At 69.5% G+C, this 43,322-nt stretch carries 43 protein-coding genes and 2 pseudogenes (1 of these 45 running past the window's edge); 25 read left to right on the top strand and 20 right to left on the bottom strand.

The window, feature by feature from the left end; translation table 11 throughout:
* A protein-coding gene (locus tag ACWEOE_RS00730; RefSeq protein ID WP_452001968.1) for an SAM-dependent methyltransferase crosses the window boundary here: on the top strand, nucleotides 1–369 show its 3' portion. Its footprint begins 444 nt before the window's first position; the window shows 369 of its 813 coding nt (coding positions 445–813); the start codon falls outside the window, past its left edge; its stop codon occupies nucleotides 367–369.
* Nucleotides 370–381: 12 nt separating this feature from the next.
* Here ACWEOE_RS00730 and ACWEOE_RS00735 read toward each other — a convergent pair whose 3' ends face one another.
* The 11 genes and pseudogenes from ACWEOE_RS00735 to purD all read right to left on the bottom strand — a co-directional run bounded on the left by ACWEOE_RS00735 (nucleotide 382) and on the right by purD (nucleotide 10,374).
* A complete protein-coding gene (locus ACWEOE_RS00735) occupies nucleotides 382–1,296 on the bottom strand; it encodes an alpha/beta hydrolase (protein ID WP_452001971.1) in 915 nt (304 codons plus the stop codon).
* A 144-nt stretch (nucleotides 1,297–1,440) separates the two neighbouring features.
* Nucleotides 1,441–1,626, bottom strand: coding sequence for a hypothetical protein (locus ACWEOE_RS00740; protein WP_452001973.1), 186 nt, complete (start codon nucleotides 1,624–1,626; stop codon nucleotides 1,441–1,443).
* Between the two features lie 122 nt (nucleotides 1,627–1,748).
* Complete coding sequence (locus ACWEOE_RS00745; RefSeq protein WP_452001975.1) at nucleotides 1,749–2,915, bottom strand: aminotransferase class I/II-fold pyridoxal phosphate-dependent enzyme; 1,167 nt, start codon at nucleotides 2,913–2,915, stop codon at nucleotides 1,749–1,751.
* A gap of 31 nt (nucleotides 2,916–2,946) precedes the next feature.
* Nucleotides 2,947–3,162, bottom strand: a pseudogene (locus ACWEOE_RS00750) (transglycosylase SLT domain-containing protein); the annotation flags it as partial.
* Nucleotides 3,163–4,866: 1,704 nt separating this feature from the next.
* Nucleotides 4,867–5,175 (bottom strand): annotated as a pseudogene (locus ACWEOE_RS00755) (WXG100 family type VII secretion target); the annotation flags it as partial.
* A 41-nt stretch (nucleotides 5,176–5,216) separates the two neighbouring features.
* Complete coding sequence (locus tag ACWEOE_RS00760) at nucleotides 5,217–5,528, bottom strand: hypothetical protein (protein ID WP_452001978.1); 312 nt, start codon at nucleotides 5,526–5,528, stop codon at nucleotides 5,217–5,219.
* A 142-nt stretch (nucleotides 5,529–5,670) separates the two neighbouring features.
* Entirely contained in the window at nucleotides 5,671–6,429 is a 759-nt protein-coding gene (locus ACWEOE_RS00765) for an ESX secretion-associated protein EspG (protein WP_452001981.1), read from the bottom strand.
* Nucleotides 6,426–8,030, bottom strand: coding sequence for a hypothetical protein (locus ACWEOE_RS00770; protein WP_452001984.1), 1,605 nt, complete (start codon nucleotides 8,028–8,030; stop codon nucleotides 6,426–6,428). Before ACWEOE_RS00770 ends, ACWEOE_RS00765 begins: the two co-directional genes overlap by 4 nt.
* Nucleotides 8,031–8,038: 8 nt before the next feature.
* Nucleotides 8,039–8,668, bottom strand: a complete 630-nt coding sequence (locus ACWEOE_RS00775; RefSeq protein ID WP_452001987.1) for a DUF3558 domain-containing protein — start codon at nucleotides 8,666–8,668, stop codon at nucleotides 8,039–8,041.
* Nucleotides 8,619–9,008, bottom strand: a complete 390-nt coding sequence (locus ACWEOE_RS00780; RefSeq protein ID WP_452001990.1) for a PE domain-containing protein — start codon at nucleotides 9,006–9,008, stop codon at nucleotides 8,619–8,621. The genes ACWEOE_RS00775 and ACWEOE_RS00780 overlap by 50 nt, the downstream gene beginning before the upstream one ends.
* Nucleotides 9,009–9,108: 100 nt before the next feature.
* Nucleotides 9,109–10,374, bottom strand: a complete 1,266-nt coding sequence (purD, locus tag ACWEOE_RS00785) for a phosphoribosylamine--glycine ligase (protein ID WP_452001993.1) — start codon at nucleotides 10,372–10,374, stop codon at nucleotides 9,109–9,111.
* Nucleotides 10,375–10,586: 212 nt separating this feature from the next.
* Here purD and ACWEOE_RS00790 point away from each other — a divergent pair, with 212 nt between their 5' ends.
* From ACWEOE_RS00790 to ACWEOE_RS00805, 4 genes are all read left to right on the top strand, one after another.
* On the top strand, nucleotides 10,587–11,717 hold the full coding sequence (locus ACWEOE_RS00790) for a glycerophosphodiester phosphodiesterase (protein ID WP_452001996.1): 1,131 nt from the start codon (nucleotides 10,587–10,589) through the stop codon (nucleotides 11,715–11,717).
* Between the two features lie 95 nt (nucleotides 11,718–11,812).
* A complete protein-coding gene (locus tag ACWEOE_RS00795; protein ID WP_452001999.1) occupies nucleotides 11,813–12,793 on the top strand; it encodes a serine hydrolase domain-containing protein in 981 nt (326 codons plus the stop codon).
* 165 nt (nucleotides 12,794–12,958) lie between these two features.
* A complete protein-coding gene (locus ACWEOE_RS00800; RefSeq protein WP_452002001.1) occupies nucleotides 12,959–14,503 on the top strand; it encodes an amino acid permease in 1,545 nt (514 codons plus the stop codon).
* Between the two features lie 128 nt (nucleotides 14,504–14,631).
* The gene (locus tag ACWEOE_RS00805; RefSeq protein WP_452002004.1) at nucleotides 14,632–16,272 is read left to right on the top strand and encodes a Na+/H+ antiporter; all 1,641 of its coding nucleotides are present in this window, start codon (nucleotides 14,632–14,634) and stop codon (nucleotides 16,270–16,272) included.
* A 48-nt stretch (nucleotides 16,273–16,320) separates the two neighbouring features.
* Here ACWEOE_RS00805 and ACWEOE_RS00810 read toward each other — a convergent pair whose 3' ends face one another.
* A complete protein-coding gene (locus tag ACWEOE_RS00810) occupies nucleotides 16,321–17,607 on the bottom strand; it encodes an adenylosuccinate synthase (RefSeq protein ID WP_452002006.1) in 1,287 nt (428 codons plus the stop codon).
* Between the two features lie 73 nt (nucleotides 17,608–17,680).
* Here ACWEOE_RS00810 and ACWEOE_RS00815 point away from each other — a divergent pair, with 73 nt between their 5' ends.
* The 3 genes from ACWEOE_RS00815 to ACWEOE_RS00825 all read left to right on the top strand — a co-directional run bounded on the left by ACWEOE_RS00815 (nucleotide 17,681) and on the right by ACWEOE_RS00825 (nucleotide 20,453).
* Complete coding sequence (locus ACWEOE_RS00815; RefSeq protein WP_452002009.1) at nucleotides 17,681–18,352, top strand: hypothetical protein; 672 nt, start codon at nucleotides 17,681–17,683, stop codon at nucleotides 18,350–18,352.
* A 147-nt stretch (nucleotides 18,353–18,499) separates the two neighbouring features.
* Nucleotides 18,500–19,138, top strand: a complete 639-nt coding sequence (locus tag ACWEOE_RS00820) for an HNH endonuclease family protein (RefSeq protein WP_452002012.1) — start codon at nucleotides 18,500–18,502, stop codon at nucleotides 19,136–19,138.
* Between the two features lie 793 nt (nucleotides 19,139–19,931).
* Nucleotides 19,932–20,453, top strand: coding sequence for a hypothetical protein (locus tag ACWEOE_RS00825; protein WP_452002015.1), 522 nt, complete (start codon nucleotides 19,932–19,934; stop codon nucleotides 20,451–20,453).
* On the opposite strand, the gene ACWEOE_RS00830 is transcribed toward ACWEOE_RS00825, so the two are convergent.
* Nucleotides 20,454–21,029 carry a hypothetical protein gene (locus ACWEOE_RS00830; RefSeq protein WP_452002018.1) on the bottom strand — a complete coding sequence of 192 codons (576 nt, stop codon included), beginning with the start codon at nucleotides 21,027–21,029 and terminating at the stop codon, nucleotides 20,454–20,456. It abuts the gene before it with no gap.
* A 242-nt stretch (nucleotides 21,030–21,271) separates the two neighbouring features.
* On the opposite strand from ACWEOE_RS00830, the gene ACWEOE_RS00835 reads away from it, so the two are divergent.
* Nucleotides 21,272–22,591 (top strand): outer membrane protein assembly factor BamB family protein, encoded by a 1,320-nt coding sequence (locus ACWEOE_RS00835; RefSeq protein WP_452002020.1) that lies wholly within the window; start codon nucleotides 21,272–21,274, stop codon nucleotides 22,589–22,591.
* Here ACWEOE_RS00835 and ACWEOE_RS00840 read toward each other — a convergent pair.
* On the bottom strand, nucleotides 22,581–24,479 hold the full coding sequence (locus tag ACWEOE_RS00840; protein ID WP_452003290.1) for an FAD/NAD(P)-binding protein: 1,899 nt from the start codon (nucleotides 24,477–24,479) through the stop codon (nucleotides 22,581–22,583). The two genes, ACWEOE_RS00835 and ACWEOE_RS00840, sit on opposite strands and share 11 nt — an antisense overlap.
* Before the next feature lie 352 nt (nucleotides 24,480–24,831).
* Between ACWEOE_RS00840 and ACWEOE_RS00845 the strand changes: the two genes are divergently transcribed.
* Both ACWEOE_RS00845 and ACWEOE_RS00850 read left to right on the top strand, forming a co-directional pair.
* Nucleotides 24,832–26,091, top strand: coding sequence for an MFS transporter (locus ACWEOE_RS00845; RefSeq protein ID WP_452002023.1), 1,260 nt, complete (start codon nucleotides 24,832–24,834; stop codon nucleotides 26,089–26,091).
* 208 nt (nucleotides 26,092–26,299) lie between these two features.
* Nucleotides 26,300–27,595 (top strand): GGDEF domain-containing protein, encoded by a 1,296-nt coding sequence (locus tag ACWEOE_RS00850; protein ID WP_452002026.1) that lies wholly within the window; start codon nucleotides 26,300–26,302, stop codon nucleotides 27,593–27,595.
* Nucleotides 27,596–27,694: 99 nt separating this feature from the next.
* Here the strand turns inward: ACWEOE_RS00850 and ACWEOE_RS00855 are convergent, their stop codons facing one another.
* The 3 genes from ACWEOE_RS00855 to ACWEOE_RS00865 all read right to left on the bottom strand — a co-directional run bounded on the left by ACWEOE_RS00855 (nucleotide 27,695) and on the right by ACWEOE_RS00865 (nucleotide 29,272).
* On the bottom strand, nucleotides 27,695–27,925 hold the full coding sequence (locus ACWEOE_RS00855; RefSeq protein WP_452002028.1) for a DUF397 domain-containing protein: 231 nt from the start codon (nucleotides 27,923–27,925) through the stop codon (nucleotides 27,695–27,697).
* A complete protein-coding gene (locus ACWEOE_RS00860) occupies nucleotides 27,837–28,718 on the bottom strand; it encodes a helix-turn-helix domain-containing protein (RefSeq protein ID WP_452002031.1) in 882 nt (293 codons plus the stop codon). The genes ACWEOE_RS00855 and ACWEOE_RS00860 overlap by 89 nt, the downstream gene beginning before the upstream one ends.
* A 143-nt stretch (nucleotides 28,719–28,861) precedes the next feature.
* Entirely contained in the window at nucleotides 28,862–29,272 is a 411-nt protein-coding gene (locus tag ACWEOE_RS00865) for a DUF3151 domain-containing protein (RefSeq protein WP_452002033.1), read from the bottom strand.
* Nucleotides 29,273–29,504: 232 nt separating this feature from the next.
* Here ACWEOE_RS00865 and ACWEOE_RS00870 point away from each other — a divergent pair, with 232 nt between their 5' ends.
* Genes ACWEOE_RS00870 through ACWEOE_RS00880 form a run of 3 tightly spaced genes read left to right on the top strand, consistent with a single transcriptional unit; the run spans nucleotide 29,505 to nucleotide 31,387 of the window.
* A complete protein-coding gene (locus ACWEOE_RS00870; protein ID WP_452002035.1) occupies nucleotides 29,505–30,683 on the top strand; it encodes a hypothetical protein in 1,179 nt (392 codons plus the stop codon).
* 31 nt (nucleotides 30,684–30,714) lie between these two features.
* A complete protein-coding gene (locus ACWEOE_RS00875; RefSeq protein ID WP_452002037.1) occupies nucleotides 30,715–30,990 on the top strand; it encodes a type II toxin-antitoxin system Phd/YefM family antitoxin in 276 nt (91 codons plus the stop codon).
* Between the two features lie 31 nt (nucleotides 30,991–31,021).
* A complete protein-coding gene (locus ACWEOE_RS00880) occupies nucleotides 31,022–31,387 on the top strand; it encodes a type II toxin-antitoxin system VapC family toxin (RefSeq protein ID WP_452002040.1) in 366 nt (121 codons plus the stop codon).
* A gap of 50 nt (nucleotides 31,388–31,437) precedes the next feature.
* Here ACWEOE_RS00880 and fbaA read toward each other — a convergent pair whose 3' ends face one another.
* Both fbaA and ACWEOE_RS00890 read right to left on the bottom strand, forming a co-directional pair.
* The gene (fbaA, locus tag ACWEOE_RS00885; RefSeq protein ID WP_452002043.1) at nucleotides 31,438–32,469 is read right to left on the bottom strand and encodes a class II fructose-bisphosphate aldolase; all 1,032 of its coding nucleotides are present in this window, start codon (nucleotides 32,467–32,469) and stop codon (nucleotides 31,438–31,440) included.
* 113 nt (nucleotides 32,470–32,582) lie between these two features.
* Entirely contained in the window at nucleotides 32,583–33,404 is an 822-nt protein-coding gene (locus ACWEOE_RS00890; protein ID WP_452002046.1) for an LLM class F420-dependent oxidoreductase, read from the bottom strand.
* A gap of 62 nt (nucleotides 33,405–33,466) precedes the next feature.
* On the opposite strand from ACWEOE_RS00890, the gene ACWEOE_RS00895 reads away from it, so the two are divergent.
* The 8 genes from ACWEOE_RS00895 to ACWEOE_RS00930 all read left to right on the top strand — a co-directional run bounded on the left by ACWEOE_RS00895 (nucleotide 33,467) and on the right by ACWEOE_RS00930 (nucleotide 40,415).
* Nucleotides 33,467–34,381 (top strand): aldo/keto reductase, encoded by a 915-nt coding sequence (locus tag ACWEOE_RS00895; protein WP_452002049.1) that lies wholly within the window; start codon nucleotides 33,467–33,469, stop codon nucleotides 34,379–34,381.
* 315 nt (nucleotides 34,382–34,696) lie between these two features.
* A complete protein-coding gene (locus ACWEOE_RS00900; RefSeq protein WP_452002052.1) occupies nucleotides 34,697–35,584 on the top strand; it encodes an SDR family oxidoreductase in 888 nt (295 codons plus the stop codon).
* A gap of 8 nt (nucleotides 35,585–35,592) precedes the next feature.
* Nucleotides 35,593–36,066 carry a pyridoxamine 5'-phosphate oxidase family protein gene (locus ACWEOE_RS00905; RefSeq protein ID WP_452002055.1) on the top strand — a complete coding sequence of 158 codons (474 nt, stop codon included), beginning with the start codon at nucleotides 35,593–35,595 and terminating at the stop codon, nucleotides 36,064–36,066.
* A 61-nt stretch (nucleotides 36,067–36,127) separates the two neighbouring features.
* Nucleotides 36,128–36,325, top strand: coding sequence for a hypothetical protein (locus ACWEOE_RS00910; RefSeq protein ID WP_452002058.1), 198 nt, complete (start codon nucleotides 36,128–36,130; stop codon nucleotides 36,323–36,325).
* 98 nt (nucleotides 36,326–36,423) lie between these two features.
* Nucleotides 36,424–36,990: a glycosyltransferase gene (locus ACWEOE_RS00915; protein WP_452002061.1), complete on the top strand. Its 567-nt coding sequence runs from the start codon at nucleotides 36,424–36,426 to the stop codon at nucleotides 36,988–36,990.
* 94 nt (nucleotides 36,991–37,084) lie between these two features.
* On the top strand, nucleotides 37,085–38,557 hold the full coding sequence (locus ACWEOE_RS00920; protein ID WP_452002064.1) for a flavin-containing monooxygenase: 1,473 nt from the start codon (nucleotides 37,085–37,087) through the stop codon (nucleotides 38,555–38,557).
* Entirely contained in the window at nucleotides 38,554–39,420 is an 867-nt protein-coding gene (locus ACWEOE_RS00925) for a metal-dependent hydrolase (protein WP_452002066.1), read from the top strand. The genes ACWEOE_RS00920 and ACWEOE_RS00925 overlap by 4 nt, the downstream gene beginning before the upstream one ends.
* Nucleotides 39,421–39,470: 50 nt before the next feature.
* On the top strand, nucleotides 39,471–40,415 hold the full coding sequence (locus ACWEOE_RS00930; RefSeq protein ID WP_452003292.1) for a PDR/VanB family oxidoreductase: 945 nt from the start codon (nucleotides 39,471–39,473) through the stop codon (nucleotides 40,413–40,415).
* A gap of 4 nt (nucleotides 40,416–40,419) precedes the next feature.
* Here the strand turns inward: ACWEOE_RS00930 and ACWEOE_RS00935 are convergent, their stop codons facing one another.
* Nucleotides 40,420–40,701, bottom strand: a complete 282-nt coding sequence (locus tag ACWEOE_RS00935) for a YciI family protein (RefSeq protein WP_452002069.1) — start codon at nucleotides 40,699–40,701, stop codon at nucleotides 40,420–40,422.
* Nucleotides 40,702–40,860: 159 nt separating this feature from the next.
* On the opposite strand from ACWEOE_RS00935, the gene ACWEOE_RS00940 reads away from it, so the two are divergent.
* Genes ACWEOE_RS00940 through ACWEOE_RS00950 form a run of 3 tightly spaced genes read left to right on the top strand, consistent with a single transcriptional unit; the run spans nucleotide 40,861 to nucleotide 43,134 of the window.
* Entirely contained in the window at nucleotides 40,861–41,436 is a 576-nt protein-coding gene (locus ACWEOE_RS00940) for a SigE family RNA polymerase sigma factor (protein ID WP_285971557.1), read from the top strand.
* 59 nt (nucleotides 41,437–41,495) lie between these two features.
* Nucleotides 41,496–42,686, top strand: a complete 1,191-nt coding sequence (gene nagA / locus ACWEOE_RS00945) for an N-acetylglucosamine-6-phosphate deacetylase (protein ID WP_452002071.1) — start codon at nucleotides 41,496–41,498, stop codon at nucleotides 42,684–42,686.
* A gap of 25 nt (nucleotides 42,687–42,711) precedes the next feature.
* Nucleotides 42,712–43,134: a hypothetical protein gene (locus tag ACWEOE_RS00950; RefSeq protein WP_452002073.1), complete on the top strand. Its 423-nt coding sequence runs from the start codon at nucleotides 42,712–42,714 to the stop codon at nucleotides 43,132–43,134.
* Nucleotides 43,135–43,322 lie beyond the last annotated feature (188 nt).

Here is a 43,322-nt window from a genome sequence, read left to right on the forward strand (position 1 = left end):
CGACCGGTGGGCCTCATCCTGTGCGCGGTGGTGCACCACATCCCCGACTTCGCCGTGGCGCAGGCGGTGGTGAAGGCCTACGTCGACGCGCTGGCGCCCGGCTCGTACCTCGTGCTGCTGCACCAGTACAACCCTGCGGACGGCAGCGAGGCGGCCGAGGTGGCGACGGCGTTGGAAGCTCGGTTCAAGGGCGTCGGCCTCGACACGCTGTACCGCTCGCGTGACGAGATCGCGTCACTGTTCGACGGGCTGGAGGTGCTGCCGCCCGGGCTGACGCATCCCCACCTGTGGTGGCCGGACGGCCCGCGCCTGGCTCCGCTCGCGGCCGTGAACTTCACGACGCTGGCCGGGGTGGCGCGGGTACCGTAGCGTCCACTGTGGTCAGTGCGCGGCGTGCCGGAAGCTCGAGTCGATGAAGTCGAAGATGAGCTTTTCCAAGTGCGCCTGCGTTTTCGGGTCCCGCAGCATGTCGGTGCCGTGGGTTTCGCCGGGCATCACTTCGAGGTGCTTGTCGGTCGGCGGTGCCCCGCAAGCCTCGTACAGCTTCTTCACCTCACCGATCATGTTGCCGCTGTAGTCGCCGGTCTCGACGGCGAAGAACGCCGGCTTCGTGACCTTGCGGATGGCCGCGGCCGAGTCGCCGCCACAGTTGCTGGGCGAGGACAGGATCAGCAGGCCCACCAGCCGCGGTTCCTGCGCCGCGAGCCGGGCCGCCGAGCTGCCACCGCAGGACGCGCCCCCGAGCAGCACCGACTTCGCGCCGCGGCGGTGCAGTTCGGCGAGCGCGGCGCTCGTGTCGCGGTCGAAGTTGTCGGTCACCGGCCCGTCGTTCTTCTGCGCGGCGCCGTGACCGCGGTACTCGAACACCAGCACGTGGTAACCCTTGGCGGCGAGCTTCTCCGCGGTGTCGAGCCAGGAGCAGATGTAGTAGCCCGACTCGTGGTCGAGCAGGATCCCGCGGTCGCCGGAGCCCAGCTCGATCGCGGGCAGGTGGAAGCCGTCCGACGTGGTGAGGCTGAGCACCTGCTGGTCGAGGCGGTCGGGCACGCAGACGTTGACCGGGAAGCCCTGCGCGGTCTTGCGCGTGCGCTCGTGCACCGTGACGTCATACGGCGGTGGCGGGGTGGCCGGCAACCGTGTCGCCGAGGTCGGTGGCGGTGTGGTGTCGGTCTGGGCTTGGGCTGTGCCGGGAGCCGTGCTTGTGTCGGGTGCCGGGGTGGCGGTTGCCGAGCAGGCCGTGACGGCGAAGGCACGCAGCAGGGCCGGCAGCGCGCCGGCGGTTCGAGTGGTGATCATCGGTCCTTCCTCGGCAGAGCGGTGTTCACACTCCACGGTGACGGACCGTTGTGAGGAAGCGATGAGGATCAGGTCAGGGTGCGAACACGCCGATGCGGCGCCCAGCCGTGGTGGTCGGTCGCCGCATCGAAGCCCCCAGACGCGTCAGCGCCCGATGCGCTTGGCGTCCTTCTTGCCGGTGATCGCGCCGTAGGCCGCGGTACCCAGGAACACCACGCCGCCGATGATCGCGATCCACAGCACGGCCTTGAACACGAAGCCGATCACGGCGCCGAGGACCATGAACGCGATCCAGGCCACGATGAGCGCTCCGACGATCTTCCAGAACATGGCTCCTCCATGACGTTTCCGCGCCACGCCGGCCCGGTGCTGTCCAGCGTGCCACCCGCGGCTCGAAAACTCTCTTCGTGAAGCCAACGTTCAGGGGGATATCGGGGTTCCCCCTGACCGGATCACCTGAGCCATTCCCCCAGCCTGCGGACCCCTTCGTCGACGTCCTCGGTGGCCCCCGCGAACGAGAACCGCACGAACTTGCCGCCGTCGACCGGGTCGAAGTCCACGCCCGGCGCGATGGCGACGCCGGTGTCGGCGAGCAGGCGCTGGCACCAGCTGAGGCTGTCGGTGGTGTAGGCGGAGACGTCGGCGTACGCGTAGAAGGCGCCTTCGGCGGGCGCAAGTTTGTCGAGACCGATTTTGGTGAGGCCGGCGAACAGCCGGTCCCGGTTCTTGCGGTAGTGCTCCACGTGCGCGTCGGCCTCCGCGTACGACTCCGGCGTGAACGCCGCGACGGCCGCGTGCTGCGCGATGGCGGGCGGGCAGATCGTGAAGTTGCCCGTGAGCACGTCCACGGCCCGGTGCAACCGCTGCGGCACGAGCATCCAGCCCAGCCGCCAGCCGGTCATGGCGAAGTACTTCGAGAACGACCCGAGCACCAGCGCTTCGCGACCGTATTGCCACGCACAGTCGAGCTGCTTCTCGTAGGAGATGCCGTGGTAGATCTCGTCGCTGATCAGCTGCACCCCGTGGCTCGCGCACCAGCCCGAGATCGCCGCCAGCTCACCCGGGGGAAGAACGGTGCCCGTGGGGTTGCTGGGGCTCGCCACGATCAGCCCGTCCAGCGGACCCAGCTCGTCGAGCAGGGTCACCGTGGGCTGGAAGTTGGTCTCCGCGGTGGTCGCGAACTCCACTACCTCGCAGCCGAGCACCTTCAGCAGGTTGCGGTAGGCCGGGTAGCCGGGCCGCGCCATCGCCACGCGCGCCCCGGGGTCGAACGCGCTGAGGAAGCTGAGCAGGAAGCCGCCCGAGGAGCCCGTGGTCATCACCACGTCCTGCGCGGTGACGTCGACGTCGTACGTCCGCCGGTAGTGCCCCGCGACGGCCTCCCGCAGCTGCGGGATGCCGAGCTGCTCGGTGTACCCGAGCGTGTGTTCGTCGAGCGCTTGCTTGGCCGCTCGCCGCACCGCCTCCGGCGCCGCCGCCGACGGCTGCCCCGCCGCCAGCGACACCAGGTCGCCGTGGCTGCGCTGCCTCGCCTGCGCGGCGGACAGCACGTCCATCACGTGGAACGGGGGCACACCGGCCCGCAGCGCGGGCCCGCCGAAAGCACCGATGTCGACCATGCGGCCAGGCTAGCCTTGGGCCGGCCGCTGCTCAGTAACCGCGGTAGGCACCACCGTGCGCCATCGCCGCGATGCCCGGCACGTTGCTCATCGAGCCGTAGCGGTCGAGCGAATAACGCACCCCGGCGATGATGTTGTCGACGGGGTTGTAGATGTTGTCGTGGCCGGGGAGCTTGTGCGCCTGGAACGTCGAGTCGATGCACTGCATGAGGCCCTTGGACGGGTGCCCGGCCGCAGCATTCGAGTTCCCGGTGAGGAACACGTGGTCGCCTTCGCGGGCGGTCCAGGTGCCCAGCTCGGTGGTGACGCACCAGACGTCAGCGCGACCTGCGGGTTCGCGCCGCAGGAACGCGCCGGTGACAACCGGGTTGTTCGCGCGCACGGCGGCCTCGCGGTGCCACGTCTCGTGCTCGCCCGTGCGGTCGGTGATCGACACGCGCGGCCGCGCCCCGGAGAGGTAGACCGCGAGCGTGATCGCCTCGAGCACCTCGCCCGGCGCCTGGTAGATCGTGACCTTCGGCTTCGTGTACCCGGGCCGCAGGTGCCGCGTGCCCTCGGCGTCGGTCACGGCCTCGAGCCACGCTTCGCGCTGCGCGGCCGACATCGCCAGGACCTGGCGCACGGCGTCCGACTTCGGGTTCCCCGCGCGGCGCAGCAGATCTTGCGCGTAGTCGTGGTCGAGCCGGAACTGGTGCCGGGGCCCGCAACCCCCGCGGTCGTCGACGTACACCGCGTGCGGCACGTCGTCGAGCAGCTCACGCAGCTTCAGCACCATGTCCTTTTTGGACTGCGCGACCGACACGGTCGGCCGGTGCCGGCGCGGCTCGACGTGGCCGTCGCCCGCGATCCAGCCGAGCAGAGCCGCCTCGCGCACGGTCACGTCGAGCGTCGAGTCGGTGTCGGCGGGAGCGGCGAGCAGAATCCGATCGCCGCTGCCGACCTCGTCGGTCGTCACGAAGCGAGCTTGGTCGGCGTACTCGTTGCGCTGAGCCTCCGGAACAACACCGTGCACCTTTCGCCGGTGCACGGCAACACCGTTGCGGGGCGCGCCGCTCGTGCGCGGTTCCCAACCGCACTCGGGGCAGACCATCGGCCCATCCTTCGCGACCGTGAGCCGAGGCAGGTTCAGCCACCGGTGGTTCGGTGTGGTCGTCGCCGTCCAACGGGAATTGGACAGGGTCGTCAGCGTGGCGTTCTCGTGGTGGACCACCCGCGTGACGCGGGTCCACTCACTACGCCGGGTGCGCGGGTTGTAGCCGATGGTCTCATCGCCGACCTCGACATCGTGGTGCTTCAGCAGCCCACGGCGCGTGAGGATCGCCGTGTCGAGCGGCACGCAGTCCCAGTTGTTGATCGCATTGGGATTACCACCCGATTCGTGCTGGATGATCGCCCAGATGTTCTTCACGTCGGCCTCGGTGACGTTCACGCCGTTGGCCTGCAGGATCTTGATGGCCTCGTCGATCCACTCCTGCACATTCCCCGGCGGCGGAGATCCGGGCGGGCCGCCGCTGGGGCCGAGGCCGCCGCCGCCACCGCCACCACCCCCGCCGCCTCCGCCGCCGCCGCCGTGGTGGGAGGAGGTGTGGAGCCCGCCGGTGCTCTGGGGGACGGTGCCGTCCTTGCCGGGCAGGGGGACCTTGTCGTAGCCGCCCTCGATCTGGGTTTTCATGAGGGTCTGCGACTGGCCGATCATGGTGTTGGCCTGGGTGAGCAGGCCCTGCACTTCGCCGTCGTACTGGGTGGTCAGGTTGTTGATGTCGGTCCTCGCCGTGGCCTTGATCTGCTCGACGGTGGGACTCGGTGCGGGCTTCTTCTCGTCGGCGGCGGTTTTGGCCGCGGCGGCAGCCGCGTTCATGTCCGTCTGGGCCCGCTGGTTGCGAGCGTTGACCGCCTTTTCCGCGTCTGCGAGTTTGCCTTGCGTGACCTTCGTCTTGATGTCCGCGAGGTTCTTGGCCAGCGTCGTCAGGTCGTTCGCCACGTCTCCCAGGTGCGCCTCGACCTTGGCGCCCGCGCTGCGGACAGTGCGGACGTAGTCGAAGAAACTGTCTGCCGCGCCACCGGACCAGACGCTGCTGTCGAGCGCCTTCGTGGTGTTGTCCAGGGCCTGCGAATGGTCGGCGGCATCGGTAGCGGCCCCGCGGAACTGGTCTGCCGCCTTGTTGATCGCGTCCACGTTGAGCTTGGCGACCTGGTCGACCTTGTCAGTGAACGCCTTCCAGTTGTCCGGAGTCCCGGCGCCGACCCCATCCAAAGCCACGTTCCGTCCCCCTGCTTTTCGTTCCTCGAGCCCGATTTGTTCTATTTGTCGACGTGGACGGTGAGGTCGCTCTTGCCGACCTCGTCCATTTCGGTCATCAGTCCGGCGGCCTTGCGCATGGCGAACGCGAGCGCGTCCATGTGCTGGCCCGCGGCGTCGAACTGGCTGTGCACACCGTTCTTGAACTCACCGACGGCGCTGTGCGCGTCCTGCGAACCGGGCATCCCGCCGAAGGGGCTTTCCTTTTCATGGTCCATGCCGGTGAGCTTGTCCTTGGATTTCTGGTATTCGTCTTTCAGCTTCTCGACCTGACGCGCCGCGATAGCCATCGAATCGACGTCGTACACAGCCACGGTCCGCTCTCCCCTTCACGAAAACCAACACCCGATTGATCAGACGCACCCATGACCAAGTCGGTTCCCGGCCTACTGTAAGACCTCGGCCACGCTCCGGGTACGGATCCTCGCCGAATCCACCCCAGCGTGCCAGAAGGCGTCATAACCCCGCTTGCAGCTCCCGAACCCGCTCCACCAACACCGCGTTGTCCGCCGGTGTCACCGTCGCCCAGGTGTGGCCGCGGGTGTCGTCCGTGAGCTGGAAGAGGTAGCGGCCCGCGTCGGTGTCGAAGAAGGCCGTGGGGTGGGTCGAGCGGCGGACCGTGCCGTCGCGGAGGGTGCGTTCGGCGGTGAACTGGCCGCGGGCTTCCTGGCCCAGCAACATGCCGGCGAGTTCCTGGGCCTCCCACAGGGCCAGCCCGTGGTCTTCCAGCACCGTGACCAGGGCTTTCGGGTCGCCGCCGGCCTTGGCGTCGGCGGCAACGAGGGTGGCGTGGGGGACGGAGACGCTTTGGCCGATGCCCGCGGACAGCTCCCCGGCAACGGGCACGGCGGCTTCGGCCAGTGAGCCCTCGTCGGCGGGGATGAGCCAGACCTCGTCGCGGTCGACGACGGCGAGCACGGCCTGGCTGCCGCGGCTGACGGCGCGGCCGTGGATCTCGCGGTCGGCCCAGACCCACACGTCGAGGGCGTTCTGCGGGTGCGACAGCAGGTGCAGTTGGTCGAACAGCTCACCCGACGCGCGCCGCCCGCGGGCGAGCCGGCGGCGGGCGAGGGCGGCCCACGCTTCGCCGACCAAGGCGGCCCGCTCGGTGTGCGTGCGGCCCGGCGAGGGCACGCCGAGCGCGGCCGGGCGCCGGCCCAGCTCGAGCGACTCCCACAGCACGTCGAACTCGAGCGCCGAGAGCACGAGGTTCACGCGTCGTCGCCGATCACGTCGTCGGAGACCAGGCGCGGGTCGGTGAAGAGGTCCTTGTCGTCGACGCCGAAGCGGCGCACGTGCTCGGCGTTCTCCTCGTCCTGCGTGGCCGCGGGCGCGAGGAACTTCGCGTCGCCGGAAGGTTGCTTGGGCTCGATTTGCTCGGTCTTGCGCAGCGCGATCGCCTCTTCCTCCGGCAGCTCACCCACCGGCAGCGGACGCACGGGTCCCTTCGACGGCGGCCCCCCGAACCCCCGGGGCCGCTCACGGTCGCCGGCCAGCGCACTACCCGCCGCGCCGGCGCCGAGTGCCGTGACGCCCGCCCCGATCTCCCCGGCCGACACACCCGGCCGCGGCGCCGGGGCCGGACCACCCACGCTCTCCTCCGGAACGACCGGCGCTTGCGGGCCACTGCCGACCAACCGGCCGCGGGTCAACGCCGGATCACCACCACCGGTCCCACCGGCCGGACCACGGCCGAGCACCGCGTCGGCGCCCGTCGACGCCCCGCCCGCAGCAGCACCACCACGGCCGCCCGGACCACCGGAAACCCCTGAGCCGGGGCCGCCGGCAAGACCGCGCTGTCCGTCGAACCCGGGACCCGCGAACCCAGGACCACCACCGGCGCCACCCCGGATCGGGCCACCGGCACCGGACCGCCCAGGTCCACCGCCGGCCGGCGGCACCTCCCACCCCGGCGGCACCGAAGCACCCGGGGGCACCTGGCCACGTGGCGGCACCGAACCGCGAGGAGGCACCGGACCACCAGCCGGCGGCGCGACGGACCGACCCGGCGTCGAAGCCGGCGCCGTGTACCCACCACCAGATGCCCCACCCGCGGGCGGCACGGCGATCCCGAACGTCGGCGTCGGCGGATCCACGACAACGCGGTTCGCCACGGGCTGCAGCACCGGCGGCTCCACGCGCCGCGACTGCACCGACGCCGAGGCCGGCCGCACGCCGCCGTCCGGCGTCACGTCGACCGCCGATCCCGCCAGGTCCAGCACGCTCTTGCGCCCGTCCGGCTGCGTCATCGACAGCGACTCCGGCCGGTTCAGCGGCTCCGACGACAGCAGGTTCTCGCCGCTCTGCTGCGCGTACGCGTTCAACGCCTCCAGCGCCTGGCTGCGCGCGTTCTGGGCCGCATCGACCGCCGTCGCGTGGTCGGTCTCGAAACCGATCAGGCTCAGCACGGAGTCGCCGAGCGTGTAGCCGCCGGCGCCCTTCCGCAGCACGTTCGGATCGGGCAGCTTGAACTTGGTGCGGTTGAAGGCCTCGCCCTGGGTGAACAGCAGCTCGGCGGCGTCCGACACCTTGCGCGTGGCGTCCTGCGAGAACCCGGCCTGCTCGGTGAACACCTGCCCGGCCGCGCCACCGGCCTGGCTCTGCCACTCCACACCGAGCTGCGTCAGCTGCGTGCGCAGGGCCTCGTCGGTCGCGGCGAGTGCCGTCGCGACTGCCTTCAGCGCCTCCACGGCCGTGCCGATGCTGCCGATGCCGTCGCCGTCGGAGAACTTCTGGATCTCGTCGGCCAGCGACGAGTCCGTCCAGCCGTCGAAGCGCTGGTCGCGGATCTTGCCCGCGAGGTCGGAGATCTCCACGCGCCCTCCTAGGTCCGTGTCTTGAGGTACTGCAGCGCCAGGTCCGCCGCCTGCGTCGCCTGATCGCACAGCTGCTGCTGGGTGAACGCGCCGGCCGTGACCGCAAACGCTTGCGCCGCCAGCGTCTGTCCTTTCGCGACGCCGACGAGCGCCTCGCAGTCCGACGGGGTGCCGGCCGCGCGGTAGCTCGTGAGCGCCGGGTAGCCCTCGACCGCGAACGGCACCGTGGTCATGCTGTTCTTCCGCCGCGCACCGGTGAGCCACTCCTGCAGATCGGCGCTGACGGTGCGCAGGTGGTAGGCGTGGAACGGTTCGGCCTTGTCGGCGTCGAACACGCACGTGGGCCCGTCCGGCGCGTCGGCGGCCTTGCGGGGCACGGCGTTGACCTGCAGCTCGTCGAGCTGGGCCTGGCCCAGCAGCTCACACGGGTCGACGCCCGTGAGCGGCAGGTCGGCCGGGCGCTGCGGCAGCTGCGAAGCCTTCGCGGCCTGCGAAGCCGAACTCGCCGCGGGCGCGACCGGCAGCGCCGTGCCCGGGTCGCCGGACGAGCACCCGGCCACGCCGAGCGCGAGCAGGGCAACCAGGGCGCTAGTGGATGCCGTGCGCACCACGGTCCCCGAACGCCGCGGCCTTGTCATCCTCGCTCATCTGGTACGTCTGCGCCGCGCCCCGCAGCTGCTCGCCGAGGCGGCGCAGGTTGGCGACGTACTCGCGCGCTTCGGCGGCGTACGAGTGATCACCTTCCGCGACGATCATGTTCCACGCCGCCACGGAGTTCCGGCTCACCGTGTCGGCCGAGGGTGTGTCGATGCGCAGCTCGCCGAGGCGGGTGAGCAGCTTGTCCTCGAGTGCGTTCGCCTGCTCGTCGACGACTTTCGCCACGTCCAGCAGCTTCTCCGGCGCCACGATGAGGTCCGCGACGCCGGGCGCCGCCGGGACGGACGACGCCAACTCGGACAACGGAGTGCTTCCCGCCATGCGCTCCCCCTCGGTGATGTCTACGGACTGCGATGATACGGACAGTGACCGTTCGGCCCCGCTACGAGGCTACCAACCGCCGGGTGATCGGGAGGGGGAATCAGGCGTTCACCGGCATGGTGATCTCGCCGTTGGCCGCCTTGAGCGCGATGTCGGTGCGGTGGTGCGAGCCCGCGAGGTGCACGCGCTCCACCGTCTCGTACGCGTGTTTGCGCGCCGACTTGAGCGACTTGCCCGTGCCGACCACGGACAACACGCGTCCGCCCGCCGACACGACGGCGCCGTCGTCGCGCCGCCGCGTGCCCGCGTGGAGCACGCCTTCGACCTCGCCGCCGGTGATCACGTCGCCGGTGCGCGGCTTGCCGGGGTAGCCGTCGGCCGCGATCACGACCGTCACGGCCGCGCCGCCCGACCACTCCAGCGGCGGCTGCTCGGCGAGCTTGCCGGTGGCCGTCGCGAGCATCAAGCCCGCCAGCGGCGTGCGCAGCAGGGCGAGCACGACCTGGGTCTCCGGGTCGCCGAAGCGGCAGTTGAACTCGATGACCTGCGGGCCCTCGGACGTGAGCGCGAGGCCCGCGTAGAGCAGGCCGGAGAAGGTGGCGCCGCGGGCGTCGAGCTCGTCGACCACGGGCTGCACGACGCGGGCGACCACGTCGTCGACCAGGTTTTCCGGCGCCCACGGCAGCGGGGCGTACGCGCCCATGCCGCCGGTGTTCGGGCCGGCGTCGTCGTCGCCGACGCGCTTGAAGTCCTGCGCGGGCAGCAGCGGCACCACGGTGCGGCCGTCGACGAAGCAGAACAGCGACGCCTCGGGTCCGTCCAAAAAGGACTCCAGAAGCACCGGGTGACCACCGTCGAGCAGCATCAGGGCGTGCTTGCGGGCGACCTCGACGTCCTGCGTGACGACCACGCCCTTGCCGGCCGCGAGCCCGTCGTCCTTCACGACCCAGGTGGGCCCGAAGCGCTGCAGGGCGGCGTCGAGGCGCGCCGGCGTGTCCACGACCTCACTGCGCGCGGTGGGGACGTTCGCGGCGGCCATCACGTCCTTGGCGAAGGCCTTCGACCCCTCGATCCGCGCCGCGGCGGCCGACGGCCCGAAGCAGGCGATGCCCTGCTTGCGCACCGCGTCGGCGACGCCCGCGACCAGCGGGACCTCGGGACCGACCACCACGAGGTCGGCCTTCCACTCGCTCGCCAGCGCGGCGACCGCGTCGGGGTCGGCCGGTTCGACACCCATCTGCTCGGCGACCGCGGCCGTCCCGGCGTTGCCGGGCGCGCAGGCGAGCGCGGTGACGGCGGGATCGCCGGACACCGCGAGGACGAGTGCATGCTCCCGGGCGCCGGACCCGATTACCAGTACGCGCACGCCGAACAGGGTAACGGGCCCCGCTCGGCGTGGGCATTTCGCCGTCCAAACCGTGTTGTCCGGAAGCGGATTCCATGCACCGTTTACCGGGTTGTCCCCCTTTTGTCCCTCTGATGCCCGCCGTTCGACAGTTGCGGCCGTGAGGGTGGCGGCGGTACTCGTGGCAAACCCGTCAAAGAAGGACGGAGTGCCCGGTAGAGAGAGGTCTTCGCATGAAGCGCAAACGCGTGGGTGTGCTCGCCCTGTCCGGTCTCGCCCTGCTGGGGGTCGCGAGCCTGGCCATCGGTCCGGCCACGGCGGCCCCGCAGCAGGTGGCGGGCGCGGCGGCGCACCGGCACGATGACCCCGTGATCGTCGGCCACCGGGGCGCGCCCGGCTACCGCCCGGAGCACACGCTCGCCTCCTACGAGCTCGCGTTCCGCATGGGCGTGGACTTCGTCGACGTCGACCTCGTGCCGACCAAGGACGGCCGGCTCGTCGCGCGGCACGAGCCCGAGATCGGCGGCACCACGGACGTCGCGGACCACAAGGAGTTCGCCGGCCGCAAAACCACGAAGGTCATCGACGGTGTCTCGATGACCGGCTGGTTCACCGAGGACTTCACGCTCGCTGAGCTCAAGACGCTGCGCGCGAAGGAGCGGATCCCGGAGAACCGCCCCAACAACCAGCTCTACAACGGCCGGTTCCCGATCGCGACGTACCAGGAGGTCATCGACCTCACGCGCCGGCTCGGCAAGGAGCTGCACCGCACGCTCGGCACGTACCCCGAGGTCAAGCACTCCACGTACTTCTCCTCGATCGGCAACCCGACCGAGCCGAAGCTCGTGGCGTTCCTCAACCGCAACGGCCTCAACCGCGCCGACGCGCCGGTGATCATCCAGTCGTTCGAGGTGGCGAACCTCAAGGAGCTGCACAAGCAGGTGCGAGTGCCGCTGCTGCAGCTGACCGAGGCTTCGGGCGCGCCGGCCGACTTCGTGGCCGCGGGTGACAAGCGCACGTACGCCGACCTCGTCACGTCGGCGGGGCTGCGTGAGATCGCGAAGTACGCGGAGTACCTCGGGCCGGACAAGGCGCAGGTCATCCCGCGCGACGCCGCCGACAACCTCGGCAAGCCGACCTCGCTGGTCGCCGACGCCCACCGCGCCGGCCTGAAAGTGCAGCCCTACACCTTCCGCAACGAGAACCCGTTCCTGCCGGCGAACCTGCGCTCGTCGGCCAGCCCGACCGCGTTCGGCAACGTCTTCGCGGAAGAAGCGGCCTTCTTCAAGGCGGGTGTCGACGGCTTCTTCGCCGACCAGGCGGACACGGCTCTGGAGTCGCTGCACGATTTTCTGGGTCGTTGATTTTTATTGCGCAGTAAGGGTTTCAGCGGGCCCGTTCACCCTTTGGTGGACGGGCCCGCTGTTTTTTGTCGGTCCCGGTTCCTACCGTTGTTCCCATGGTTCTCGAGGAGGAGATCGACCGGCTGGCAGGCGAAACCGGGTTTTCCGGTGTCGTGTCCGTCAGCCGAGGTGGGGAAACGGTGCTCGCGCGTGCGTACGGCCTGGCGCACCGCGGGTACGGCGTACCGAACACTGTGGACACGCGGTTCGGAATCGCCAGTGGTACCAAGGGGTTCACCGCGCTGGTCGTGGTGAGCTTGATCGTCGACGGGTTGCTGTCGTTGAGCACGCGGGTGCGGTCATTGCTGGGTGTGGGCCTGCCGTTGATCGACGGCGCGGTGACGGTGGAGCACCTGCTCTCCCACCGCAGCGGCATCGGCGACTACTGCTCCGAAGACGACGAGTCGCCGCCTCCGCATCCGCAGGTCTTGACGTCCGCGGCCGCGTATTTGCCTGTACTGGAAGGGTTTCCGCAACGGTTCGCGCCGGGTTCCGCGTTCGCGTACAACAACGGCGGGTTCGCGGTGCTGGCTCTGGTGGCCGAACGAGCGGCGGGCTTGCCGTTCGCCGACTTGGTGCGCACCCGGGTCACCGATCCGGCGGGCATGGGGTCCGCGTTCCTGCGCTCCGATGCGTTGCCCGGCGATGCGGCCACGGGCTACCTGGAAGACGGCCACACCAACGTTTTCAGCCTCCCCGTGGTCGGCAGCGGCGACGGCGGACTCTACTGCACGGCCGGCGACTTCACGGCCTTCTGGCGCGCTTTCCACGCCGGGCGGCTGGTGCCACCGGAGTGGGTCGCGCGGATGACCGCCGCGGTCAGCGCGGAGACCGACACGCGCGAACGGCACCGCTACGGCCTCGGCTTCTGGCTGCCCGCCCGCGGCGACACCGTGATGCTGGAGGGCTACGACTACGGCGTCTCGTTCCGCAGCGTCTCGCACCCGGCGGACGGACTGGTGTTCACGGTTGCTTCCAACACTTCGGAGGGTGCGTGGCCACTGACCCGCTGGCTGGAAGGGGAACAGATGGCTTGACGGGGTTGGTCGAGACCACGGACCGCCGAGGAATCCGGCGGGCGTGTGAACGTCGGGCGCGCACGGCTGAGGTTCATGACGGAACCTTGACACCCCTCGCGGACCCGGGCTAGCTTCTCCGGAACTTCAAAGGTCTGTACACATACCTTTCAGGTGGGGTGCCCGATGGATGTCTCCGACCAGCAGACCGCCCAGCCCGATCACCACGACGAGGACAGCGCCCGGTTGCACGCGCTGGGGTATGCGCAAGAGCTCAAGCGAACGATGTCGTCGTTCTCGAACTTCGCGGTGTCGTTCACGATCATCTCGATCCTGTCGGGGTGCCTGACGCTGTACGGGTTCGGCATGAAAACCGGTGGACCGGTCGCGATGATCTGGGGGTGGCCGCTCGTCGGGCTGTTCGTGATCCTCGTGGGGCTCGGCATGGCGGAGGTGTGCTCGAGCTACCCCACGGCGGGTGGCCTGTACTACTGGGCCGCGAAGCTGGCGACGCGCAACGGGCCCGCGTGGTCGTGGTTCACGGGGTGGTTCAACCTCATCGGCCAGATCGCGGTCACGGCCGGCATCGACTTCGGGGCGGCGTTGTTCCTGAACGCGTTCCTCGACCTGCAGTGGGGTTACTCGGCGACGCCGGGGCACACGATCCTGCTGCTCGCGATCATCCTGGTGGTGCACGGCGCGCTGAACACGTTCGGCGTGCGCGTGGTGGCGTTGCTCAACAGCGTGAGCGTGTGGTGGCACCTGATCGGGGTGCTGGTGATCGTGGGCGTGCTCGTGTTCGTGCCGGCGAAGCACCAGGAAGCGTCGTTCGTGTTCGGCCACTTCGCCAACGAGACCGGCTGGGGCTCGTCGGTGTACGTGTTCGCGCTGGGGCTGTTGCTGGCGCAGTACACGCTGACCGGGTACGACGCGTCGGCGCACATGACCGAGGAGACGAAAAACGCGGCGAAGGCCGGGCCGCGCGGGATCATCAACTCGATCCTGGTGTCGCTCGTCGCGGGGTGGGTGCTGTTGATCGGCCTCACGTTCGCGATTCAGGACTACGACGGTGCCGTCGGATCGGCCACGGGCGTGCCGCCGGCGCAGATCTTCATCGACGCCACCGGCGCGGTCACGGGCAAGTTCCTGCTGCTGATCTGCATCGGCGCGCAGCTGTTCTGCGGCATGGCCTCCGTCACGGCCAACTCGCGCATGATCTACGCCTTCGCCCGCGACGGCGCCATCCCCGGCTCGAAGATCTGGCACCGCATCAACAAGCGCACGCAAACCCCGACCAACGCCGTGTGGCTCGCCGCGGGCGGCGCGCTGATCCTGGCGCTGCCGTACCTGTGGAGCGCCACGGCGTACGCGGCGGTCACGTCGATCGCGACCGTCGGGCTGTACGTCGCGTACGTGATCCCCGTGTTCCTTCGCGTGCGCCGCGGCGACAGCTTCGAAAAAGGCCCGTGGCACCTCGGCCGCTGGGGCAAGCCGATCGGCATCATCGCCACGGCGTGGGTCGTGGTGATCTTCGTGCTCTTCATGCTGCCCCAGGCCTTCCCGATCACCGGCGACTCGTTCAACTACACGCCCGTCGCCTTCCTGATCGTCCTCGGCGGCGCCGCGCTGTGGTGGGTGGTCTCGGCGCGCAAGTGGTTCACCGGCCCGAAGGTGCAGGGCTCGGCGGCGGAACTGGAAGCGGTGGAACGGGAGCTCAAGGAACTGGGATAACCCCGGGCTCACCCGCAGGCGGTACCAACCCGTGCACCGTGGGCCGCGTAGCGGATTTGCGCTCGAAGGTCACCTGCCAGAGCGAGACACGAGCTGCCCCTGATCACGGGGTGGGTCAAGATGCGGACATGGAGACCCTCACGCTGGTCGGCGTGCTCACCGGCTCGCTCGGCCTGACCGCGCTCGCCCGGCGCTACAATTTCTCTGCGCCGCTGCTGATCGTCGTGGTCGCGCTGGGGGTCGCGCTGATCCCCGGGGTGCCGCGCATCGAGCTGGAACCCGAGCTGATCCTCACGGTGGTGCTGCCGCCGTTGCTCTACTCGACGTCGCTCGACAGCTCGCTCACGCACTTCCGCGCGAACCTGCGCCCGATCATCGCGCTGGGTGTGGTGCTGGTCGTGGTCACTGCGGTGGTCGTCGCGTTCGTGGTGCACCTGCTGCTGCCCGACCTGCCGCTCGCGTCGGCGCTGGTGCTCGGGGCCGTGGTGGCGCCGCCGGACGCGGTCACCGCCGTGGCGATCGCACGCAAGCTCGGCCTGCCGCGCGGGATCATGACCGTGTTGACCGGAGAGAGCCTGGTCAACGACGCCGCCGCGCTCACGCTGTACAAGGTCGCGCTCGCCGCTGTCGCGGGCACGGCCGGGTCGATCGGCCACGGCGTGGGCGTGTTCGCGGTGGCGACGGTGCTCGGCATCGCCGTGGGTCTCGTCGCCGGGTTCGTGGTGGTGTTCATCCGCTCGCGGCTCGACGATCCGCTGCTGGAGTCGGCGTTCGGGATCATCGTGCCGTTCGCGGCCTACGTGACGGCAGAGCATCTGCACCCCTTCGGCGCCGAGTTCAGCGGCTCCGGCGTGCTCGCCGTGGTCACGGCCGGCCTCTACCTCGGGCAACGCTCGCTGCGCGCCTCCCCGGCGACGCGGATGCAGGACCGGTCCGTGTGGACGTCGATCGACGTGCTGCTCGAAGCGCTGGTGTTCGCGTTGATGGGCCTGCAGCTGCCGTTCGTGCTCGACGGCGCCGATCGCGCGGCCCGCGACAACGGCACGCTCGCCGTCGTCGCCATCGTGGTGTTGCTCGTGACGATGGCCGTGCGGATTCCCGCGGTGTTCCTGTCGAGTTACCTGCCGAGAACGCTGCGGCTGTTCGGCCGGACGACGAACAAGACGTCGTGGCAGGCGCTGGCCGTGGTGTCGTGGACGGGCATGCGCGGCGTCGTCACGCTCGCCGCCGCTTCGGCCGTGCCGCTCGGCACGCCGGGGCGTCCGGAGATCCAGCTGTTCGCCTTCACGGTCGCCGTCGGCACAGTGCTCGTCCAGGGCCTCACGCTGCCGCCGCTGATCCGGCTGCTCAAGGTGCAGAACCCGGACGAAGCCGCACGCGACCAAGCCGAGGAACTCGCCGCCCGGGAAGTCGCGCGGAAGGCGGCGCACGCGCGGCTGCAGGAGATCACCCAGGCCGCGATGTCCTCAGTGGACCTGCCACCCGAACGCCTGGCGCGGCTGCAGGAACGCCTGGAACGCCTCGTCGACACCCGCTACCGCTTCGCGCGAGCCGCGATCACACTCTCCGGCGAGGAACGCAGCGCCAGCCCGCAAGCGAAGTTCGCGAAAGCCCGCCGCGAGCTGCTGATCACTCAGCGCGCGGCCATGATCGCCGAGAACCGCGCCGGGCGCCTCGACGACGAGGTGCTGCGCAAGGTCCTCGTGGAGCTGGACCTCGAAGAGCTCTCCGCCACCAACACGCTCACGAACCGCGTCGGTATGAGTTGACACGGTGTGAGGGCCTCCCACGAGAGGCCCTCACACCGGCGAATCGACTCAGACGAACTCGTGGCGCACGATGGTCTGCTCCCGGCCCGGCCCCACGCCGATCGCCGAGATCCGCGCGCCGGAGAGCTCTTCCAGACGCTCCACATAGGACCGCGCGTTGGCCGGCAGCTCGTCGAAGGTGCGGCAGCCGGAGATGTCCTCGAACCAGCCCGGCAGCTCTTCGTACACCGGCACGGCGTGGTGCACGTCGGTCTGCGTCATCGGCATGTCGTGGGTGCGCCGGCCGTCCACGTCGTAGCCGACGCACACCGGCACCTTCTCCAGGCCCGAGAGCACGTCGAGCTTGGTGAGGAAGTAGTCGGTGATGCCGTTGACGCGCACGGCGTAGCGGGCGATCACGGCGTCGAACCAGCCGGTGCGCCGCGAACGGCCCGTGGTCACGCCGAACTCGCCGCCCTGCTTGCGCAGGTACTCGCCGGACTCGTCGTCGAGCTCCGTCGGGAACGGGCCGGAGCCGACGCGCGTGGTGTAGGCCTTCAGGATGCCCAGCACGGTGGTGATGCGGCCCGGGCCGATGCCCGAACCCGCGCTCGCGCCGCCCGACGTCGGGTTCGACGACGTGACGAACGGGTACGTGCCGTGGTCCACGTCGAGCAGCGTGCCCTGCGAACCCTCCAGCAGCACGGTTTCGCCGCGCTCGAGGGCCTGGTTGAGCTGCAGGCGCGTGTCGGCGATGCGGTGCTGGAACTTCTCGCCGGCGGCGAGCACCTCGTCGGCGATCTGGTTCGCGTCGAGCGCCTTGCGGTTGTAGACCTTCACCAGAACCTGGTTCTTGAACTCCAGCGCGGCTTCCACCTTCTGGCGGAAGATCTTCTCGTCCAGCAGGTCCTGCACCCGCACGCCGACGCGCGCGATCTTGTCCTGGTAGCACGGCCCGATGCCGCGGCCGGTGGTACCGATCTTGCGGCTGCCGAGGTAGCGCTCGGTGACCTTGTCGATCTCCACGTGGTACGGCATGATCAAGTGCGCGTCGGCCGAGATGCGCAGGCCGCCGGTGTCGACGCCGCGCTCCTCCAGGCCCGCGAGCTCCTTCAGCAGCACGCTCGGGTCGACCACCACACCGTTGCCGATGACGTTGGTCACCCCCGGCGTGAGGATCCCGGACGGGATGAGGTGGAGGGCGAAGTTCTCACCGTTGGGAAGGACGACGGTGTGGCCGGCGTTGTTGCCGCCCTGGTACCGGACGACCCACTGCACACGGTCACCGAGCAGGTCGGTCGCCTTGCCCTTGCCTTCGTCTCCCCACTGGGCACCGATCAGCACGATCGCCGGCATGTGACACTCCAGGTGTTCGATAGCAGGGAAGTGTCCCGATGGGACACGGGGTGGCGCTGGGAAATGCCGGTGCATGACTGTAACGGAGGACGCGGCGGTGCGCGGAATCGTGGTGGCCTGCGGTGAGGATCCGCACTCGTTCCCGGACCTCGCCGACGTGTCCATCGTGCGCGTCCCGGCGCTTCCCGGCAAGGCCGAAATCGACCCCTTGCTGGGGAAACACTCGCGGTTGATCGTCGCTGGGACCGACGCCGACCTCTCCGCGGTGCTTGTTCGGTTGTTGCGTACCGATCGGGTGTCGGGCGTGTCGGTCGGGTTCGTGCCCACCGAGCCGGGTTCGGCCGTCGCGGCGATGTGGGGGCTGCCCACCGACCCGGTCAAGGCCGTGCAAACCGCCCTCGACGCCGACGCCACGGTGGTCCCCCTCGTGCGCGACGACACCGGTGGCGTACTCGCCGGACGCGCTACTCTGCGTAACCTCCAGGGCCAAGCGTACTGCGACGAGCACCTCGCCTTCGACGGCGCCGCGGCGGCCGTGGAGGTGTCCTCCGACGCCGACGGCATCGTCGCGCGGGTGACTCGCGGGAAGCTCCTGAAGCGCACCGCGGTTTTCCACGGCCGTGCCTTCCAGCTCGGCTGCCTGCCGACGCTGTCGCTCGTGAGCGACGGCGTGGCGCACCCACGTGAGGTCACCAAGCGGACCTGGTACCGGCACACCGAGGATCTGCGCCTGATCCGTCCGTGACCAGTTTCATCCGTTAGTTCTAAGCCGGGTGGCCTAACAGCACCTTCTGTTCACTGAAGGTCTGTTACATGTCACCCGTAAGTGTTGCTTGCGCCACTTCCGTGGTCGATGGTGAATCCGTCCCACACTCGACACGGAGGCTGCAACATGCCCACAGCGCGTAGTGTTCGCAACTCCTTGACGGTCCTCGTCGGCATGACCCTGCTCGGCGGCACGATGGTCGGCATCGCCGACGCGACCCCGCCCGGCATCCCGTCGGCCGCCACGGCCAAGAGCGAGCTCGCCGGCCTCACCGTGAAGGCCGACGGATCGCTCACCGGCTACAGCCGCGACAAGTTCCCGCACTGGATCCAGCAGGGCAACAACTGCGACACGCGCGAGGTCGTCCTCAAGCGCGACGGCACGAACGTCGTCACCAACTCCAGCTGCACCGCCACCTCCGGCAAGTGGGTCTCGCCCTACGACGGCGCCACCTGGACCGCGGCGTCCGATGTGGACATCGACCACGTGGTGCCTTTGGCCGACGCCTGGCGCACCGGCGCTTCGTCGTGGACCACCGCGCAACGCCAGGCCTACGCCAACGACCTCTCCGACCCCCAGCTGATCGCCGTGACGGACAACGTCAACCAGGCAAAGGGCGACAAGTCGCCGGACCAGTGGAAGCCGCCGTCCACCGGCTACTGGTGCACCTACGCGCGCATGTGGGTCGCGGTGAAGTCGAAGTTCAAGCTCACGGTGAACTCGGCGGAGAAGTCGGCGCTGACGGACATGCTGGGCCGCTGCTGAGGTTCGGGGCACGGGCGCGGCAGTGATCCGGGGTCTGGGGAACGTTCTTCGACCGGCTGCGCTCGGTAGGGCGCCGGCGAGCGGCACGTGCTGTTCGTGCTGTTCGCCGGCGCCTGGGAGCTCACCGGCCCGCCAAAGCCAGGATCTGAAACGCGATCCTCGACTCCAGCAGACACCCACCCCGGTCCTGGCCGATCAGCTTTCCGATCTTTCCCAGCAGGTACCGGACCGTGTCTTTGTGCGCATTCTGGGAAACGGCCTCGCCTTGTGCCGCAACAAAGCACGCCACTTCTCCAGCAGCGGTGGCGGTTGATGACCATCGCTGCCGAGCAGAGCCGATCACCGAGGTTTCGCGGCTTCCACGCCGAGATCAGACTCGGCACGCAGTTTTCCGGAAGTTGTCCACACCCGGACCCGTCCAACCCGAGTTGTCCACAGATTTCTCGATCACCGTTTTCCAGCCCCTGACCTCGGTAAACTGGAACAGGGCAGCCCCCAAGGGAGGGCAGGGTTCCGGCAAAGTCTTGTGGCCTGGTTGCAGGGCGGGCACGGTCTCTGGTTGATCATGTGAGTGTCTAAGTCCCATGATCGTCTGAGAGAGCAGTGCCCGCTGCGCCATCGTGCCTGATCCCCACCATTGTTGATCGCTTGACCCCGCGTATCACCCCGGACACGGATATCTGCGGCCAGGGCCAGGATCGAGGCCACGGAATGGCGGATACCACGCCGGTCTCGTGGATCGGGTACCTGACGCAGGAGTTCACGCAGGTCCATAGCCCATTCCGGCAGCGGTGTGGCCGGAGCGCGCTCGTTCGCCGCGATCGGCGAATGGGCCGCGGATGCCCCGCAGCATGTGCTGGCCGCGCTGGGCGCGCGATTCGATTCCCGCCACAACCGGTTCGTCGCACCCGATGAAGCCACCGTGCGCCGGGTGACCGGCCGACTCGACGGTGACGTCCTCGATGACGTGATCAGTGCCTGGCTGATCGGGCGCGTCCGGGCAGAGCCCGATCCCGACATGCTGCCGGCGGCGATCGCGGTGGACGGGACATCCCTGCGCGGCACCTTCGCCCGCACCGGTGGCGCCGGAGTGCACCTGCTCGCCGCGATCACCCACGAGAACGCCATCGTGCTCGGGCAACGCCACGTCCCCACCGGCAGCAGCGAAATCACACCGCGCTCGGGATCACCAGCATCACCGCCCCCTGGGCTGATCCGGCGGCTTCCGTGCCAGCCCCGCCACCGCCGCGCGCGGCTGCGAGATGCTCGCGCGCACCCAACCCGTTCGCAGCGGCCAAGACCGTCGGCCGGCTGATCAGTCGTCGATGACGAACCACTTGCCGCCGCGGTATTCCATGGTGGCGTCGCCGATGTCGCTGTCGGTGAACTTGACGCTGGCGCGGATGGCGGTGGCCGGGATTTCGACCTTCGTCGAGCTCGTTTCGGTGACCCGGCCGCTGTCGACGGTCGCGCCGCGCAGTGCTGCCTTCTGCTGGGCGGAGATCATCTGGAACGTGATCGGGAACGTCTGCTCACACGGGCCCCAGCCCTCGTCCTCGGCCTTCTTCGCGGCCGGGCCCGCGATTTCGCAGGCCGTGGCGAGATCTTCCTTGCCGACGGCGTGCAGGAAGGCCTCGTAGCGCGCGATGGCTCCGGCGGCGGACTGCTCCGAGCCACCCGACGGCGCCTCGCTGGAGCCGGCCGGTTGCGTCGAGCTCGACGCCGGTGCGGACGAGGTGGCCAGGGGAGTCAAGCTGCCTGCAGAAGCCGGACCTGATGAAGCGAGAGCCGACGAAGCCGGGGCCGCCGAGCCGGCGACGCTGGCACCTGAGCATCCGGCGATCAGCAGGGCAGCACCCGTGGTCAGGACGAGCAGCGCGCGAGCGGACATGGCGGCACCTTTCGGATCAGGAAGAACACCCGGAGGGTAAGCGACAACGGATCGCCGGTGGGGCGGAACCGGAAAGCCCGGTGAATCGTCACACCGAGGTGGGTTTCACCGCCGGATCTTCGCCGGTGCGGCCCGCTGATCAGGAAATAGTGACACATTCGTGTGAACTGGCACATCGCGCGCACCCGCTCGGTTATGGTGCGGCGGTCGAAGCAGTGGACCTTGGGGGAAGGCAGACGCCCATGCGACGGACTCTGGTCATCGTGGCGTGTTTGGGGACGGCGATCACGGTCGCCGGCTGCGGGGGCGGCACCAACAACGGCTCCGCTTCGGTACCGTCCGGATCGGCTCCGGCGGCGCAGCAACCCGCGTCCACCGAACCGGCGGCCACGACCGCCGACCCGCCCACCGCGTTCGACACCGGCGCCGGGGTCGGCCTGCCCGCCGAGGCGCTGCGCGCCAACGTGGCCGGCAACGTCGTGTCGACGTTCACGACCTTGCGCGACCGCACCGCCTACATCATCACGCAGACCGCCCTGAACGCCGTGGACGTGCTGACCGGCCGGCAGAAGTGGACCGTTCCGGTCGTCGGCAAGCCCGGTGACCCGTACAACCAGAGCACGCCGTTCGTGAACGAGACCGGCCCGCGCCCGCCCGCGGTCGGCGACAAGCTCGCGGTCGGCGCCGTTCCGGTTCTCATGCCGGAGCAGGGCACCACCCCGGCCTACATCACGCTGTCGGTCGTCGCCGCGGACAAGAACAGCGGCACCAAGGCGTGGCAGGCGGACATCAAGGTGTCCGACGACCAGTACGCCGACGCCGGGAACGCGACCACGCAGGTCGTCGCCGTCACCGACAAGGCCGTGGTCGCGAGCTACAGCCAGGACGATGACCACATCACGGCCGCGCTCGACCCGGCCACCGGCAAAACCCTGTGGCAGCGCAAGGACTACCTGGCCGGCAGCCTCCACGGTGACGTCCTCGTGGGCACCGACTTCAACGTGGCCGAGAACGACTCGATGACCCAGGCCACCGCGCTCGACCTGACCACCGGGCAGCAGAAGTGGATCGGCGCGCGCGAGTCCTACGGGCTCACCATGATCCAGGCCGATCCGGCGCTCGTCGTGGCCAACCGCACCGACTACGGCAGCGGCCACGCCTTCCTGCTGTTCCTCGACCCCGCCACCGGCGCCGAGAAGACCAAGGTCGAAGGCGCGCACGGCTTCGGCACGCAAACCTACGGTGAGTGCCTCTACGACCAGCAATCCGTGCTGACGTGCGAGGAAGACGGCGTGCTCACCGGCTACGACGCCAAGACGGCGGCCAAGTTGTGGAGCCTGCCGGACCAGGCCGCGAACCGCGTCGCGCCGAGCGTCACCGTCGCCTGGCACGGCGCGCTGTACGGCAAAACGCAGGGCGGCCAGCCGATCGTGCTGGACGCCAAGACCGGCAAGGACCGGGCCACCGACAACGTGGGTGCGGCGCCGGTTCTGGTCAGCAGTTACGCCGGGGTGGGCGTGGACGACGACGGCAACCCGAAGGCGTACCCCGTCAGGAAGTGATCGGCTCCAGCGTCAGCAGTTCCCTTGCCAGAGCGTCGTTCTGCCGGAACATGATCGCGTTCGTCCGCGGCCGGGTGAAGGCACCCGGCGAGCGGATGCTCGTGTGCACGCCCATCGCGAACCGGCGCGGGTGCGGCGTCCCGGCGGCGTCGAGCAGGCGTGAATCGGTGATGCGCGTGGCGATGCGGCCCGACGGCCGGTCGTCGCCCAGCGCGTCCGGCACGGTTTCCTCGGCGAGCGTGCCGGCGTCGCGCATCTGGCGGAGCAAGCCGTCGAACGCGCGCGGCACGCTGGCTTCGGGCAGCCGGGCCTCGATCAACGTCCGGGCGCGCACCACGTCGGGGAAGCTCGAGCTCGACGCCGCGAAGTCCCCGGCCGCCTCGTCCGTGCTCACACGCAGATCCGCGCCCAGGAACGAAACCAGCCCGGCGTCGGCCAGCGCCAGCAGTTCCTCCAGGCGACGCGGCGGCGGGCCGCTCGCGTAGTACGAGAAGAAGCCGTGGAACCAGCCGTCCATGTCGGCGACCTGCGAGGCCGCCGAAAGCCGGCCCGACATCAGCAACGGCGGCAGTTGCCCGACCACGGACAACAACGCCATGAACGCCCCGAGATCCGCGCTGAACCGCTGGTCCGCGCGCCGCGCGAGGTCGGCTTCGACGTACTCGCGCACGGCCTTCCCGAAGTCCTCCGCGGACTCGAAGCGCGCGCCGCCGAACGGGCGGTCCAGCCGCTCCAGATCGAGCCGGTCCTCCTCGGCCGGCACCGCGGCGGCCACGAGCGCCGTCAGTTCCGCCGTGCCCCAGTCGAGGTCCGCGAACCGGTCGGCGAACACCGCGAAGTCCATCCGCACGCGGTCGGCGTGCCCGGTGAACAGCTCCGTGTAGTACGCCCACGCGAGCTCCTTCGCGATCAACGGCCACACGTCGGCGCGGAAGTCGATCTGCCCGGGCTTCGCGCACAGCTTCTCGATCGCGTACGCATCGAAGAACCTGGGCAGCTGCAACGGTTTCCCGCGCAGCCGGTAGCCCGTCTTGGCGTGGTAGGGCACCCCACGGCGCGAGCCGACGTGCAGCACCGGCTCGGCGCCGCTCGGGTGGTAGCGCAGCCCGCCGCCCGGCAGGTCCTCGAACCGGCCGCCGCGGCCTTCGGTGAGCAGCAGCATCAGGTCCACGAACGCGAGCCCGAAGCCGCGCACCAGCACCGGTTCACCCGCCGGCACGCCTGAGTAGTCGACGTCGGCAGTGTAGCCCGCCGGGTAGTACGCGAGGTCGTGGCGCTCGGCGAAGCCGGCGAGCGCGCTCTCGGCCGGGTCCGGCGTCGCATCGAGGTGGCCGACGGTCAGCAGCACGGCGTCGGCCGTGACCGCGGAGCCGTCGGCCAGCTGCACGCGCTGGGGCGGCCCGTCGTCGATCGCGACGGCCGAGCTCGCGTGCTCCACGACCTCGATCCCGTCGGGCAGCTCGGCGAGCACCTGCTCGTAGAACCAGCGCAGGTACAGGCTCTGCAGCCGCCGCGTGGGGAAATCCGTGCTCGCGAGCGCGTCGAACTCGGCGCGCAGGTCGTCGGGCACGGGGTGGAAAACGGTGCCCGCGCGCACCGCGCGAGCCCACTCGATGAGCGACGGCCCGGGCTTCACCGGCCCCGCCATGCGCACCGAGTCGTCCGTGTACATCGTCACGTCCTCGGGCATCGAGTTCATGCGCAGCAGCGGCGACTGCTCGTAGCGCCACACGCGGCCCGGGCCCACGGGGAACGGGTCGATCAGGTGCACCACGAAGCGCCGATCGCCGAGCAGCTCGGGAGCGTTGGCGCAGAGCCGTTCGAGGACGCCGACCCCGCGAGGTCCGGCGCCCACGACGGCGAGCGTGAAAGTCGGGTGATCGACCACGAACTCGAAGCTACGCCGTGAGACGGCCAGCAAGTGGCGCTCCCACAGAACGGAATCGCGCGAGGACCGGTGCACCTGCACTACACGAACTGGCATCCGGTCGAGTGTGGTGCAGGCCACATCACGCTACCCTCGTGATCTTGACGGTGGTCGGCGCTATGGTCTGGACACTCGGAGAACTGGCCGTGACCCGTTGGATACCGGCGAAAGAACCTAGAGATTCACCAACAGTCACGGGACACTGACCTTGGCCACTCACGTTTTGTGATTGGCCCGTGACCACGAGGTCCTAAGGTCACCGTCTGATCATCGTGCGGCACGGTCCGCACACGAATGTCGGGGAGAAGCACGCATGACGGCAGCACCGGGACGGGTGACGTTCCGCGAGGTCTTCGGGGTCGCCGAGTTCCGGGCGATGTGGTTCGGCGAGCTGCTGTCGATCGCCGGTGACCAGCTGGCCCGCGTCGCGTTGTCCGTGCTGGTCTACGCCACCACGCAGTCGGCCACGCTCACCGGCCTCACGTACGCCCTCACGTTCTTCCCGTCCCTGCTCGGCGGCATCTTCCTCACCGGCATCGCCGACCGCTTCTCCCGGCGCACGGTCATGGTGGCGGTCGACTCCGCGCGCGCGTGCCTGATCCTGCTGGTGGCCATCCCCGGGCTGCCGTTCTGGCTCCTGTGCGTGCTCGTGGGGTGCGTCTCGCTGCTGAACCCGCCGTTCAAGGCGTCGCAACTGGCTCTGCTGCCCCAGGTGCTCGAAGGCGACCGGTTCGTGGTCGGCATGGGCATCCGCAGCATGACGGTGCAATCGGCCCAGCTCGTCGGCTTCGCCGGCGGCGGCGCGCTGCTGCTGGCGGTCGACCCGCGCCTGGCGCTGGTGCTCGACGCCGGCACGTTCGTGCTTTCCGCGCTGTTCATCCGCTTCGGCGTGAAGGCGCGCCCGGCGGCCGCCAGCGGCGAGAAGCGCAAGCCGTTCCTCGCGTCGCTCAGCGCGGGCGGCAAGGTCGGCTTCGCGACGTCGGCGCTGCGGTCCCTGATGCTGTTCACGTGGCTGGCCGGCCTGATGCCCGTGTACGAGGGCATCGCGGCGCCGTACGTGGCGTCGTCCGGCGGTGGCCCCGAGGTGATCGGCCTGCTGCTGGCAGCCGACCCGGTGGGCAGTGTGATCTTCACCTTCATCTACACGCGCTGGGTGCCGGCCGAGGTGCGGCCGAAGCTGATCGGGCCGATGACGGCGCTCGCCGCGATCCCGCTGCTGCTGTGTTTCCTGCAGCCCGGGCCGGTCGCGTCGATCATCCTGTTCGTGATCTCCGGCGGTTTCGGCACGATCGCCCTGTTGCAGGCCACGGCTTCGCTCACGGTTGCGGTGCCCGACGAGTCGCGGGCGCAGACGATGGGCCTGTCCAACACCGGTCTCACGACCACGATGGGCGTGGTTCCCCTGATCGGCGGAGTCCTCGCGGACCACGTGAGTGCCCAAACGACCGTCGGAATCTTCGGCTTCGCCGGGATCTTGATTACGATTCCGCTAACGATCATGTGGCAGCGGACGTTCGCCGGCCGCTCGGCTGCGGGTACGCCGGAGGAAGCCACACGCGCCGAGCATGCCTGACATGCTCCGCGCGTGGGCTCTGACCTGCGCGACCTTGCGGTGCTGCTACGCGGTCACTGTTCCTTGCTGCGCATAGCTGGTCACCCTTCATCCGGCGTGTTCGGGAAAAATGTACACACCTAAGGCTCTTGTGGACAGGCGGCAAACGGCCCGAAACTGTGCGTGAGGAGATTGTCACCGGACATCTGCGCAAGGGCTTGGGGGAAAAATGGTCACATCGGGGGAACGGGCTGGACAGAACCTGGTCGCCGCGGTCAGGGGCTGGGCACTGTGGACGCGGCCGCGAAAGTGGATCGCCGCCACGCTCACGAGCATCGCGGTGGCCGCCGCGCTGACGATCGCGAGCACGATCCTGATCTCCGTCTCACTGGGCCAGCTCGGCATGTTCGCGCTGCTCGCGGGCCTGGCGATCGCCCAGACCGAAGTGACCCGGACCATCGAACGCCAGCGGCGGATGCTGAGCCAGGGCTTCCACATCACCGTTACGTCCGTGTGGCTGCTGCCCGCCGCGCTGCTCGTGCCGCCGCAGTTGGTGACCGCCTTGACCGTCGTGATCTACGTCTACCTCGCGTTCCGCAGCTGGAACGGCACCCGTCCGGGTGAAGGCCACCGCGTCGCCGCGAACGCGACGACGATGACCCTGTCCGGTTTCGGCGCAGCGCTCGCCGGCCACCTCGCGGGTGGCCAGGGTGTGACCATGGTCGCCGCGGCCGCCGTCGGCTACTTCCTCGTGAACACCGCGCTGACCGGCCTCGGCCTCTACCTCGCCGACCCGGCCAAGGCGACGCCCGCGTCCTGCCTCGGCACCATGGACGACAACGTCCTCGAGGCGTCGATCCTGTGCGTCGGCGGTCTCCTGACGATGGTGCTCACCGACCAGCCGCTGCTGTCGGTGCTGGTCATCCTGCCGCTGTACGTGCTGCAGCGCTCGGTGCTGATCAAGCGCCTCGAGGAGCTCGCGACCACCGACCAGAAGACGCAGCTGCTCAACGCCACCACCTGGCAGGACGGTGCGCAGCGCGAGGTCTCCCGCGCCGAGCGTGAGAACGGCAGCTTCGGCGCGCTGATGATCGACCTCGACCACTTCAAGTCCATCAACGACACCTTCGGCCACCTCGCCGGCGACGACGTGCTCAAGGCCGTCGCCGCCGTCGTCAAGCAGGAGACCCGCGCCCACGACCTGGTCGGCCGCTTCGGCGGCGAGGAGTTCGTGGCGCTGCTGCCCTCCACGTCGAAGGAAGACGCGATCATCACCGCGGAGCGCATCCGCCGGCGCATCAGTGAGCTCGTGATCCCCACGCACACCAACGAAGGCGCGGCCGTCGAGATCTCCGAGCGCACGGCCTCGATCGGCGTCGCGTCGTTCCCCCTCGACGGCACCAGCGTCGACGAAGTCATGGCCTCCGCGGACGCCGCCGTCTACGCGGCGAAGCACGGTGGCCGCAACCGGGTCATCGGCGCGGAGTCGTCGGCCGCCTCACTCCCGCAACTGGCCGCCGCCTGATCTCGCAGAGCCCGGCCGGCTACCTCCCCCTCGGCGGGCCGGGCTCTGCTCCTCTTCGGGCCAACAGTTCCCCTTCTCAGGACATATGACCCAAGGTCGTCAACGCAGGTGTCGAAGGAAGGCCTGCCACGCGGACGCGGGGTACGTGTGGCCGGGCAAGGTTGGCGCTTTCGAGTCCCGCACCAGCACAGCGGTCCGATCGAGCGCGACCTCGACGCAGGCGCCTTCTTTGTCGCTGTAACTACTCTTGCGCCACTCCGGGTTGGTCTCCAGCACGTTCTTCGATCTCCTCCGTAAGCCGGGTAGCCAGCGCGGTGGAGTCAGCCGCACTCAGGGCGACTTTGCGGATCCCCTCGATGGCCGCGCGGTACTGCTGCACATCGTAGTCATCGGCCACGAAGGCGCCCGAACTCAAATGCTCGAAGTAGACCACCGGTCGCGAGTCGCGAATGGTGTAGAGGATGAATCGCCCGGCGAGGCCGGGGTGCCAGCCGATACCCGACGGCACGACGCGAATGGTGATGGTCGGCCGCAGGGACAAACTCGCGAGTGCGCGCAGCTGAGCCGCCATGGTGGCCGAACTGCCCAGCGTGTCCCGCAACGCCGCTTCTCCCACCAGCGCCTCGAACGGCAACGGTTCCGCGCCGACAATGAGCTCCCGCCGCTCCATCCTGACCGCGATCCGTCGCTCGACCTCAGCGGCCGCCAAACCGGTCGACTCCAGCAGCGCCCGCGTGTAGTCAGCGGTTTGCACCAACCCAGGAATCCCCAGCGGCGACCACTCCACCATCGCCTTCGCGGCCCGCTCGCAGGCGACCAGACAATGCAGCTGGTTCGGAGTGCCAGGTCGGCCGTAGGCAATCCACCCTTCTTCGGCCGATCCGCGAGCCAGGTTGAGAATCCGCTCCTTTTCGTCACCGACAACTCCGAGCGCGCCCAACAACCCGGACACATCCTCCGGTGTCGGCGCCCTCGTGCCGAGTTCCCAATGCACCACCAACGAGGGGCTGATCCCCACTCGCCGAGCGAGTTCTCGAACCCCGTAATGCGCACCAAGCCGCGCCGCTCGAAGAGATGCGCCCAAGGTGCGAACCCTGGGCGTCAGCATGGCGGTGGTTTTCATTCACCAACGGTAAAACGTACCCAGTTGGGCACACGTACGTTCACACGGGAGATCACCCGAACGAACGCCGCCGGCTCAAAGCGAAAGCGCCCGACCGCGATTGCGGTCTGCGGAAGAACCCTCCGCAGACCACAATCCCTCGGCTACTTCAGTCCCGTCGCTTCGGCGGCAGCCGGGTCGGATTCCGTGAGGAACGTCTTCACGCGCTCGTACTCCTCCGTCTCCCCGATCCGCCCCGCGGCGATGCCGAGCGCGGCCAGCGCGCGGAGGAAACCCTGGTTCGGCCGGTGCGACCACGGCACCGGGCCGAAGCCCTTCCAGCCGGCGCGGCGGAGCTGGTCGAGGCCGCGGTGGTAGCCGGTGCGCGCGTAGGCGTAGGCGGCGACCGTTTCGCCGTCCGCGAGGGACTTTTCGGCGAGCGTGGCCCACGCGGCGCTGAAGTCGGGGTGCTCGGCGGCGACGGCCGACGGGTCGGTGCCCGCGTCGAGGGCGGCCTGGGCCGCGGTGTGCTCGGGCAGCAGCGTCGGCTCGGGGCCAAGGAGGTTGTGCGTCATGCCGACATTCTGCCTGCGCCCGGGGGTGCTCAGAGGAACAGGCTCGTCAGCACGCCTCCGCCGGCCAGCACGAGGGCGGCGACGACGACAGCGGCGACAACGCGTTTCGGCATCATGGCGCGACACCCTGCCGTGAAGAACACCGTCGAGGCAAATCCGCCACCCGTAGGGGTGAACCCTGGTTTTCGAGCCGTTTACCACCTTCCGCACCACCGCCGCCCGCGCGCCGGGAATGATGTCCGGCATGACGCAGGTAGACGTGATCCCGCGGAGCCCGGTCGGGAAGACCCGGCTGTTCTTCCAGCGGCACTGGCAACGCGGCGCGGCGGGGCAGCCGACGCCCGCGTGGGTGCTGCGGTTCTGCTACGGGATGTGGCTCGCGGCGTTCGCGTTCAAGCTGCTGGGCTCGTCGTGGGACATGTCGTGGCACTTCAAGTGGCTGCGCGACGACCTGGCGCCCCCGCACCTGATCAACACCGTCGGCACGGTGATCATCATCGTGCTCGTCGCGATCCACAGCTACACGGGCCTGGGCTGCGACAAACCCTCGCTGCGGCTGATGCAGACGGGGCTCGTGGTGTTCCTCGTCGCGGCGCCGCTCGACGTGATCAACCACCGCGTGAACGGCCTCGACCTCACCGCGTGGAGCCCGTCGCACATGATGCTGTACCTCGGCACGGGCATCATGCAGGCCGGCGTGCTGCTCGGCTGGGTGCGCCTCGCGCCGCCGGGCCGCTTCCGCACGGGCGTGCTGCTCGCGCTGTGGGGGTTTTTCCTGGAGAACACGTTCTTCCCCAACGGCCAGCAGGAGTACGGCATCCTCGGCCTGCGCGCGTGGGAACGCGGAGCGCCGGAGGCCGAGCCGTCGCTGCTCAGTTTTGCGGCGAACCAGATCGGTCACCCCGTGGACCGCACCGCGATCCTGCACTTCACCATGCCGATCCCGGAGTGGGTCTACCCGCTGTGGGGCATCGGCGTCACGGCGTTGATCCTCGCCCTTGCGCGCCACACCCTCCGTTTCCGCTGGGCCGCGCTGTCGGTGGCGGGTGCTTACGTGGGCTACCGCTGCGTGATGTGGCCGCTGCTGCTGGGGCTGGGTTTTCCGGTGTCGACGGTGCCGTTCTACCTGTTGGCGGTCGGGCTGGCGGTGGACCTGGCCTTCACGATCGGCGCCGGCCGCCACGTCGCCACGGCCGCGATCGGGGCGCTGCTGGTGTCGGCGTTCGGGTACGGCGCGTTGTGGCTGCAGTCGCAGTTGCGGGTGTGGTTCCTGGGGGACGCGCCCACGGAGTCGGCGCCGCCGGTGGCGTACTGGACGGTGGCCGTGGCGCTGGTGGGGGTGTTCGTGTTGTGGGCTGCGGCTGAGCCGGTGACCCGCAGGTGGACCTCTCGACACACGGTGACCCTGTAGCTAGTGGTGCTACATGGGCTACTCTCGGACTATGAAGGTGATCACCCAGCGGGAGTTCCGTAATCACTCCGCCGCCGTGATGGATGCCGTCGAGGCCGGTGAAATCTTCGTCGTGACCCGCAATGGTGTTGAGGTCGCCGAGGTACGCCCAGTGATCCAGCGACGCCGAATCACCGCTGCCGAGCTAGTGGAGAAGCGGAAGCGGATGCCACGGGTCGACCCCGACGAGTTGCGTCGCGAGGCGGATGAATTCTTCGGGGAAGACCGAGTCGGCGACGACGACCCGTGGGAACGCGCGCGTGGCTGATCGGCATGAGACCGGAGTGCTGGACACTTGCGTGTACCTCACGGTCGACACCCTGGATCCGGCGACACTGCCGCCTTATCCGCTCCTCACGACGGTGACGATGGCCGAACTGCACCAAGGCATCGCGATGGCAAAAGACGCGGCTTCGAGGGCCGCCCGCACCGAGGAAGTGGGAGCGGCGATCGTCGACTTCGTCCCACTGCCCTTCGATGCCGAAGCAGCTGCACGCTACGGCAGCCTGGTCGCGCTCACGCTCGCAGCAAAGCGGGACTCGAGGGCACGCAAACTTGACCTGATGATCGCAGCAATCGCTTCATCGCGAAGCCTGCCGCTGTACACCCGCAATGCGAAAGACTTCCGTGGACTGGAGAGCCTGGTCGAAATCATCGAGGTCTGAGAACGACGAAGGGCCCCGCGGGAGCAGGGCCCTTCGTCGAAACCCAAACCTTACTTGACCTTCGTGCCCGCCGAGCCCAGTGCCTGGCAGGCCTCCACCACACGGGCGGCCATGCCACCCTCGGCGGCCTTCAGGTACGAACGCGGGTCGTAGACCTTCTTGTTGCCCACTTCGCCGTCAATCTTCAGCACGCCGTCGTAGTTCTTGAAGAAGTGGTCCACGATGGGGCGCGTGAAGGCGTACTGCGTGTCGGTGTCGACGTTCATCTTCACGACGCCGTAGGTCACCGCCTCGCGGATTTCCTCGGGCAGGGAGCCCGAGCCGCCGTGGAAGACGAGTTCGAAGGGCTTGGCGCCGGCGTCGAGGCCGAGCTTCTTGGCCGCGGCTTCCTGGCCGCCCTTGAGCACGTCCGGGCGGAGCTTGACGTTGCCCGGCTTGTAGACGCCGTGCACGTTGCCGAAGGTCGCGGCCAGCAGGTAGCGGCCGTTCTCGCCGGAGCCGAGGGCGTCGATCGTCTTCAGGAAGTCGCCTTCGGCGGTGTAGAGCTTCTCGTTGATGTCGTGGGCGACGCCGTCTTCCTCGCCGCCGACGACGCCGATCTCGACCTCGAGGATGATCTTCGCCGCGGCCGTCTTGGCGAGCAGCTCCTGCGCGATCTGCAGGTTCTCGTCGAGGTCGATCGCGGAGCCGTCCCACATGTGCGACTGGAACAGCGGGTTGCGGCCGTTCTTCACGCGCTCGGCCGAGATCTCGATCAGCGGGCGGACGAAACCGTCGAGCTTGTCCTTCGGGCAGTGGTCGGTGTGGAGCGCGACGTTGACGTCGTACTTCGCCGCCACGACCTGGGCGAACTCGGCCAGCGCGGTCGCGCCGGTGACCATGTCCTTCACCTTCTGCCCGGACGCGAACTCCGCGCCGCCGGTGGAGAACTGGATGATCCCGTCGCTCTCCGCCTCGGCGAACCCGCGGATCGCGGCGTTCACGGTCTCCGACGAGGTCACGTTGATGGCCGGGTAGGCGAACTCGTTCGCCTTGGCCCGGTCGAGCATCTCCGCGTAGACCTCGGGGGTGGCGATGGGCATCGTTTCCTCCTCGGAACTGACTGGCTTCTCAGCCGCATCGTACGAGGTGGACCGGCCGCGTGGGCCGGTCCACCTCATTTGGGACGCCTATGGACATCCTCACGTGGAACGATTCAGAACAACTCCGCCGCCAGTGCCCGGTAAGCCGGGAACGGGTCGGAGTTCAGGACCTGGATGTTCACGTGGTCGGCACCCGCGTCGAGGTGCGCGCGCACGCCCGCCGCGATGGTCGGGGCGTCGCCGTGCAGGGCCAGCGCGTCGACGAGGCGGTCGCTGCCCTCGCCGGCGAGGTCTTCGTCGGTGAAGCCGAGCTTGCGCAGGTTGGCCGTGTAGTTCGACAGGCGCAGGTAGAACTGCACGGTCTTGCGGCCGATCGCACGGGCTTTTTCAACGTCGGTGTCGAACACCACCTTGTGCTCGGGCGCGATCAGCGGACCGGCGCCGAGGATCTCGCGCGCGGTGCGCGTGTGCTCGGGGGTCGTGAGGTACGGGTGGGCGCCGGCCGTGCGATCGCCCGAGAGCTTCAGCACCTTCGGCCCGAGCGCCGCCAGCGCGCGCGACTCCTTCGGCACGCCCGCCGCGTCGAGCGCGTCGAGGTATTCGACGAGGGCCGCGTAGGGCTTCTTGTACTCCTGCGTGGCCTCGGGGTGGCCCGCGCCGATGCCGAGGAGGAACCGGCCGGGGTGGTTCTTCTCGATGCGGTGGAACGCCTTCGCGATCGACTCGGGGGCGTCGGCCCAGATGTTGACGATGCCCGTCGCGATGGTGAGGTGCTCGGTCGCGTCGAGCAACTCGTCGACGATCGCCAGGTCACCGCCGGGGGAACCGCCGAGCCACAGTGCGCCGTAGCCGAGCTTCTCCACCTCCGCCGCGAGCTCGCCGTTGGTCTGCGTGGCACCACGCCAGATGCCGATCCTGCCCAGTTGGATAGCCATGATCCGTCTCAACGCCCATCTCCCGGCGGATTCTTCCGGGTTCCGAGTTGTAGTTTCGTGGCATGACCAAGCTCGGCAACTCGGACCTCGACGTCTACGGCCTGAACCTCGGCTGCAACGTCTTCAACTTCACCGCGGACGAAGAGACTTCCCACGCGGTCCTCGACGCCTACGCTTCAGCCGGCGGCAATTTCCTCGACACCGCCGACGTGTACGGCGGTGGCGGCGGCTCCGAGACGATCATCGGCAACTGGCTCACCAAGCGGGGCCGCCGCGACGACCTCGTGATCGCCACCAAGGTCGGCGCGTGGGAAGAACGCCAGGGCCTCTCAGCCGCCAACATCACCGCCGCCGCCGAGGACTCGTTGCGGCGCTTGCAAACCGACCACATCGACCTGTACTACGCACACAAGGACGACCAGGACACCCCGCTCGAGGAGACGCTGGCGGCGTTCGACTCCCTCGTGCGCGCGGGCAAGGTCCGCTACATCGCGGCGTCGAACTACTCGGCCTCGCGGCTCGCCGAAGCACTGTCCATTTCGGACCGTGAGGGCTTCGCTCGGTACGTCGCCCTTCAGCCGCACTACAACCTGGTCGAGCGGGACTACGAGACGACGCTGGCGCCCACGGTCTCCCGCGAGGGCCTGTCGACGCTGCCGTACTTCGCGCTGGCCAAGGGTTTCCTCACCGGCAAGTACCGCTCGGCCGACGAGCCCGGCGACTCCCCGCGCGCCCCGCGGGCCATCGCTTACCTCGACGACCGCGGCGAACGCGTGCTGGCGGCGCTGGACTCGATCGCCTCGGCGCACGGGACTTCCGTCGCCGCGGTGGCGTTGGCTTGGCTGCGGGTGCAGCCGACGGTCGCCGCGCCGATCGCCAGCGCTCGGACAGTGGAGCAGTTGACGGATCTGGTGGCTTCGGTGTCGTTGGAGCTGACGGCGGATGAGGTCGAGGCGTTGAACAAGGCGTCGGTGTAGAGAGCACGGCGTTTTCGGTGCTCGATCGGCCAGTTGTCCACAGATGCGTCGAGTTGTGGACAACTTGGCCGCTCGACGGCGGGAACAGCGGTTTTGTCGGGCCAGCCCGATAGACTGAGTCAGGGGCGGCCCCCAGGGAGGGCGGGGCCTGCCCTGGCGCGATTCATGGCCACCGCCCGCAGCAAGCACCCCGAGTCACCAGCCTCCACGCACCGCCGCCAGCTCCGGCAAGGTACCTACTGGTAAGTAGCTTACCCCGGGTAGGTTGAGGTACCGTCCCCTCCACAAGCGCAAACGCACGCCGAGGAGGGCACCGTGGCCAGAAACGTCGATGGCAAGGTCGCGCTGATCACCGGGGCCGCACGGGGGATCGGGGCCGGGTTGGCCGAGCGGTTGGCCGCACGGGGCGCCAACGTCGCGCTGGTCGGCTTGGAGGCTCAGGAGCAGGAGCAGGTCGCCCGGAAAATCGGGAAGAACGCCAAGTCCTGGGAAGCCGACGTGACCAGCTGGGCGGACCTCGAACAGGCCACCGCCGAAGTCGTGGAGCACTTCGGGGGCATCGACATCGTGATCGCCAACGCGGGGATCGCCACGGCCGGTTTCGTGCGGAGCGTGGACCCGAAGGCGTTCGAGAAGGTCATCGAGGTCGACCTGCTGGGCGTGTGGCGCACGTTCCGCGTCACGCTGCCCCACGTGATCGAGCGGCGGGGCTACCTGCTGGCGATCTCGTCGCTGGCCGCGATCACGCACGCGCCCGGCATGGCGAACTACGCGGCAGCGAAGGCGGGCGTCGAGGCGTTCTCCAACAGCCTGCGGGCGGAGGTGGCGCACCTCGGCGTGAAGGTCGGCGTCGCGCACCCCACGTGGATCCGCACGGACCTGGTCGAAAGTGCCGACGCGCACCCCGTGTTCGGCAAGCTGCGTGCGTCGATGCCGGGGCTGATCGGGAAGACCTACCCGCTCGACGTGGCGCTCGACGACCTCGAAGCGGGCATCCTCAAGCGCGCGCGGACGATCCACGTGCCACGCTGGGTCGGCGGCCTCAAGCTGCTGCGCGCGTTCCTGCCGCCGATCGTCGAGCTCGGCGCGCGGGCCCGCGTGCCGGCGGCGGACAGGGCCGCGCTGGACGACATCGAGCAGCGCGGCGCGTACGAGTCGGCGGTGACCGGCCACGGCGGGCGGGCTGCGACGAAACCCGAATAGGAGCGCGCATGTCCCGTCGCGACCAGATCCGCATGACGCCCGAGGAGATCCGGGCCTACCTCGACGAGCAGAAGGTCATCAACGTCGCCACGGTCGGCCCTAAGAACCGGCCCCACCTGGCGCCGCTGTGGTACTTCCCGCACGAGGACGGCGTCGCGACCTGGACGTACGGCAGCTCGCAGAAAGCCAAGAACCTCCGCCGGCTGCCCGAGGCCACGGTCTTGATCGAAAGCGGCGACTCCTACGAAAAGCTGCGCGGCGTCTCCCTCGAAGCCGACGTGCAGATCGTCGAGGACACCGACGAGGTCACGCGCCTGGGCATCACCCTCATGCAGCGCTACGCGGGCGCCAAGCCGGGCGACCCCGTGCCCGCCGAGCTGAGCGAGTTCATCGGCCGCCAAGCGCCCAAGCGCATCGGGTTGATCTTCCACCCGACCAAGGTCGTCTCGTGGGACCACACGAAGCTCGGCGGCACGTACTGACGGGTAGCAGGGTCGTTCGGACAAGGCATTGGGATCGCCCGACCAGTCGCGTGCGACAACCGTGGAGCACGAAACAGATGCAACGCTCCCCGCCGGCCCGCCGCTGGAAGCCCAGCTGGGAGAGCTGGTGCGGCGGACCGGGATCAACCCGACAAGACCCGTCACCGACGAGATCGACGCCGAGTTCTTCGGAGGTGTCCGAGTCGACCTCGTGCTCGACGAAGCACTGCCCGGCGTGCGGGCCTGGCAGCCCGTCTGATCATCAGTGAGGTCTACGATTTCGTCGGACCTTTCTTCGCCTCGGCGCTCGAGGCGCCGTGGGTCAGGCTGGCGATGGCTCCCGATCGCCCAGCCGCGTTGGCCGACGCCGTCGCGAAGGTCACCGACGGCCGCTATCGGGAGCGGAACCTCACGCCGGTCGAGCCCCGCTGGCTCCTCGATCAGTTCCCGCCGGCCCTGCACACTTCCGGTTGGATGCCGCCCGGCAATCGCATCGCGTTGCGAGCCGAGCCGTACCGCGAGCCTGGCCGGCCGCCGGTGACAGCTACGGTCGCGAAGAAGCGGCCGGTGGCCCTCGTGACCTTCACGGGATTCACGCCGCTGGCCGAGTTGCTCGACGACGCGGACGTTGTCGTCGGCACGGGGAGCGCGGGTACTTCACTCGGCGCACTGAACCGTGGAGTGCCGCTTGTCCTCGTCCCTCTGGGCGCCGACCACGCCATCGTCGCGGAGCGGGTGGTTGCGGCAGGCGCGGCCCTCTCGTTGCAGGGCGGGGCGACTGATCCCGACCTGGTGGCGAAGGCCGTGGCGGCCGTGCTCGCGGATTCGCGGTTTCGCACCCAAGCAGAGCGAGTCGCCGAGGAGATCGCCGCGAGCCAGGCACCCGCCGAGGTGGCGACCTTGATCGAGAAGGATCTCTCCTGAGCGGTCGTACTGACGGGTATCAGGTACTTTCGAGTAACTGTTACTTGAGGTAACGTCATCTGCGGCAGACCCCCAGCGCAGCGGAGGCCGACAGATGACCGAGCGGTTCAAGGTCGTGATCGTGGGCACCGGATTTTCCGGGCTCGGGCAGGCGATCCAGCTCGAAAAGGCCGGCATCCGGGATTACGTGATCCTGGAGAAGGCCGACGAAGTGGGCGGCACCTGGCGGGACAACTCGTACCCCGGGTGCGCCTGCGACGTGCAGTCGCACCTGTACTCGTTCTCCTACGAGCAGAACCCGGACTGGTCCCGGTCGTTCTCGCCGCAGCCGGAGATCTTCGGCTACCTCAAGGGCGTCGCGGACAAGTACCGGCTGCGTGAGCGGATCCGGTTCGGCGTGGAGATCACCGGGGCCCACTGGGACGCCGGCGAGCGCCGCTGGACGATCGAGACCAAGAGCGGCGACGAGTTCTCCGCGCAGTTCCTCGTGTCCGGCGTCGGCGGCCTGCACATCCCGTCGGTGCCGAAGCTGCCCGGGATCGAGAAGTTCGCGGGCCAGACGTGGCACTCGGCGCAGTGGAACCACGAGTTCGACCTGCGGGGCAAGAAGGTCGCGGTGGTCGGCACGGGCGCGAGCGCGATCCAGTTCGTGCCGCAGATCGCCCCTGACGTCGCCGAGCTGACGTTGTTCCAGCGCACGCCGCCGTGGATCATGCCGAAGCCCGACCACCCGATGCCCGGCTGGGCGAAGCAGCTGTTCCGCTACCTCCCGGGCACGCAGCGCCTCTACCGCAACACGCTCTACTGGCTGCTCGAAGCCCGCGCCATCGGCTTCAACGGCCACCCGAAGCTCATGCACGCCGCCGAGTCGATCGCGCGCCGGCACATCGCGAAGGGCATCCGCGACCCGGAGCTGCGCCGCAAGGTGACGCCGGACTACACCATGGGCTGCAAGCGCGTGCTCATCTCCAACGACTACTACCCAGCACTCAACCGGCCGAACGTCGACGTGGTCACCGACGGCATCCGCGAAGTGCGCAAGAACGGCATCGTCGACGAAGCCGGGGTGGAGCACGAGGTCGACGCGATCATCTACGGCACCGGTTTCCACGTCACGGATGCGCTGGAGTACCTCGACATCACCGGTGTGGACGGGCGCAGCCTCGCGAAAACCTGGGCCACGGAGGGAATTCGCACGCACAAGGGCATCACCGTCGCCGGGTTCCCGAACCTGTTCTTCCTGCTGGGCCCGAACACCGCGCTGGGGCACAACTCCGTGGTGTTCATGATCGAGTCGCAGTCGCGCTACGTCGTCGACGCGATCAAGCTCGCCGACGACCACGGCGCCGCCGCGCTCGACGTGCGCCCGTCCGTGCAGGACCGGTTCCAGGCCGAGATCCAGGACAAGCTGGTCAAGGGCGTGTGGACGCAGGGCGGCTGCACCAGCTGGTACCTCGACGTCAAGGGCGTGAACCGCACGATCTGGCCGGGTTTCACGTGGAAGTACTGGCTCGAGACGCGCCGCGTGGACCCGAGCGACTACGAGCTGTCCGGGCGGCCGTCGTGACCGCGCGGCCCGAGCACGAGCAGATCGTGCTGCACGCGCGCGACGTCCACTTCGACTGGGCCGCGCTGCCGATGCACTGGATCCCCGGCGAACCGCAGGCCACGCACAGCATCAACGTGCTGCACATCGCCCTGCCCGAGGGCGAACGCTGGTTCGTCGAGGTCTTCAAGCAGGCCGTGCCGCTGATCCGCGACGAGCGCCTGAGGGAAGACGTGCTCGGCTTCATCGGCCAGGAGGCCGTGCACGCCGAAGCCCACGACGGCGCCGCGCGGCACCTCGAAGCCGCGGGCCTGAACGTGCGGCCCTACGTGGCGCAGATGGAGTGGATGTTCCGCCGCCTGCTGGGCGACCGGGCCGGCGCGGGCGAGGAATGGCTCGTCGAGCGGCTGGCGATCATCGCCGCGATCGAGCACTACACGGCGTTCCTCGGCCAGTGGGTGCTCGACGCGAAAGCACTCGACGCCGCGGGTTCAGACCCGACGATGCTCGACCTGCTCCGCTGGCACGGCGCCGAAGAGGTCGAGCACCGGTCCGTGGCCTTCGACCTGTTCTGCCACCTCGACGGCCGCTACTCGCGCCGCGTGCGCAGCATGGTCGTGGTCACGCCGGTGCTGGCGTGGATCTTCGTGCGGGGCACCAAGTTCCTCATGCGCAACGACCCGACGCGGCCGGGACGGGCGTCCTGGCGCGCGTACTTCAAGGCCGCGAGACTCGGCATCTCGCCCTCGCCACGCGAGCTGCTGCGCGAGATCCGGCCGTACTTCCGGCGCTCGTACCACCCGACGGAGACCGGCAACACCGACCAGGCCGTGGCCTACCTGGCGAGCTCACCCGCGGCCCGGGCGGCCGACACGCCGCAGTGATCCCCGACTTCCCGCCGCGCCTCGACGGCACGGGCCGCCGCGACCGGCTGATGTCCACTTTGGTCGGCGTCGGCGCGGCCTACCGGCGGCTCGCCCGGTACTCGGGCCGGCGCCGGCCGCCGGCGCCCGTGGTGGACCGCACCATTCCACTCGTCGTCGAGACCGTGCGTGCCGAGGCCGACGAAGTGGTGTCGTTGCGGCTCGCCTCGGGCGCCCGGTTGCCGAGCTGGCGGCCGGGCGCGCACGTCGACCTGCTGCTGCCGTCCGGGCTCGTGCGCCAGTACTCGCTGTGCGGCAACCCGGGCGACCTCTCGCACTACCGCGTGGCCGTGCGCCGGGTCGGCGCGGCGTCGGGCGAGGTGCACGAACTGCGGCCGGGAACGAAGGTCGCGGTGAAGGGGCCGCGCAACGCGTTCCCGTTCGTGGCGGCCGACTCGTACTTGTTAATCGCCGGCGGCATCGGCATCACACCGATCCTGCCGATGGTCCGCGCCGCGGCCGCGCGGGGCGCCGAGTGGCAGCTCGTCTACACGGGACGCACGCGAGCGTCGATGCCGTTCCTGGAAGAACTTTCGCGTTTCCCCGAGGAGCGCGTGTGGCTCCGCCCCGACACGGAGTACGGCGTGCCCGCCTCGGGTGCCGAACTGCTGGAGGGCATCCCGGAGGGTGCCTCGGTGTACTGCTGCGGGCCCGCGCCGATGATCACGGGTGTTCGCGTGGATCTCGGCCTCACTGGCGCGAACGCGATCTACTTCGAACGGTTCTCCACCCCACCGATCGTCGGCGGCGAGCCGTACTCGGTGGTCTTGCGCCGAAGCGGGCGCGCGCTCGCCGTGCCGGCTGACCGGTCCACTCTCGACGTGGTGCGGGAAGTGCTGCCTGACGTGCCGTTTTCCTGCCGCCAGGGCTTCTGCGGCACGTGTGCCGTGGCGACGCCGGACGGCGGGTCGGTGCGGATCTGCGTGGACCGCGGACCCGCCGTCCTGGAGCTGTGAGGTGCTACGCCTGCGGCACCCAAGCGCCGAGCACCGGCTTGTACTCGCGCACCGAGCGGTCGGCGACCACGCCTTCGAGCTGGTACGGGTCCTTGCCGATCAGCTCCTCGAGCGCCGCCTCGTCCTCAGCCTTCCACAGGACCAGACCACCGGAGCCGTCGGCGAGCGGTCCCGCGACGGCGACGCGGCCGTCGGCGGCGTGCTGGCTCAGCCACTCACGGTGACGTGGCCGGACGTCGGCCACCTTCTCCTGCACATAACGGATTTCGACCAGGTACCAGGCCATGTGGATCTCCCGCGTGGATGCGTTGGTGACGCTCCCGACGCTACCGGGCAATACCGTGGGGTCCCAGCATCCGACCAGTGGCGGGACGCGGATCACCCGATACGCTAGGGCTGCGCCAGAGGGGCACCACAGGGGTCGAGAACAGGCAGGCAGGGGTACATGCTGGAGGGCAACGCGGAACGCAGTGTCGAGGCGACCCTCGGCCATCTGCGGACCATGGACGGGCCAGTGCCGCCGCAGCAGCCGGCCGCGCCGCTGACCCTGGAGGACCTGTACCGCCAGCACCGGATGCGGCTCGTCCGGCTGGCGATCCTGCTGGTCGACGAACCGGCGACGGCCGAAGACGTGGTGCAGGAGGCCTTCACCGGTCTGCACCGCAACTGGGGCCGGCTGCGCGACGCGGCCGCTGCCGTCGGATACCTGCGCACGGCCGTGGTCAACGGCTCACGCAGCGTGCTGCGCCGGCGCAAGACCGCCCGTGAATACGTGCCCCCGCACGCCGTCAACGCGCGCTCGGCCGAAAGCCTCGCGATGCTCTCCAGCGAGCACCAAGCCGTGGTCAGCGCGCTTTCGAAGCTGCCGCCGCGCCAGCGCGAGGTGCTCGTGCTCAGGTACTACGGGGGCCTGAGCGAGGCCGAGATCTCCGAGGCCGCGGGCATCTCGAAGGGTACGGTGAAATCGACCGCCAGCCGGGCGCTGGAGGCCCTGCAGAAGGCGATGCAGACCCCACAGTGACCCGGGTGGACCAATCTCGATCACCGAGTTGCGTAGCCATGTCTGGTCCAGACCAATATATGCTGGAGGGCGTGAAGCACGCCGGAGACTTCGTCATCACGGGCGGCCGGGTCGTCGCCCCGGACCGCGTACTCGACGACGGCTGGCTCGCCGTCTCCGACGGGCGCATCGCCGCGGTCGGCACGGGGACGCCGCCGGGCGGCCCCGAGACCGAGGTCGTCGACGTCGGCGGCGCGCTCGTGGTGCCCGGGTTCGTCGACACCCACTGCCACGGCGGTGGCGGCGCGTCGTTCTCCACACTGGACCCCGACGAGATCCTCACGGCCGTGCGCGCGCACCGGCGCCACGGCACCACGACCACGCTCGCGAGCCTGGTCTCGGACCCGATCGACCTGCTGACTGAGCAGATCGCGGCGCTGCGCGAGCTCGTGCAGGAAGGCGAGCTCGCCGGCATCCACCTCGAAGGCCCGTTCATCTCCCGCGCCCGCTGCGGCGCGCACGATCCGGACACACTGCGTGAACCGGACACCGGCACCGTCGAGAAGCTGCTGCGCGCGGGCGCCGGCGCGATCCGCATGGTCACGCTCGCCCCGGAGCTCAACGGCGGCGTGAAGGCCGTGCGCCAGCTCGCCGAATCCGGCGTGACGGCCGCGATCGGGCACACCGACGGCCTCGCCGAGCAGCTCGTGCCGGCCATCGACGCGGGCGCCACGGTGGCGACGCACCTGTTCAACGGCATGCGCCCCCTGCACCACCGCGAACCCGGCCCGGTCGGCGTGCTGCTCGACGACGAGCGCGTGACCGTCGAGCTCATCTGCGACCTCGTGCACCTGCACCCGACCGTGGTCCGCTTGGCTGCTTCGCATGCGGGCCGCGGCCGCACCGTGCTCATCACCGACGCCATGTCGGCCACCGACGCCGCCGACGGGCGCTACGTCCTGGGCCGCCTCGAGGTCGACGTGCACGACGGCGTGGCCACGCTCGACAACGGCTCCCTGGCCGGCAGCACGTTGACGATGGACAACGCCTTCCGCAACTTGGTGAAGGGTGCCAAACTCGGTGTGCTCGACGCCGTCCGGGCAACCTCCGGCCGGCCCGCCGAGCTGCTGGGCATCGCCGACCGCACGGGCTCGCTGCGGCCGGGCCTCGCCGCGGACGTCGTGGTGCTGGACGACGACCTGCGGCCGGTCCGGGTGCTGCGCCGGGGCGAGTGGGTCGCCGAGGTCGGCCGGGCTACCTTGAGCACGTAACGCTTCCGCGGGGAATCGGAGAGGGATGAGCGAGCCAACAGACCCGGAACGCCTCCTGGCCGACGCCCTGCGCGCCCAGGCCGTCTTCGCCCCGCACACCAGCCCGTCGACTCCGGACTCGACGGGTGGTGCCGGCTCCACCGGTCCCACCGCCGGCGCGACGGGTCCGACGGAAGAACTGCCGCCACGCTACGGCCTGCTGTCGGGCGCGGGCGCGGACTCCCTGGCCCGCGAACGCGCAGCTCTGGACGCGGCCTCGGGCTTGCGGACGACCCCGGTCGCCGGGGCCCGGCCGGGGTCGGGCCCTGCCCCCGGCGCTCCGGACCCCGCGACGGTCCGCCAGGCCGTCCCCGGACCGGCGCCGTTGCCAGTGCATTGGGTGCTGCTGCTCGCTCTGCTGCTGGGCTTGGCGGCGGGTTCGGTCATCGGCCTGCTCACGCTGGTCTGAGTGGTCTGGCTGTTCTGAGTGGTCTGGCTGGTCGGGATTGGCTGGCTGCGCTGACGGTCTGGGTGGCCTCCCCGCCGGACACAGCCCCCACCGGACACAGCCCCCACCGGACACAGCCCCCACCGGACACAGCCCCCACCGGACACAGCCCCCACCGGACACAGCCCCCACCGGACACAGCCCCCACC

Source organism: Amycolatopsis sp. NPDC004368 (genome assembly GCF_053602515.1).

What these genes read in the sequence shown, in the direction of transcription:
- ACWEOE_RS00735 (WP_452001971.1), bottom strand. Translation starts at nt 1,296, where the DNA reads ATGATCACCACTCGAACCGCCGGCGCGCTGCCGGCCCTGCTGCGTGCC.
- ACWEOE_RS00740 (WP_452001973.1), bottom strand. Translation starts at nt 1,626, where the DNA reads ATGTTCTGGAAGATCGTCGGAGCGCTCATCGTGGCCTGGATCGCGTTC.
- ACWEOE_RS00745 (WP_452001975.1), bottom strand. Translation starts at nt 2,915, where the DNA reads ATGGTCGACATCGGTGCTTTCGGCGGGCCCGCGCTGCGGGCCGGTGTG.
- ACWEOE_RS00775 (WP_452001987.1), bottom strand. Translation starts at nt 8,668, where the DNA reads ATGACAAGGCCGCGGCGTTCGGGGACCGTGGTGCGCACGGCATCCACT.
- ACWEOE_RS00780 (WP_452001990.1), bottom strand. Translation starts at nt 9,008, where the DNA reads ATGGCGGGAAGCACTCCGTTGTCCGAGTTGGCGTCGTCCGTCCCGGCG.
- ACWEOE_RS00790 (WP_452001996.1), top strand. Translation starts at nt 10,587, where the DNA reads ATGAAGCGCAAACGCGTGGGTGTGCTCGCCCTGTCCGGTCTCGCCCTG.
- ACWEOE_RS00795 (WP_452001999.1), top strand. Translation starts at nt 11,813, where the DNA reads ATGGTTCTCGAGGAGGAGATCGACCGGCTGGCAGGCGAAACCGGGTTT.
- ACWEOE_RS00800 (WP_452002001.1), top strand. Translation starts at nt 12,959, where the DNA reads ATGGATGTCTCCGACCAGCAGACCGCCCAGCCCGATCACCACGACGAG.
- ACWEOE_RS00805 (WP_452002004.1), top strand. Translation starts at nt 14,632, where the DNA reads ATGGAGACCCTCACGCTGGTCGGCGTGCTCACCGGCTCGCTCGGCCTG.
- ACWEOE_RS00810 (WP_452002006.1), bottom strand. Translation starts at nt 17,607, where the DNA reads ATGCCGGCGATCGTGCTGATCGGTGCCCAGTGGGGAGACGAAGGCAAG.
- ACWEOE_RS00815 (WP_452002009.1), top strand. Translation starts at nt 17,681, where the DNA reads ATGACTGTAACGGAGGACGCGGCGGTGCGCGGAATCGTGGTGGCCTGC.
- ACWEOE_RS00820 (WP_452002012.1), top strand. Translation starts at nt 18,500, where the DNA reads ATGCCCACAGCGCGTAGTGTTCGCAACTCCTTGACGGTCCTCGTCGGC.
- ACWEOE_RS00830 (WP_452002018.1), bottom strand. Translation starts at nt 21,029, where the DNA reads ATGTCCGCTCGCGCGCTGCTCGTCCTGACCACGGGTGCTGCCCTGCTG.
- ACWEOE_RS00835 (WP_452002020.1), top strand. Translation starts at nt 21,272, where the DNA reads ATGCGACGGACTCTGGTCATCGTGGCGTGTTTGGGGACGGCGATCACG.
- ACWEOE_RS00845 (WP_452002023.1), top strand. Translation starts at nt 24,832, where the DNA reads ATGACGGCAGCACCGGGACGGGTGACGTTCCGCGAGGTCTTCGGGGTC.
- ACWEOE_RS00850 (WP_452002026.1), top strand. Translation starts at nt 26,300, where the DNA reads ATGGTCACATCGGGGGAACGGGCTGGACAGAACCTGGTCGCCGCGGTC.
- ACWEOE_RS00860 (WP_452002031.1), bottom strand. Translation starts at nt 28,718, where the DNA reads ATGAAAACCACCGCCATGCTGACGCCCAGGGTTCGCACCTTGGGCGCA.
- ACWEOE_RS00865 (WP_452002033.1), bottom strand. Translation starts at nt 29,272, where the DNA reads ATGACGCACAACCTCCTTGGCCCCGAGCCGACGCTGCTGCCCGAGCAC.
- ACWEOE_RS00870 (WP_452002035.1), top strand. Translation starts at nt 29,505, where the DNA reads ATGATGTCCGGCATGACGCAGGTAGACGTGATCCCGCGGAGCCCGGTC.
- ACWEOE_RS00875 (WP_452002037.1), top strand. Translation starts at nt 30,715, where the DNA reads ATGAAGGTGATCACCCAGCGGGAGTTCCGTAATCACTCCGCCGCCGTG.
- fbaA (WP_452002043.1), bottom strand. Translation starts at nt 32,469, where the DNA reads ATGCCCATCGCCACCCCCGAGGTCTACGCGGAGATGCTCGACCGGGCC.
- ACWEOE_RS00890 (WP_452002046.1), bottom strand. Translation starts at nt 33,404, where the DNA reads ATGGCTATCCAACTGGGCAGGATCGGCATCTGGCGTGGTGCCACGCAG.
- ACWEOE_RS00895 (WP_452002049.1), top strand. Translation starts at nt 33,467, where the DNA reads ATGACCAAGCTCGGCAACTCGGACCTCGACGTCTACGGCCTGAACCTC.
- ACWEOE_RS00905 (WP_452002055.1), top strand. Translation starts at nt 35,593, where the DNA reads ATGTCCCGTCGCGACCAGATCCGCATGACGCCCGAGGAGATCCGGGCC.
- ACWEOE_RS00920 (WP_452002064.1), top strand. Translation starts at nt 37,085, where the DNA reads ATGACCGAGCGGTTCAAGGTCGTGATCGTGGGCACCGGATTTTCCGGG.
- ACWEOE_RS00930 (WP_452003292.1), top strand. Translation starts at nt 39,471, where the DNA reads ATGTCCACTTTGGTCGGCGTCGGCGCGGCCTACCGGCGGCTCGCCCGG.
- ACWEOE_RS00935 (WP_452002069.1), bottom strand. Translation starts at nt 40,701, where the DNA reads ATGGCCTGGTACCTGGTCGAAATCCGTTATGTGCAGGAGAAGGTGGCC.
- ACWEOE_RS00940 (WP_285971557.1), top strand. Translation starts at nt 40,861, where the DNA reads ATGCTGGAGGGCAACGCGGAACGCAGTGTCGAGGCGACCCTCGGCCAT.
- nagA (WP_452002071.1), top strand. Translation starts at nt 41,496, where the DNA reads ATGCTGGAGGGCGTGAAGCACGCCGGAGACTTCGTCATCACGGGCGGC.
- ACWEOE_RS00950 (WP_452002073.1), top strand. Translation starts at nt 42,712, where the DNA reads ATGAGCGAGCCAACAGACCCGGAACGCCTCCTGGCCGACGCCCTGCGC.